Here is a 57,671-nt window from a genome sequence, read left to right on the forward strand (position 1 = left end):
CCGTTGCCCGCGGTCGCGTGAATCGTCACGCGGTCAACAAATCTCGACATTTTTTCACCTTGAGAGAGTTCGGAGAATTCCTAAGGGGCGGACCGGATCGATTGACCCTGCCCGCCCCTTGGGAGCTATGAAAAGCTGACTACGCGGGTTCAGGCCTGCGCAGGTTCCGGCACGATGTTCACGGTCTTGCGGCCGCGCTTCGCACCGAACTCGACAGCACCTGCAGCGAGAGCGAACAGGGTGTCGTCGCCGCCACGCCCGACGTTCACGCCGGGGTGGAAGTGCGTGCCGCGCTGACGGACCAGGATCTCGCCTGCGCTGACCTGCTGGCCACCGAAGCGCTTCACACCGAGTCGCTGGGCATTCGAATCGCGCCCGTTGCGCGAGCTGGATGCACCCTTCTTATGTGCCATGACAGTTCTCCTGAAAAGTGTGTGGGGCTGTTTTTACTTGATACCGGTGACCTTGAGCACCGTCAGCTTCTGACGATGCCCCTGGCGCTTGTGGTAGCCGGTCTTGTTCTTGAACTTGTGGATCTTGATCTTCGGTCCCTTGACATGCTCGACGACCTCGGTGGTCACCGAGATCTTCGCCAGCTTGTCGGCGTCCGTCGTCAGGTCCGCGCCATCGACGACAAGCGTCACGGGCAGCGCGACGGTGTCGCCCAGCTTGCTGTCAATCTTCTCGACCTTCACCAGATCGCCTTCAGCGACCTTGTACTGCTTACCGCCGGTCTTGACGATTGCGTACGTTGCCATCGGAGAGCTACCTCTTACTGTCTGTCGTGGTTCGTTCGGGCTCTTGCCCGTTGCCGATCCGGCCGGGCGCTGCAGGACACAGCGCTATCCGTCCGCCGAATGGCGACTGATCCAGGTTACGGGAGTATGGCCGACCGGGTCAAACCAGCGCCTGTCGCCGTGTCGCCGTTCACTCCTCTACCGGCGGGCCCGCCGGCCTGCCGGCCGCCCGTCGACGCGGTTTGCGGCGCACCGCGACCGCCGGTTCGTCAGAAGGTGTCGTCGATCCCGAGGTCGTGATCGGCCCCGACGTCGTCAGCGGCGGTGTTGTGACCGGTTCCGCGATCATGACCTCGGTGATCACCGCTGCGTCCGGCGACGTCGCTGCCGGTGCCGCCGCCTTGCGACGGACAGCACGGCGTCGCTTCGGCGGTGCTGCCTCGGCCGTGGGCTCGGGCTCCGGCGCGACGGTCTGGGTCACGGCGACGGGCTCATCGGCGATCGGCGGCTCTGACTCAGCAGCATCCGCCGGCACGGGTGCCACGGTCTCTTCGACCGACATAGCCGGAGACGTGGTGTCCTCGGTCTCGGCAGCCGACGTGATGCTGTCGGACTCGGCCGGCGCCTTGGCGTTTCGTCCCGCCCCGCGCCTCGACCTGGACCTCGAAGAACCGTTGGTCCTGGGCTCGACCTCCGGCGCAGACTTCTCGTCCGGGGTCTCGGCGGCATCTGACGAGGCCAGGTTCGACGCCGAGTCGGTGACCTCGAAATCCTTCAACTCCTCGCCGGTGACCTCGGTTGTCTGCGCTTCCGGGTCAGCGGCATCGGGATCGGTCGTGTGGCTCGCCATCGCGCGGAACATCGGGTGCTCCGCCGGGCTGTGGGCGGCCGGCTTGGTCTCCGTAGCGGCAGGCTGTTCGGGCTTGCCACCACGCCTGTTACGCCTGGCGCGCTTGGCGTTGTCTCCGCCGCTGCTGCCACCACGACCCGAGTCGTCTCCGCCACCGGAGATCTCGACCGGGTTCGCATGGATGACGATTCCCCGGCCGCTGCAACACGTGCAGGTGGTCGAGAAGGCCTCGAGCAGTCCGGTTCCGAGTCGTTTACGAGTCATCTGGACCAGCCCGAGCGAGGTCACCTCGGACACCTGATGACGGGTGCGATCGCGGCCGAGGGCCTCGGTGAGCCGCCGCAGCACCAGGTCCCGGTTCGATTCGAGCACCATGTCGATGAAGTCGACGATGATCATGCCGCCGATGTCCCGGAGCCGCATCTGCCGCACGATCTCTTCGGCGGCCTCGAGGTTGTTCCGGGTGACCGTCTCTTCCAGATTGCCGCCGGAGCCGGTGAACTTGCCGGTGTTGACGTCGACGACCGTCATCGCCTCGGTGTGCTCGATGATCAGGGTTCCGCCGGAGGGCAACCAGACCTTACGATCGAGCGCCTTGGCGAGCTGTTCATCGATGCGATGGACATCGAACACGTCGGGGGCGTCGGCGTGGGCCTTGTCGAAACGCTCGGTGCGATCGAGCAGGTCAGGCGCAACGCTGCGCACATAGTTCTCGACCTGATTCCAGGCGCCGTTTCCCTCGACGACGAGCTTCTTGAAGTCCTCGTTGAACAGGTCGCGGACGACCTTCACCAGGAGGTCCGGCTCTTCATACAGGGTCTGCGGAGCCGCTGCTTTCGACTTGCCGGCCGCGGGATTGGCAGCGTTGATGGTTTCCCATTGCTGCTGCAGACGTTCGATGTCGCGGGTCAGCTCGTCAGCGGCCACCCCCTCGGAGGCGGTACGAATGATCACACCGGCGTCGTCGGGGACGATCTTGCCGAGGATTCCCTTGAGTCGCTTGCGTTCGGTATCGGGCAGCTTGCGACTGATACCGGTGGATCCGCCGCCGGGGACATACACGAGGTAGCGGCCTGCCAACGAGATCTGCGTGGTCAGCCGTGCACCCTTGTGTCCCACCGGGTCCTTGCTCACCTGCACGAGAACCGGGTCGCCGGGGCGCAGAGCTTGCTCGATCTTGCGTGAGCCGCCGTCGAGTCCAGCCGCATCCCAGTTGACCTCACCGGCGTAGAGCACGCCGTTGCGTCCTCTGCCGATATCGACGAACGCGGCCTCCATACCCGGCAGCACGTTCTGTACTCGGCCGAGATAGATGTTGCCGACCATCGATGACGAGTTCGACGTGGTCACGAAGTGTTCGACCAGCACGCCGTCCTCGAGAACAGCGACCTGGGTGTAGTCACGGGTGGCCGGCGGCGCAGCCTCACCGGCGTTGTCACCGTGGGCGTCGTGGGTCACGGTCGCCGCCACACCGGAGCGCTCACGGACGACCATCACACGGTCGACCGCTTCGCGCCGGGCCAAGAATTCCGATTCACTCAGGATCGGCGGTCGCCTGCGGCCCGCATCACGGCCATCGCGACGCCGCTGTCGTTTGGCCTCGAGCCGGGTGGATCCGGAGATGCCCTGGACTTCGTCGCGTCCTCGTGCCTTGTTGCGCGGTTCGCGCTCGTGTACGACGGTGTTCGGCGGATCATCCGACGGTCCGGAGTCGTCGCCATCGCCGCCCTTGCGGCGACGGCGGCGCCTGCGCCGCCGGTTGGCGGAACCGCCATCCGCGGAGTCGTCCTGTTCATCCGATTCCGACGAGTCAGCGTCGGTGTCGGAGTCCTTCGACTCCTCGGTATCCGACGTAGCCGACGCCTCGGAGGTTGTTACGTCGTCTCCACCTTGCTCAACCTGCTCGTTGTCGGCCTCGGTCCGGGCCTTTTTCGGCCGACTCCGCTTGCGTTTGCTGCTCTTGGTGTCCGACTTGTCCGACTGGTCGGCGTCGTCCGAGGCAGGCTTCTCGTCGGCCGAGTCTACTGATTCGGTCTCGTCCGAGGCGGGCACATCATCAGTGGTCTTCTCGCCCGAGCTACCCTGATCGTCCGTCGCATTCTGATCGTCCGTGGCGTTCTGATCGTCATTTCCGCCCTGATCACCGCGACCGCGACCGCGGCCGCGACGTCCGCGACGCCGCTTGCGGGACGCAGTGTCGCCGTCGTCATCGTCGGAGTCGTCCTGGTCTGCGTTGTCCTCGGTGTCGGCAGATTGCTCCGCGGACAGGAACAGCGGCGATCCGCCGCCCGCCGGTGCCGCCGGAGCAGAGCTGGGGCGTGGCAGCTCTTCTTCGATCGCCGAGAAAAGGTGTGGGGTGGGGGCAGGAACCGCAACGACATCCGTGGTCTCCGGCTCTACGGGAGCCGGAGAGGGCTCGTCCACGGCCGGAGCAGCAGGCGACGCCGTCTCGGCGGATTCGTCGCCCTGCGCGGTATCCGCGGCGCTCTCGCCCTCCGCGGTGTCCGCCGCAGCGCTCACACCCTGCGCAGAGTCCGCGGGGCTCTCACCTGCGACGCTCTCGCCTGCAGGGTCGTCACCTGCAGCAATCTTGTCGCGCACCGCGATTGCAGTGCTCCTGACGATGCTCGATTGCGGGCTGCGTGCCACGATCCCGAGGTCGGCGAGATGCACCAGCACCTCACGACTGCTCAGGCCAAGAATTCTGGCCAGCGCGTGCACGCGCATCTTGTGCGGAAACTCTTGCGCCGAATTCGTATTGACTTCGTCCGGCGACTGGTTGTCGGCCACGTATTCTCCTCGAGCCCCCGGGCGCGGATAAACGCGGCCACGCGAGGGCTGTGCTATTTACCCGGCCGGGGCCGGGATTGTAGGTCTCGCTTCGCCCGATTTCTACGAGAACTTCTCGCATTCACCGGCGACGCCTGGCGTGATGACTTGACTACTGCTCGAGTGCCGCGATGTCCACACCACGACAGGTGAGAAGCCACCTGAGTGGGGACCGAGCACACGAACTGATCATCTGGCGGTCGGCGCCCCTTGTCCATTGAGCAGAGCAGCGGGCTCGACAACCATTGTCAGTATCCCACACAACCGCCCGGACGCTGCCGAGTCCACCGACATCACCCGGATTCGGGCCTTGCGCCGACCTGTCAGCCGAGGTCAGGGAACCAAAGTGCGATCTCACGCTCAGCCGAGTCCGGCGAGTCCGAGCCGTGAACGAGATTGAACTGAGTACTCAGTGCGTAGTCGCCCCGAATGGTGCCCGGGACAGCTTTCTCCACCGGGTCGGTGCCGCCGGCAATCTGGCGGAATGCGGCCACTGCGCGCGGACCCTCGAGGACAGCCGCGACCAGCGGGCCGGACGTGATGAATTCGAGCAGGGATGGGTAGAAGGGCTTGCCCTCGTGCTCGGCGTAATGGCCGGCCGCTACGTCATCGCTGACGGTTTTGAGTTCGAGGGCGACAAAGGTCAGGCCCTTGCGCTCGATCCGCTCGATGATATCGCCGACCAGTCCGCGCTCGACGCCGTCGGGCTTGATCAGTACCAGAGTCCGTTCAGTCACCCGGTAAGACTAACCCGACGGCAGTTCGAGACGTGGACCCGACTGTGCCGTCGAACCGAGCTAGGGCGCGTCGAGCCGAGCTAGGGCTGGCAGTACTGTCCTTCGACAGCAAAGAATCCGTAACTGAAGACGCCGCCCGAGGTGGGCGCGGGATCGATGACGACCTGGATGCACCCACCGGGTGACGCGAGAGCCTCGTCGACGACGATGTCGAAGCGGGCTGCGAGCGCGAGGTTCGCCGGCTTGTACTCGGCGGGTACCGGAATCGAGGCGACGAACTCCGGGAGGTTCATGTCGGCTGCGCGCTGGGTCAGCGCGTGCGTCGCGATGTAACCGAACTGACTGTCTCCCACCGGCATCGGCGAGCTCGCCTCAGCAGAAGCAGCCCCAGCTCCTGACGCAGTTCCCGCGATGACACAGGCGGCACCCGCGGCGGCGAGTGCGGCAGGAACGAACTTTGTGGAGCGTGACATATATATGTGTACCTTTCGAATGCTTCGGGGGGTGGTGTGCCTGCGATCTTGTCAGCACCCCGCGCCAGACGAAACCCGATTTGCGACTTTTCAGGTCACGTTCCGGCAACATCGCCGACGAGTCCTCCTGACCGGCCCACACACCGACGACCGGTCAGTCGACGATGCGTTCCTGCCCGTTCAGCAGTCCGCGTTCCATGCGCAGCCGGACATCGCGCTTGATGTAGGCGATGTACAGCCACACGATCATGAAGACGATCCCGACCACGCCGATGGACCAGTGGACGATCCATCCAGCGATTGTGATGACTTGCAGCGCAAGGTCATACGGCAGAGCCCAGGACCTGCCCTGCAATCCAGAACCCAGGATCAGAGCCAAGCTGAGCACGCCGAGGTAGATCCCCGAAGCGACGGTGAGACCACCGCCGACGCGCACTACGATGGGGAATGCCAACATCACCACGATCGCTTCGAGGATCAGCGTTCCTGCCATCACCCCGCGTAGACCCCGCCATGGATCGACGGTCGGCGGCGTGAACTTTGCTGGTACGTCGGACGATTCGTCGCTCATGCCGGATCCTTTCCGAACAGCGTGCGGGCCGCACCAGCGGTGACGACCGAGCCGGTGATCACCACGCCCGTTCCGGACATCCCCTCGGAGTCGTCGAGATTTTCCTCGGCGAGCTCGATTGCGGCCTCGACGGCATCGGGCAAGAACCCGTGGACCTTCACCCTGTCCTCGCCGAAGATCGCGGTGGCCACCTCCGCCAAACTCTCTGGGTCCATTGCGCGCGGGGATCCGTTGTGAGTCAACACGATGACGTCGAAAACTGGCTCGAACGCGGCCAGCAGGCCGGCAGCGTCTTTGTCGGCGAGCACGCTGACCACCCCGATCAGGCGCCGGAAATCGAACTCGTCGTCCAACGCCGACGCCAACGCCGACGCGCCGTGTGGGTTGTGTGCAGCATCCAGGAAAACCGTTGGAGCAGAACGCACTCGCTCGAGTCGACCCGGACTGGTCGCCGCGGCGAAGCCTGCGCGGACCAACTCCGAATCGAGCTGGCGTTCTGCGCCGGCCCCGAAGAACGCCTCGACGGCCGCGAGCGCCAACGCTGCGTTGGATGCCTGATGTGCGCCGTGCAGCGGCAGGAAGATCTCGGGGTATTCGCCGCCGAGTCCCTGCAGCGTCAGCAGCTGTCCTCCGACTGCCACCCGGCGTTCGAGCACCGCGAACTCGGAACCCTCGCGGGCGACGAACGTGTCGGCCTCGACAGCGGCGCGCAAGAGCACGTCGGCGACTTCTTTCTCCTGCACCGCGAGGATCGTCACAGGATCAGTCGGTACCAGCGAGTCCGGTGCCTTCTTGATGATCCCGGCCTTCTCCCCCGCGATCTCGGTGAGCGTGTCGCCGAGGTAGTCCGCATGGTCGAGTGCGATCGGGGTGATGACCGCGACCGTGGCGTCGATGACGTTGGTGGCGTCCCAGCGCCCGCCCATACCGGTCTCGACGACGGCCACCTCGACCGGCGCCTCGGCAAACGCGGTGTACGCCATCGCCGTCAGTACCTCGAACTTGCTCATCCTTGGCCCATCGGCGGCCAGCGAGCGATCGTCGATCATGTCGATGTACGGCTCGAGTTCGCGATAGGTGTCCACGTAGGTCCGCGGCGTGATGGGCACCCCGTCGATGGAGATGCGTTCGGTCGCGAGTTGCAGATGGGGGCTCGTGATCCGGCCCGTCCGCCGGTGGAAGGCGGTGAGCAGAGAATCGATCATCCTCGTCACCGACGTCTTGCCATTGGTTCCCGCCACGTGGATCGCCGGGTACCCACGTTGTGGAGACCCCAGCAGGTCCATCAGCGCCGAGATGCGCGCGAGGGACGGATCGATCTTGGTCTCGGGCCAACGGGTGTCGAGAGAGGCCTCCACCTCGCCCAACTCGGCGAGATCATCCGCGCTCGGCTGCGTCGGTTCCGGCTGGGTCACGATTGGCCTTCCAGCGACGCCAGCGCGGCAGTGATTCGGGCCACCTCGTCACGCGCCACCTGTTGGCGTCCGCGAATCTTGTCGACCACGGCATCCGGCGCCTTGGAGAGGAACTGCTCGTTACCCAGTTTGGCCGTGGTCCCTGCGAGTTCCTTCTCGTTGGTGGCCAGGTCCTTGGTCAGCCGCCTCCGCTCTGCCTCGACATCGATGGTTCCGGAGGTGTCGATACGCACGATCACCGTCGTGTCCCGCAGCCGGACCTCGATCGTCGCGGTGGCCGAGAACTCCGCATCGGCGGGGTCGAGCCGCGCCAACGAATCGAGGTAATCACGCTGGTCGGTCAGGCCCGCCTCGGTGAGCCCTTCCAATTGAACGGCCACCCGCTGCGAGTCCTTGACACCTTGATCACTGCGGAACCGGCGGATCTCGGTGATCAGCCGCTGCGTGTCCTCCACCCGGTGCCGGGCGGTCAGGTCCACGGCCTCGCCCGATGCCACCGGCCAGTCGGCGATCACCACCGACTCGCCGCCGGTGAGGGTCTTCCAGAGCACCTCGGTGACAAAAGGCATGAACGGGTGCAGCATCCGCATCAGGGAGTCGAGGACGTTTCCGAGAACGAGTTTTGTTGCCGCCGTACAGGCTTCGTCACCTCGAGCGAATTGCACCTTGGCCAGCTCGAGGTACCAGTCACAGAACTCATCCCAGGCGAAGTGGAACAGCGCCTCGCATGCCTTGGAGAACTCATAGGCCTCGAAACCCGCGTCTACGTCGGCGCGAACCTGCTCCAGCCGATCGAGGATCCAGCGGTCGGTGTCCGTCAACTGATCGCGCGCGGGCAACTCCCCCACGGCCGCGCCGTTCATCAGCGCGAACTTGGTGGCGTTGAACAACTTGGTGGCGAAATTGCGCGACGACTGTGCGTGGCCTTCGCCCACCGATAGATCGCCGCCGGGATTCGCGCCACGGGCCAGCGTGAACCGGAGGGCGTCCGCGCCGTAGTGGTTCACCCAATCCAGCGGGTCGATGCCGTTGCCCTTGGACTTCGACATCTTGCTGCCGTGCTCGTCACGCACCAGACCGTGCAAGAACACGTTCCGGAACGGCACCGGCGTGTCGGTGCCGGTCTGCTCGCCCAGCGACTTCGCCACGTACGTTCCGAACATCATCATCCGGGCGACCCAGAAGAAGATGATGTCGTAACCGGTGACCAGTACCGACGTCGGATAGAACTTCTTCAGATCGTCGCCGACCTCCGGCCAGCCCATGGTCGAGAACGGCCACAGTCCCGACGAGAACCAGGTGTCGAGCACGTCGTTGTCCTGCACGTAACCCGCAGGGGCCTGCTCTCCCGGACCTACGCAGACCATGTCCCCGTCCGGTCCGTACCAGACGGGGATCCGATGGCCCCACCACAATTGCCGCGAGATACACCAGTCGTGCATGTCGTCGACCCAGCCGAACCACCGTGGTTCGAGCGACGCGGGATGGATCACGGTCTCACCAGAGCGCACCGCGTCGCCCGACGCCTTGGCGAGTGTTTCCACGCGGACCCACCACTGCATGCTCAGGCGCGGCTCGATCGGTTCGCCGCTGCGCTCCGAGTGCCCCACGCTGTGTACGTATGGCCGCACCTCTTTGACGATGCGGCCCTGTTCGGCGAGCACTTCCCGGATCTTCGCGCGGGCCTCGTACCGATCGAGGCCGTCGAACTGGGTTCCGGTACCGGTGACGTGCGCGGTCTCGTCCATCATTGTCGGCATCGGCAGATTGTGCCGGGAGCCGAGGGCAAAGTCGTTGGGATCGTGTGCCGGGGTGATCTTCACTGCGCCGGTACCGAACTCCGGGTCGACATAGTCGTCTGCGACCACCGGGATCCGGCGATCGACGAAAGGATGATCAAGCTCCGTGCCCACCAGGTGCCGGTAACGCTCGTCGTCGGGGTGCACCGCGATCGCGGTGTCACCCAGCATCGTCTCGAGGCGGGTCGTGGCGACCACGATATGCGGCTGCGTGTCGTCGAGAGAGCCGTACCGGAAGCTGACCAGCTCGCCTTCGACGTCGGAATACTTCACCTCGATGTCACTGATCGCGGTTTGCAGGACCGGCGACCAGTTGACCAGTCGCTCGGCCCGATAGATCAGACCGTCGTCGAACATGCGCTTGAACACCGTCTGCACGGCACGAGAGAGCCCTTCGTCCATCGTGAAGCGTTCGCGAGACCAGTCCACGCCGTCGCCGAGGCTGCGCATCTGCGCGCCGATGGTGCCGCCGGACTCGGCCTTCCACTTCCAGACGCGATCGATGAAATCCTCGCGGCCGATGTCACCACGGTTGATGCCCTCGGTGGCCAGTTGCCGCTCCACGAGTGACTGGGTCGCGATGCCTGCGTGGTCCATGCCTGGCAACCACAGGACCTCGAAGCCACGCATCCGACGCTGTCTGCACATGGCGTCCATCAGGACGTGGTCGAGCGCGTGCCCCATGTGTAGCGAGCCCGTGACATTGGGGGGCGGCAGCACGATCGAGAACGGTGGCTTGTCGCTCGTCGCATCCGCGGTGAAGTACCCGGCATCTACCCAGGTCCTATACAGCTCCGCCTCGTGTACCCGGGGATCCCAGGTCTTGGGCAGGGTGGCGGAACTGGTTTCGGCGTGCGGGGACGATTCGGTCACCGGCCAATTCTAGGCAGTCGCCTCGGAGGCGACGAAGCCGCAGGTGGTGTGCGGCTCAGGGCACTCGGAGGCGATGCAGGTCTTCCGGCGCGTTGACGTTGGTCAACCAGGTGGAATCGGTCAGCGTGACGCGGTTGGTCCGCAACGCGTCGACCGCCGCGAGCATGCGGCGCTCACCGGAAGCGACGAGATCGGCAAGAGTCCCTGCCGCCCTGGTGCGGTACACGCCCGCCAGCGGGTGCGCCCGCTGCGAGTCCACGGCGATCGCGGCATCGTCCGACTCCGAGAGCCCGCGAAGCAACTCATCCACCATCTCCGCGCTCACCAGCGGCATGTCGGTGGCGCACACGAACACCACCTCCCGTCCCGCAGCCGCTGCGGCGACCAGCCCCGTGACGAGACCACCGAGGGGACCCGCTCCGGGCTTCTCGTCGGTGACCCAGTTGATCTGTCCGGTCCCCGACTGTCCCTCGCTCAGACCGCGGTAGGCCGGTGATCCCTCGCGAGCGACAACCAGCACCGGATCGCAACGTTCGGCGACGATCCGGGTGATGCGGCCGAGCATCGATTCCCCGTTCCATTCCAACGCCGCCTTGTCGCTACCCATTCGCTTCGACGCGCCACCGGCCAAGACCACTGCGCCAATCTGTGCAACATCCATAGGACACAGTTAACGCGAGCGCGAGAGTGCTGTGGGCGAAAACGGATGCAGAGGGTGATGATGGATGCCATGAACGTCGAATCCGTACCCGAACCGAAGTCGCACGACGTCGACCAGCATCCGCCCAAGGTCTGGGCGGCAGGGGTACCGGCGGTGGCTGTTGCGCTCGCACGTTCGGTGAAACAGATGGGCACGACCCGCACGGCACGCACCCTCACCGCGCTCAATCAGCGCGACGGCTTCGACTGCCCCGGTTGTGCATGGCCGGAGACCCCTGGCCACCGCAAGCACGCGGAGTTCTGCGAGAACGGCGCGAAAGCCGTCGCCGAGGAAGCCACCACGCGCACCATCGGACCGGAGTTCTTTGCTGCACACAGCGTTTCCGACCTTCGCGAAAAGTCGGAGTACTGGCTGTCCCAGCAGGGCCGGATCACCCACCCGATGGTGCTCACCGAGGGTGACGACCACTACCGGCCGATCCGATGGGACCAGGCATTCACCCTCATCGCCGACGAACTGACCGGGCTGGAGCACCCCGATCAGGCAGCGTTCTACACCTCCGGTCGGACGAGCAACGAAGCCGCGTTTCTCTACCAGCTCTTCGCGCGATCCTTCGGGACGAACAACCTCCCCGACTGCTCGAACATGTGCCACGAGTCTTCGGGCAGCGCCCTGATCGAGAGCATCGGAATCGGTAAGGGATCGGTGTCCGTACCTGATCTCGAGAACGCCGATCTAATCATCATCGCGGGACAGAATCCCGGCACCAATCATCCGCGGATGCTCTCGACGCTCGAGAAGGCGAAGGGACGGGGCGCCACCATCGTCGCTGTCAATCCACTTCCCGAGGCCGGACTACTGCGCTTCAAGGATCCCCAGAAGGTGGGCGGTGTCGTTGGTAGAGGCACGACGCTGGCCGACGAGTTCCTGCAGATCCGGATCGGTGGGGACATGGCCCTGTTCCGGGGGCTGGCCAAACTACTCTTGGACGCCGAAGAGGCCGATCCCGGAACAATTTTCGATCACGCCTTCCTCCAGGAGCACTGTCTCGGGGTCGAGGACTACCTGACCGAGGTCGCGAGGGTCGACCTCGCAGAGATCGTGGAAGCCACCGGCCTGACCGAAGCGCAACTGCGGGACACCGCCGACAGACTGGTCAGCTCGCGCCGCACGATCATCTGCTGGGCCATGGGTTTGACGCAGCAGGCGCACGGGGTTGCGACCATCGAAGAACTCACCAACGTGCTGCTGCTGCGCGGCATGATCGGCAAACCTGGTGCCGGAGTGTGTCCGGTCCGCGGGCACTCGAATGTGCAGGGCGACCGGACCATGGGGGTCTGGGAGAAGATGCCGGACTACTTTCTCGACGCCCTCGACCGCGAGTTCGGCATCGAGGTGCCACGGCAGCACGGCTTCGACACCGTGGACACGATCCGGGCCATGGCCGCAGGCGACATCAAGGTGTTCATCGCGATGGGTGGCAACTTCGTCTCCGCCTCCCCCGACACCCACGCCACCGCCGCCGCCATGGGAACCTGCCGTCTCACGGTGCAGGTGAGCACGAAACTCAATGCCTCACACTTACGTCCGGGTTCAGTCGGTGTGATTCTTCCCACGCTGGGCCGCACCGATCGGGACATCTGCGACGGCCGCAAGCAGGAGGTCACCGTCGAGGACTCGATGTCGGTGGTCCACCTGTCCCGAGGCTCACTTCCGCCGTCGGGTGCCGAACTGCGGAGCGAGGTCGCCATCATCAGTGGGCTCGCAGAGGCCACACTCGGACCGGATCATGCGGTGCCGTGGGCCCGTTTCCCAGCCGACTACAACGTGATTCGCGACCACATCTCCCGGGTCATACCGGGATTCGAGGACTTCAACACCAAGGTGCGCCACCCCGACGGCTTCGTGTTGCCGCACCCGCCGCGGGACACGCGAACCTTTCCCACCCGGACCGGAAAAGCCAACTTCGCAACGAATCCGCTTACGTGGCTTCGTGTTCCCTCCGGGCGCGTCATCCTGCAGACCCTGCGCAGTCATGATCAGTACAACACCACGATCTACGGTCACGACGACAGGTATCGCGGGATCAAGGGCGATCGCAACATCGTGTTGCTCAATCCCGAGGACATCACCACTCTCGGCCTGGCCGACGGACAGACCGTCGATCTGATCTCCGAGTTCAGCGGGCCTGCGGGCCTGGAAGAACGCCGGGTTCGCGCGTTCCGCGTCGTCGCGTATCCGACTCCTCGCGGGAACGCTGCGGCATACTATCCCGAAACCAATCCACTCGTTCCCCTCGAACACGTTGCGGTCAAGTCGAATACACCCGTCTCCAAGGCGATCACCATCCGCATCGAGGCCTCCTGATGGGCAGGGTCAGCAGTCGAACGCGGGTACGCCGGATCCGGCCCGGGAGCACAGATTCCCGCGCCGACACCCTTGCCGTCGAAGAACCACTCGAGATAAGAATCGGCGGAGAAGCCCTGGCTGTGACCATGCGCACCCCCGGATCCGACATCGACCTCACGCACGGTTTCCTGCTGACCGAAGGCATCATCTCGGGCGCCGACGACATCAGCATGATTCGCTACTGCGACGGCGTCGACGACCAGGGTCGCAACACCTACAACGTCCTCGACGTGGCAATGCGTGAGCAGCACGTGGTTCCGGAGACCGCATCCCGGAACTTCTACGCCACCTCATCGTGCGGGGTGTGCGGCAAAGCCTCGCTCGATGCGGTTCGGCTGAAGTCAGATCATCGGCCGGCCGACGACCGGTGCACTGTCGAGGTGGAAACGCTCACCCGCCTGCCTGAGCGACTCCGTAACGCCCAGAAGACTTTTGACCTCACAGGTGGTGTCCACGGCGCCGCCCTGTTCCGCACCGACGGAACCCTGCTCGTGGCACGCGAGGACGTGGGCCGGCACAACGCCGTCGACAAAGTGATCGGCTGGGCGGTACAGGAACGACTACTGCCACTGCGCGAGACCATCTTGATGGTGTCGAGTCGCGCGTCCTTCGAACTCGCGCAGAAGGCTGTGATGGCCGGTGTTCCGATACTGGCTGCCGTCTCTGCCCCATCGTCGCTTGCCGTCGATCTCGGAAACGAGGCGGACCTGACCGTCATCGGTTTCCTCCGCGGCGAGTCGATGAACATCTATTCCGGCGGTCATCGAGTCCTGGAATGAGAGAACGCCGGTGGGATCGCTCCCACCGGCGTCGTCTCGAGAATCCGCTCAGGCGCTCTTGTCGCGCCGCTCGTCACGACGCGGCTTGCGAGGCACGATGGTCGGAAGGACGTTGTCGCGCACCGTTTCTCCGGTGACGACGACCTTCGCAACATCGTCGCGGCTCGGGATGTCGTACATCACCGGCAGCAAGACCTCTTCCATGATCGCGCGAAGTCCACGAGCACCGGTGCCCCGGTGGATGGCCTGATCGGCTATGGCCTCGAGCGCATCGTCAGTGAACTCGAGCTCCACACCGTCCATGTCGAACAACCGCGCGTACTGCTTGACCAACGCGTTCTTCGGCTGCGACAAGATGTTGACGAGAGACTCTTTGTCCAGGTTGGTCACCGATGCGATGACCGGCAGACGTCCGATGAACTCGGGGATCAGACCGAACTTGATGAGATCTTCGGGCATGACCTCGGCGAAGTGGTCTGCGCTGTCGTCGTCGTTCTTCGCCACCTCTGTGCCGAAACCGATGCCGCGTTTGCCGATTCGATCGGACACGATCTTGTCGAGCCCGGCGAAGGCACCGGCGACGATGAAGAGGACGTTGGTGGTGTCGATCTGGATGAACTCCTGGTGCGGATGCTTACGTCCCCCCTGAGGGGGCACAGAAGCCTGCGTACCTTCAAGGATCTTGAGCAGGGCCTGCTGGACACCTTCGCCCGAGACGTCGCGCGTGATCGACGGGTTTTCGCTCTTGCGGGCGATCTTGTCGACCTCGTCGATGTAGATGATGCCGGTCTCAGCGCGCTTGACGTCGTAGTCCGCGGCCTGGATCAGCTTCAGCAGGATGTTCTCGACGTCCTCGCCGACGTATCCGGCCTCGGTCAACGCGGTCGCGTCGGCGATGGCGAACGGAACGTTCAGCATCTTCGCCAGGGTCTGGGCGAGATATGTCTTTCCGCATCCGGTCGGGCCGAGCATCAGAATGTTCGACTTCGCCAACTCCACCGGCTCAACCCCACGGGAATCCTTGCGATCGCCCGCCTGGATCCGCTTGTAGTGGTTGTACACCGCGACAGCCAGGGTCCGCTTGGCGGTGTCCTGCCCGATCACGTAGTTCTCGAGGAAATCCCTGATCTCCATGGGCTTCGGGAGCTCATCGAGTTTGACGTCGCTGGTCTCGGCGAGCTCTTCCTCGATGATCTCGTTGCACAGGTCGATGCATTCATCGCAGATGTACACCCCGGGACCAGCGATCAGCTTCTTCACCTGCTTCTGACTCTTTCCGCAGAAAGAACACTTCAGCAGATCGCCACCATCTCCGATACGTGCCATCTGTCGCTGTACCTACTTCCCTTACCCTGCTGCCCAGAAAATTCTAGAGAATTCGCGCGGTCCGCCCAGCTCACCCGGAGTTCGGTAACCACGACCGTACCCGTAGGTGACCCGAACTTCGACCGATAAAGCCAAATGTCGCGAGCCTCTTTCCAAGCTCACGACCCGCAGGCCGCCCTTCGCGCACACAGGCGAAGGGCAGCCCATCGATTTACTTCTTGCGTCCGGACTTCTTGCGGTACTCGAAGACCTCGTCGATGATCCCGTATTCCTTGGCCTGCGCGGCGGTCAAGATGTTGTCGCGGTCGGTGTCCTTGCGGATCTTGTCGGCCGGCTGGCCGGTGTGGCCGGCCAGGATATCGTCGAGCTTCCGACGGATGCGTTCGATCTCGGCGGCCTGGATCTCGAGGTCGGAGACCTGCCCCTGGTAGGCGCCGCCGGTGCGGGGCTGATGGATGAGGATGGTCGCGTTCGGCAGAGCAGCCCTCTTACCCGGGGTTCCACCGGCCAGCACGATCGCAGCGGCGGAGGCTGCCTCACCGAGGCAGACCGTGGCGATGTCGCAGTGCACGTACTGCATCGTGTCGTAGATGGCCAGCATCGCCGGCACACTGCCACCGGGCGAGTTCACGTACATGATGATGTCGCGGTCAGGATCCTGCGACTCGAGCACCAACAGCTGCGCCATGATGTCGTTCGCGACGGTCTCGTCGATCGGGGTACCCAGGAAGACGATTCGCTCTTCGAAGAGCTTCGCGTACGGGTTGTACTCACGTGCACCGTTGGGCGTGTGCTCGATGAACGACGGCAGGATGTAGCGCGCTTGGGGTGAAAGGTTGTTCATGGTCCTCATTACTTTCCGATGAGTGTGCGAGGGGCCGGAGACGAAGCGGAGCGGAGCTCGACCCGAGTTACGAATCAGGCGCGCGTGATCACGTGATCGACGAGGCCGTAGTCCTTGGCCTGCTCGGCGGTGAACCACTTGTCGCGATCGGCGTCCAATTCGATCTGTTCCAGGGTCTGACCCGAGAACTCGGCGTTGAGCCGATTCATCTCTTTCTTCGTCTGCGCGAACTGCTCTGCCTGGATGGCGATGTCAGCAGCGGTTCCGCCGATACCCGCCGACGGCTGGTGCATCATGATCCGGGCGTGCGGCAGCGCGTGGCGCTTGCCCTTGGTGCCTGCCGCGAGCAGGAACTGGCCCATCGAGGCGGCCATGCCCATCGCATAGGTGGCGACATCGCACGGTGCGAGCTGCATCGTGTCGAAGATCGCCATGCCGGCGGTCACCGAACCGCCGGGCGAATTGATGTAGAGGTTGATGTCCTTGGTCGGATCCTCAGCCGAGAGCAGCAGGATCTGCGCGCACAGACGGTTGGCGATCTCGTCATCCACCTGGGTGCCCAGGAAGATGATTCGCTCACGGAGCAAACGCTCGAACACCGAGTCGGTCAAATTCAGTCCGGCCACACCCGAACTCGCGGTTGCTCCGGAGAGCGCGGGGGTGTGGATCTTCGGCTCAGTCACGGTACCTACCTTCGACGTCCCGGAAATCGATCCGGGGTTTTCGTTCAACGGACTCACAGTCATTTGATTGCTCTCTCCGACACTAACGAATAGGGGCGACGCCGATGGCTCGGCGTCGCCCCTATTCGCTGACAGCAGAAATTGTGCTGGCGTTTTGCCTGCTAGGACTTGTCGTCTGCCGACTCGTCGGCATCCTCGACGTCTTCCGCGGCCTCCGGTCGCGGGTAGAACTCCGTCGTGTCGACGGTGGCGCCCGCGGTGTCCTTGACCGTCACATCGGGGACGATCTGCGACAGCGCCTTGCTCCGGCGCACCTCGGCGTACACGGCGCCGACCTGGTTCGCCTGCTGCAGCTGCTGAGCGAACTCTGCCGGCTGCATGCCGTAGCGCTGGGCCTGGAACATGATCTGCTGCATGAGCTCGTCCTGGCCGACCTCGGTCTCCTGCTGATCGGCGATCGCGTCGAGCAGCAGCTGAGTCCGCACGGACTTCTCGGCGACCTCGCGGGCATCGGCCTCGAACTTCTCGCGAGTGGTGCCCTGGGCCTCGAGAAGGCTCTCGAAGGCCGCGTCGTCATGGCCGAGGCTGTGGACGACCTGATGGATCTGGCTGTCGACCTCGGCGGTGACGATTGCCTCGGGCAGGGGCACCTCGACGGTCTCGAGCAGCTTCGCGACGAGACCTTCGCTGATGGCGTTGGCCTGTTCCATCCGCTTCGACCGGGCAACGCGCTCGCTCAGATCCGCCTTCAGCTCATCGACAGTGTCGAACTCGCTTGCCAGCTGGGCGAACTCATCGTCGACCTCGGGAAGCTCGCGCTCCTTGACGGAGAGGACCTTGACCGTCACGTCGGCCTGATCACCACTGTGGTCGCCGGCGACCAGCGTGCTGGTGAAGGTCTTTTCCTCGCCGGACTTCAGTCCGATGAGGGCCTCGTCCAGTCCGTCGATGAGTTCACCGGAACCGACCTCATGGGACAGTCCGCTGGTGGCGGCCTCCTCGACCTCTTTGCCGTCGATGGTGGCCGACAGGTCGATGGAGACGAAGTCACCATCGGCCACGGGACGCTCGACACCGGTCAGGGTTCCGAAGCGGGCACGTAGCGCCTGCAGTTGCTCGTCGACGGCCTCGTCGTCGGTGGCCACCGGCTCGACCTCGATCTCGAGGGTCGAGTAGTCCGGCAGCTCGATGTCGGGACGGACGTCGACCTCGGCGGTGAAGGTGATGCTCTTGCCGTACTCGAGCTCTGCGAGGTCGATCTCGGGCTGGCCGATCGCCTTGATGTCGGTCTCGTCGACGGCCTCGCTGTATTTCGCGGGAAGCGCTTCGTTGACGACCTGCGCCAGCACCGCGTCGCGGCCGACACGGGCCTCGATGAGCTTGGCCGGGGCCTTGCCGGGGCGGAAACCGGGGATCCGGATGTCGCGGGCCAGCGTCTTGTAGGTGCGGGCGAATTCCGGCTCCAGTTCCTCGAACGGAACCTCGACGTTGAGTTTGACCCGCGTCGGGCTGATCTGCTCGACGGTGCTCTTCACTTGACTCCCTTTATTGCTGTTCTCGTGAGTCGGGATGACAGGATTCGAACCTGCGACCCTCCGCTCCCAAAGCGGATGCGCTACCAAGCTGCGCCACATCCCGTGTAGGTCGTTCTGCCGCGACTCGCTGCGCCTGCAGAACCGAACGCAAATACTACGTGCCAGCCCGCCCCGCACCTAAACCGGTGACTCGCACCGGCTCGAACACCCCCGTTTCCAGCCGATTTCTGATCGGCGGGCACGAGGCGGTACAGTCCTTTTCGCAGCGACAGCAATGGCGATCCCAGTGATGTCGTATGCACGCGGGTGTAGCTCAATGGTAGAGCCCTAGTCTTCCAAACTAGCTACGCGGGTTCGATTCCCGTCACCCGCTCCATCGTCAAAAGCCCTGGTCAGAGCATCGCTCTGACCAGGGCTTTCGAAATTCCGCCCAGAATCCTCCCCCGGAGCGACCATCGACGGCATAGTGCCCTCCGTCCCGCTGCGCGGGACCATCTCAGGCTGGTTTCTCGACCATCCCAGCAACCCAAGTTGTCACATCAGTAACTCTGGCCTCATATGCGCCATTTGCGTTTGGTGCAACGCCTCGCGCGTGTAACGATTGAGCCCGCGCTTTCGGGGAGCGTACCTAGAATGTCGCCAACGTAAAGGTTCAACATAGTGTCGACCAGCAAGTTCGCTCGCGGTAGCGCGTTCGGACGTACCGTCACCCGGCTCCTGGCCGCCGTACTCGGCGTCATTGTCGTGACACTGGCCATTCCGGCCACCGCGTCCGCTCAGCCCGTACCCACCGTTCCCGGACTGCCCGGCGTACCACTGCCGACCATCCCCGGAGTCTTCACCCCGGCCCCGGCACCGCCCGCGGAGCCGTCGACCCCGGAACCGGCACCTGCCCCACCGAAGCCGGTCGAGCCCGCACCTCCGGTCGCGACCACGACCGGCTGGGTCGCACTCGCCGACGACGCCACTCACCAGTTGACCATCTGGCAGGACGGCAAGGTCGTGCGCACGATGCCCATCTCGATGGGCTCGAACGACCACCCCACTCCGAACGGTACGTACTACACGAAAGAGAAGTACCGCGACATGTACATGGATTCATCCACGTACGGCGTCCCGGTCGACTCGCCCGAGGGGTACCGCACCTACGTCGAGTACGCGGTCCGCATGTCGTGGGATGGCATCTTCGTCCACGGCGCACCGTGGTCGGTCGAGCAGCAGGGCAACACCAATGTGAGCCACGGCTGCATCAACCTCAGCCCGGAGAACGCGAAGTTCGTCTACGAGAACTTCCCCGAGGGCACTCCGATCGTGGTGCAGGGCACCATCGGCGGACAGTACGTTCCCGGAAGCTAGATTCACCCCCAGCACAACGACGAACGGCGCCGAGGATCTTCCTCGGCGCCGTTCTCGTTGTCGGCCGCGCTCTACTCCGCCCCGAGCTCGTATCCGTTGCCGGCGCCGGTGACCCGCGCGATGGCTCGCATCTTGTTCACGGCGTCGAGGGCGGCGACCTTGTATCCCTCCGCCAGCGTCGGGTAGTTGAACACCGCGTCGACAAGGTAGTCGATGGTCCCGCCACATCCCATCACCGTCTGGCCGATGTGGACGAGTTCGGCAGCGTTGGAACCGAATACATGCACACCCAGGATGCTTCGATCCTGAGCATCCACCAACAGCTTGAGCATGCCGTAGGCGTCACCCATGATGGTGCCCCTGGCCAACTCGCGATACCGGGCGACCCCGACTTCGAACGGTACGTTCGCTGCGGTCAGCTCGTCCTCGGTCTTGCCGACGAAGCTGATCTCCGGGATCGAGTAGATACCGATCGGATGCTTCGACGAGTCCGTCTCCCCGACCGGCTCACCGAACGCGTCGTACGCGGCCCGGCGCCCTTGCTCCATCGCCGTTGACGCGAGCGCAGGGAATCCGATGACGTCGCCGACGGCATAGATGTGCGGAACGGCGGTGCGGAAGCGGTCGTCCACCTCCAACCGGCCGCGGTTGTCGCCTTCCAGACCCGCGGCAGCGACCCCGAGTTCCTCGGTGACCCCCTGCCTGCCCGCCGAGTACAGCACGGTATCGGCCGGGACCTTCTTCCCCGACTCGAGGATGGTCACCGTGCCCGACGTGTGTTTTTCGACCATCTTGACCGACTCTCCGAAGCGGAAGGTCACCCCGCGGTCGCGTAGCTGATATTGCAGGGCCTCGACGATCTCGCGGTCGACGAAGTCGAGCATGCTGACGCGTCGCTCGACGACCGTCACCTTGGTCCCGAGCGCAGCGAACATCGAGGCGTACTCGATTCCGATCACCCCGGCGCCCACCACCACCATCGACTGCGGAACCCGATTCATCCCGAGGATCTGGTCGGAGTCGACGATGGTCGCCCCGTCGAACTCGACACTCGCCGGCCGGGCGGGCTTGGTCCCGACTGCGATCACCGCATGGTCGAACGTGATGTTCTTGTGGTCGCCCCCGATCGACTCGACCTCGATTTCGTGCGGACCCAGGAACCTCGCATTGCCGATGAGCAGGGCAACCCTGTTGCGCGACAACTGGTTCTGGATGACGTCGATCTCTTTGCCGACGACGTGCGAGGTGCGTGCCGAGAGATCGCCCACGGTGATGTCGGTCTTGAGCCGATACGACTGGCCGTAGAGTTCACGCTGATTGAGACCCGTGAGGTAGAGCACCGCCTCGCGCATGGTCTTCGACGGAATGGTGCCGGTGTTGATGCACACCCCGCCGACCATGTCTCGACGCTCGATCACGGCGGCTTTCTTACCGAGCTTGGCGGCCGCGATCGCCGCCTTCTGTCCGGCGGGACCCGAGCCGATGACAACAAGATCGTAGTGATCCACGATTAATTCTCCCAGGGGTTGATCCTTCTGCGAATCAGTGTCGCCCACCTGGGCTCGCCGCACATTTCAGACGGGTGAATTGTTACCGGCGCCGACGAGAACCAGTGGCTCACCGCAGATCAGGCGGCACCCCGGTCACTTGCATGCGCGGCCATGAACGTCGCCTGGACCTGCAGCCACTGGACCAGGGTCTGGCAGCCGGTCAGTTCACTGCCCACCATCGGCTCTGCGGCATATCCGGTGTGTCGACCCCCTCGACGGTTGACCACCTTCAGTCCGCCGAGCATCAGACGGGCAGGAAGGTAACCCGCGACCTCCGAGGCCGCCACGCGCAGGCGCTGCAGGTCTCTGCGCCACTGCCGCGGACGTATCGAGGTCCGCGCCGCGTTCTGGAAACTGTTGCTGATCAACACCCGCCAGAGGCTGAACAACCAACCGCGCAGGTCACGCACCGACAATGCGGCGGTCAGATCGGCGACATCGCGCAGGAACGAATCGTCGCTGGCGTTGCAGATGACATCGTCGGGATCGGCGATCCACAGTGCGGGCAGATCTCGCGGCAGCGGTGCGCCCGGTCCCGCCAGCCCGAAACCGTCGCATCCGAGGACCGCGCCGGGAGGTTGATGAGGGTCGGCCACGAAACCCGCAGCCACGACACCGGCGAGAAGTCCGCTGCGCGCAAGCAGTTCCCTGATCACGACGCAACCCTGGGAGTAGCCGATCAGCATGATCGGTCCCTCGGTCTCGGCGATCGCGGCCGCGAGGCGGTCGACGCCCGTCTGGACGCTGGCCAGGTAGCTCACGCCCCTGGCTGCGGGAACAGGGCCGTAGCTGGCCGGGTAACCGACCCAGCGGCTCACGAATCGGTCATCGAGCCGATCGGTGACCTCAGCCAACAGGCCGGACACCTCGGACCGGACATCACCCGGATACGACTCGCCCGTTCCCCCGACCGTCAACACTGTCAGCGTGGTCATCAATTCATTCTGGAGAGCCAACCTGAGGCCGGCCTGAGGTCAGCCTGTGGCCGGTAGGTCAATCCGGCTGACAAGTCGGTCAATCCGGCTGGCAGGTCGGGCACCAGTAGACCTTGCGCGCCACCATCTCGCCCATCAACACCTCCGTGCCACAGACGCGACAGGGCTCACCGGCACGCCGGTACACATACGTGCGGGGCCGGCCGGGGCCGTACGCCGGCGCACCGTGATCGTCCGCCGGGCGCACGACGTGCATCTTGCCCCGTCGTACCCCCACCGCCATGAGTGCGACGAGGTCCTCCCAGACGCCGTCCCACTCGCCGCGGTCGACTGATGTACCCGGACGATGCGGATTGATGTTGGCGCGGAACAGCACCTCGGCCCGGTAGACGTTACCGACGCCGGCCAACACCTTCTGGTCCATCACCAACGCGCCGATCGCTTTGCGCGACTTGCTGATCGCCGACCAGGCGACCTCGGGGTCGGCGTCTTTGCGCAGGGGGTCCGGTCCCAGCCGAGCGGTCAGGGCGATCAGATCCTCCGGCGTGTAGAGCTCACAGGCCGTCGGACCTCGCAGGTCGGTGCCGTAGACGTCCGACTCGATGCGCATCCGCACCTGACCCACGGGCGCGGGTAAGGGGGACTTCCCGTCGGAAAAAGACCCGTACAGACCGAGATGCACATGCACCATGTCGCCGCCGCGATAGCGATGGATCAGGTGTTTCCCCCACGCCTCGGCGCCTGCGAACACCTGACCGTCGAGGCGGTCGGCCGTGGCCGCGAATCGACCCTGTGGGCTCGTCACCGACACCCGCCGGCCGGCGAGGCGACGGTGGTGCAGACGCGCGAGCCGGTGGAGCGTATGTCCTTCGGGCACAGGCGTCGCCGGTGAGTTCAGTCGCCGGGCAGCGTCGGCGGCGTCCCGGTGCGCTCGTACTCGGACAGGATGTCGATGCGCCGCTGGTGGCGCGCTTCTTCCGACCACGCGGTCGACACGAAAGCATCGACGATGGCCAGCGCCTCGTCCTTGCTGTGCATCCGTCCGCCGATGCCGATGAGCTGGGCGTTGTTGTGCTGACGCGCGAGCTGCGCGGTCTCCACACTCCAGGCGAGCGCGCACCGAGCGCCCGGGACCTTGTTCGCGGCGATCTGCTCGCCGTTACCGCTGCCGCCGAGGACGATGCCGAGACTGCCCTCGTCGGCGACGGTCCGGCGCGCAGCCTCGACGCAGAACGCCGGATAGTCGTCGAGGGCGTCGTATTCGTGCGCCCCGCAATCGATCACCTCATGTCCTGCGGAGGTCAGATGTTCGGCGATCTGCCCCTTCAACTCGAAGCCTGCATGGTCTCCACCCAGATACACGCGCATGCCGCCCAGTCTGTCAGAGGTAACGGGTGCAGAGAAAGCCACCCATCACCACGAACCGCCCGGCACTAGATTGGTGCTCGTGAATCCACAGCACCCACCGGCGTTCGGACAACCGGTCAGCACCTGGCTCGCACCCGCGCCGTATGCCGGTGAGCCGCGGCGCCATCCGTGGGAGATCCCGATGCTTGTCCTGGTGATCCTGGTGGGCGTCGGCGGGTACTCACTAGGGGTGGTGATGGTGTCGCTGGGCTACCTCGACACGTGGTTCATCCTGATCCTCGTCGCACCGTTGCTGATCTACCTCATCCGTGGTCTGACCTATGCGATGCCGCGGGTCAACGGCGTGAAGATGAGCTCCACCCAATTTCCCGAGGGTCATCAGATGGTGGTCGAGGCCGCCAGGCGGTTCGGCCTCGAACATGTCCCCGACGCCTACGTGGTCCTGGGCAACGGCACCATCAACGCCTTCGCATCGGGCCACGGCTTTCGCCGGTTCGTCGTGGTGTACTCCGACCTCTTCGAGATCGGCGGACAGGCTCGCAGTCCTGAAGCTCTCCGCTTCATCATCGGGCACGAGGTCGGCCACATCGCCGCCGGCCATGTCTCGTACTGGCGCCAACTCGGCTCGATCGTCGGCATGAACATCCCGGTCCTGGGCCAGGCCTTGTCCCGCTCGATGGAGTACACAGCAGACAACCACGGTTATTACCACCAGCCATCGGGCTCGCCCGGCGCCATCGGTGTCCTCGCCGCAGGCAAATACATGCTGACCTCGGTGAGCTTCGACGAGTTCGCCGATCGCGCGACCCACGAAAGAGGCTTCTTCACCTGGGTGACCAACCTGCAGTCGAGCCACCCGGTGCTCACGTGGCGAGCTGCTGCGCTCCGCGATCGGACCGGAGCAGGCCGGATGTTCTTCCGTCCCAGACACATCGTGCGCGGCATCGGAAGCGGGCATGTCCGGAAGCTCATGCCCATCGGGCCGCCCCCACAGTTCGGCGGGCCACCGATCACCGCCTACCCGCCGTCGCCGAATCACCCGCCGCCGTCGGCCGTGCCCCCGTCGCCACCCGGCCCACCGGTCGATCTCCGCAAGCCCGAGACCGACCGGAGTGAGGACGAGTCGCAATAGTGCTCAGTCGAACTGAGGATCCTCGTCGCGGCTTCGCTTCAGTTCGAAGAAGTGCGGGTAGCTCGCCAACGCGACCGACCCGTCCCAGACGCGGCCTGCGTCCTCGCCACGCGGGATACGCGAGAGCACCGGACCGAAGAACGCCACATCGTTGATATGGATGGTCGGAGTCCCCACGTCGTCGCCGACCTTGTCCATCCCGGCGTGATGGCTCTTGCGGATTGCGTCGTCGAACGTGGTCTCGTCGGCGGCTTCCGCCCACTCCGCGGGGAGACCGAGCTCTGCCAGGGCGGCGGGTATCACCTCGTCGAAGTCTTTGACGCCCTTGTTGTGGATGAGCGTGCCGAACGCCGTGTACAGCGGCGACAAGATCTCATCACCCCGCTCGGACTGGGCTTTGGCGATCACGCGAACCGGACGCCATGCCTGCTTGAGACCCTCGCGGTATTCCTCCGGGATGTCCTTGCCCTCGTTCAACACCGCCAGGCTCATGATGTGGAAGTTGGTCTCGATGGTCCGGACCTTTTCCACCTCGAGAATCCAGCGGGAGGTGATCCAGCACCACGGGCAGAGCGGATCGAACCAGAAATCAACACGATCAATCGAGTCAGTCATTCGCAGAACACTCCTTGTTCAGGGTCGACGTCAGCGTCAACCGATGTGACCATCACCAAGACCAACAACCGGCGGCCTCCAGCATTCCCGGTCCGGTGCACGCGCGCCACCACGCCGCCAGGCAATACGGTAGTTGTGTACTGGTCAGCAAGACGTCCCACCACCAGCCACAATTTCTCATGAACATCCGCAATCCACCATCAACATCCGCATCCAACATCTCTGCGAAGGCGAGGCAACCCACGTGGCGGCACCAAATTTGACCCGTGATCTCGCGGGCCAGCGCTCGGCGAACATCTCGGTCTCGAACTATGCGATCGATCTCGACCTCACCGACGGCGCAGGCAAACCGAGCGAGAAGACGTTCCGGTCGGCGGTGACCATCACGTTCAGCGCATCCGCGGGCTCGTCATCGTTCGTCGACCTGATCGCCGAGACGGTCCATACAGCGACGTTGAACGGGACAGCGCTGGACATCGCCGGATACTCCGAGGAAGACGGGCTGGCCCTGGCGGACCTGGCCGCCGAGAACACTCTCGAGATCGTTGCCGATTGCGTGTACTCGCACACCGGCGAGGGCCTGCACCGCTTCGTCGACCCGACAGATGACGCGGTCTACCTCTATTCACAATTCGAGACTGCCGATGCCAAGCGGATGTTCGCGTGTTTCGACCAGCCGGACATGAAGGCGACTTTTGATGTCACCGTCACCGCGCCCACCGATTGGAAGGTGATCTCCAACGGGGCTGGTACCGAAACATCGCCGGGCACACACACATTCGCGACGACTCCCCTGCTCAGTACCTACCTGGTCGCCCTCATCGCCGGCCCGTACACGCAGTGGACAGACGACTACACCGACGAGCACGGCACGATCGACCTCGGCATCTTCTGCCGATCGTCGCTGGCGGAGTTCATGGACGAAGAACGACTGTTCACCGAGACCAAGCAGGGGTTCGAGTTCTACCACAAGAACTTCGGCATTCCGTACGCGTTCGGCAAATACGATCAGCTGTTCGTTCCTGAGTTCAACGCCGGAGCGATGGAGAACGCCGGCGCGGTCACCTTCCTGGAGGACTACGTCTTCCGGTCCAAGGTGACGAAGTATCTCTATGAGCGGCGCGCCGAGACCGTCCTGCACGAGATGGCCCACATGTGGTTCGGCGACCTGGTCACCATGCAGTGGTGGGATGACCTGTGGCTCAACGAGTCCTTTGCCACCTTCGCCTCGGTGCTCTGCCAGTCGGAGGCCACCGAATACAAGAACGCCTGGACCACTTTCGCCAACGTGGAGAAGTCCTGGGCCTACCGCCAGGACCAGTTGCCTTCCACGCACCCGGTGGCCGCCGACATCCCCGACATCGCGGCGGTCGAGGTGAACTTCGACGGGATCACCTACGCCAAAGGTGCATCCGTGCTCAAGCAGCTCGTCGCCTATGTGGGTCTCGACCACTTCCTGGCCGGTCTGCGAGACTACTTCCAGGCACACAAGTTCGGGAACGCCACATTCAGCGATCTGCTCGGAGCCCTCGAGAAGTCGTCCGGTCGGGATCTGTCCGACTGGGGCTCGCAATGGCTCAAGACCACCGGGATCAACGTCATCCGACCGGACTTCGATCTCGACGACTCGGGAGTGATCACCCGGTTCGACATCCTCCAGGACGGCGCGGCACCCGGCGCCGGCGAGACCCGGACGCACCGCCTCGCCGTCGGTGTCTACGACGACGTAGACGGAAAGCTGGTGCGTACCAAGCGAGTCGAACTCGATGTCGCCGGTGATCGCACTTCGGTCGCCGAGCTGGTCGGGGTTCATCGCGGACAACTCATCCTGCTCAACGACGACGATTTGACCTACTGCTCAGTGCGCCTGGACCCCGACTCGCTGGCGACGGTGACCAACCGGATCGGCGACATCAGCGAATCGATGCCGCGGACCCTGGCGTGGTCGGCCGCGTGGGAGATGACCCGGCAGGCCGAGATGCGCGCCCGTGACTTCGCGGCCCTGGTCGCTCACGGCATCGGATCGGAAACGGAGATCGGAGTGGTGCAGCGGGTGCTCTTGCAGGCCCAGACCGCGATCGACGCGTACGCCGACCCGGAGTGGGCCGCGGCGACCGGCTGGCCTGAGTTCAGCACCCGCCTCCTCGAACTCGCCCGAGCGGCCGAGCCCGGCTCGGATCATCAGCTGGCGTTCGTGAACTCGCTGCTGTCCGGGGCGCTGGCGCCGGAGCAGACCGACGTGGTCGCAGCGTTGCTCGATGGTGACCCCGCCGACCAGGGTCTGCAGGGACTGACCGTGGACACCGATCTGCGCTGGTCGATCGTCAACGCCTTGGCGACCGCAGGCGCCATCGACACCGATCCGTCCAGCACTCCGGTGATCGACGCGGAACTCGAACGCGACAACACCTCTGCGGGCAGCCGTCAGGCCGCCAAGGCCAGGGCTGCCCGGCCCTTGGCCGAGGCGAAGGCAGATGCCTGGTCACGTGCGGTGGAGGACGATTCGCTGTCCAATACCTTGAGCCGGTCGATCATCGCCGGATTCTCCCGCCCGGGGCAGGGCGAGCTCCTCGCGCCGTACACCGCGAAATACTTCGAGGCGGTGCCGCAGGTCTGGGCGCGCCGTTCGAGCGAGGTGGCGCAGACGGTTGTGGTCGGTCTCTACCCGAACTGGGCGGCCGACGAGCACGGACTGGCACTCGCCGACGAACTCCTGGCCGGCGACCATCCCTCGGCCTTGCGGCGGCTGATCTCCGAAGGCCGCGACACCGTGGCCCGCGCGTTGCGGGCGCGCGAGTTCGACAAGAGCTGAGCGCACAGAAAAGGCGGGGTGACCGAGAGGTCACCCCGCCTTTTTCTGAGTTCAGCGAATCAGCGAATCGTCGCCGCTGCTGCGATGACGCGGATCGCAGAGATGATCCCGTCGACCAGGTCGCCGGAACGGATCCCGGCAATCGCGGCAGTCACACCGAGTTGTGCCACTCGATCGTTAAGACGGGCAGCCACCTCTTTGCCGGAGACGACCACAACGTCTTTGGTGTTGGGTGCAATTGCGATCAGGACCGCATGTTCGGGCTCCGGCGCACTCGGCAGGATCGCAGACGCGCCTGCGAAGGCGTCATCGCCGAGATCACCGATGAACACCGAGAACCGGATGCCGGTCTCGTCGGTCGCGTCGGCGAGCGCTTCGTCCAGCGCGACCAACTCGTCGGTCTGAAACGGCGGGGTCGTCGGGACGTCACCCGGGAAACGTGCTGCCGAGACGCGACCGCTCGGAGTCAGCACCGCACCCATCGGGAGCGAATCCGGATCGACATTGGACTTGACCAGGTCACCACTTGCCACTTGCCGAGCCTCCGATCAGATCGTCGTGGCCGTGCCCGTGGTAACCGGGAGCCACCGGATTCGCCTCCGTGGCGCTGAGCAGCAGCGGACCGTGCTCCCACTTCTGGTCGATCTTGTAGTACTGCACCTTGGGGTACTTGACCCCACTGGTGATGACCAGTGCCCCGATCACCAAGACCACCGAGATGATGGTGATGATGATGACCGGCATGCCGATCGCCACTATCAGGTCTTCCATCGCATCCGCCCTTCAGACTGCTCAGTTGGTCGAGCTCCGCTCGCTTCGTCTCGACTCGACTTCTTGCCTCAAAACTTAGCCGACGACCCCGGCGTATGCGTCGTCAGGTCGCCCGTGTCCCTGGTCGGGCCCGTCGACGCCCAGACCTACGCTGCCCCCAGATCGAGGTAGCGCATCCACGCCGGATCGAAGTCCTTCACGGTCGCCAACAACCGCCAATGCCTGCCCTTGGGGGCGGTCAGCGGCACCTTGAGCGTCCACCCGAGCTCGCTGAGCAGCTTGTCGGCCTTCTTGTGATTGCACGAAGCGCAGCAGGCCACGCAGTTGTCCCAGGTGTGGGTGCCGCCGCGACTGCGCGGGACCACGTGGTCGATGGTGTCCGCCTTGCCACCGCAGTAGCCACATCTCGTCCGGTCGCGTTGCATGAGCGCAGCCCTCGTCATCGGGATGACCGCGCGATACGGAACCCGGACGTAGGTGCGCAACCGGATCACCGACGGGATGGCGAGTGCAAGGTCTGCCGAATGAATGAGGGGGCCGGCGCCGTCCTCATGGATGACGTCGGCCCGCTCGCGAAGGACCAGGACTATCGCGCGACGTATCGAGATGGCGGCGAGTGGCTCATAGGTCGCGTTGAGGAGCAGGACCCGATGTTTGCCCCACCGGGAGGCGGCACCTGTGGGCGGTGCCATCACTGCGTCGGTCGCACCGGAACGGGGGTCGAGGGTCGACACGCTGGCCTCGCCTCGTGACCGGACGCGCGCGTCGGCACGGGCCGCGACACCTTCCTGCCCCGCGCGTACCTTCTCGCGCTGCGTCTTCGTCCGCGACATCTAACCTCCCGGCCAAACAACCGACCTCGGTGGGAACGATTCAGTTCAGCATGGAAACGCGATTAATGCACGACAATATGAAGCCTCGACGGAGGTCGTTTCGGTGAACACTGTGTGTCGGCCTCGATCGTCCGGCAGACCGGCGCCCGGGTGCCCGATTGGAGATGATGGAACAATGCAGGGGTGAGTACTTCTCCGCAGACGTTCTACGAGGCAGTGGGCGGCGAACAGACTTTCCACGATCTGACCGCACGCTTCTACGAGGAGGTCGCGGGGGACGAGATCCTGCGGCCGCTCTATCCCGAGGAAGATCTCGGCCCTGCCGAGCGCAGGATGCGTATGTTCCTCGAGCAGTACTGGGGTGGTCCGCGAACGTACTCCGATGAGCGAGGGCATCCACGGTTGCGGATGCGACACAACCCCTTCCGTATCGGGCAGCTGGAGAAGGCGGCGTGGCTGCGGTGCATGCACATCGCGATCGCGTCCATCGACTCCCAGAGACTGGACGACGAGCATCGGCAGGCCCTCACCGAGTACATGGAGATGGCCGCCGAGTCCATGGTGAACACGCCCATGTGAGACGTGCGACGCACGTAGCGGTGTGATCGCGACCTCCACTGGTACGTGAGGCAAGATGAGTGATGTGAGTGACACGCCGAACAACGATCTTTCCGCAGCCGAAACCGATGCGGCACAGCGCGTTCAGCCTGCGATGACGGCCGAATACCCGCTGTGGTGGCAAAACGCGATCTTTTACCAGATCTACCCACGATCGTTCTCAGATCACAATGGAGATGGGGTCGGCGACATCCCGGGTGTGATCGACAAACTCGGGTACCTCGAGCTGCTCGGTATCGACGCCCTCTGGCTGAGTCCCGTGATGAAGTCCCCGATGGCCGACCACGGTTATGACGTATCCGATCCTCGCGACATCGACCCGCTGTTCGGCGGCCTCGACTCGCTCGACACCCTCATCGCCGAGGCGCACAGTCGTGGCATCAAGGTCACCATGGATCTGGTCCCCAACCACACCAGCGATCAGCACGCGTGGTTTCTGGAAGCTCTCGGGGCAGCCCCGGGGAGCCCGGCCCGTGAGCGTTATATCTTCCGGGACGGCAAAGGGCCCGACGGCAACGAGCCTCCGAACAACTGGCCCAGCGTGTTCGGTGGGCCGGCATGGACCCGGATCACCGAGCCCGACGGAACTCCCGGCCAGTGGTACCTGCACATCTTCGCTCCCGAGCAACCCGATCTGAACTGGGACAACCCCGAGGTCTTCGCCGACCTCGAGAAAACCCTTCGATTCTGGCTCGACCGCGGAGTCGACGGTTTCCGCATCGACGTCGCCCACGGGATGGCCAAGCCCGAGGGTCTGCCGGATATGGACCACGAGGCGGTCGGCCTGCTCAGCAACGACGATGACGATCCGCGCTTCAACAACGCCGGCGTCCACGACATCCACCGGCGGATCCGCGCAGTGCTCGACGACTACCCCGACGCGATGACTGTCGGCGAGATCTGGGTGAAGGACAACGTCCGATTCGCCGAGTACGTGCGACCGGACGAACTCCACCTGGGCTTCAACTTCCGACTGGCAAAGGTGCAGTTCGACTCGGAGGAGATCCGGGAAGCCATCGAGCATTCGCTCGAAGCGGTCGCCTCGGTGTCGGGCACGCCGACCTGGACACTGTCGAATCACGATGTCGAGCGCGAGGTCACCCGCTACGCGGAGCATGACTCACCCTCGGCCGGCATCGACCGGGCACGGGCGATGATCCTCGTCGAACTGGCGCTGCCGGGCGCCGCGTTCATCTACAACGGCGCCGAACTGGGTCTGCCGAACGCCGACCTCCCCGACGACGTGCTCCAGGATCCGGTGTGGGAGCGCTCAGGTCATACCGAACGTGGCCGCGACGGCTGCCGTGTGCCGCTGCCCTGGGAAGGTGCCTCGCCGCCGTTCGCGTTCTCCACCAATGCCGACACCTGGTTGCCGATTCCGGCGGAATGGTCCGGACTGACCGTCGAATCCCAACTCGAGGACATCGATTCCACCCTGTCGCTCTACCGGCAGGCCATCGAACTGCGGAAGAACCGTCCGGAGTTCGCCGGTGAGGGCATCGAGTGGTACGGCGCGCCCGAAGGCTGCCTGGCCTTCCGGCGAACGATGGGCAAGTTGGTCTGCGCTCTCAACGCCGGTCCGAACCCCATCGGCCTGCCGCCCGGCGATCTGTTGTTGAGCAGCGCACCGCTGATCGACGGCAAGCTGGCGCCGAACTCCGCGGCGTGGCTTATCTGAGGCCTGGGAGTCAGCTGACCGACAAAGACAGTGCCATCGTCCGGCGCTGATAGACCGAACCGAATCGGGCGTCCAGCCGGATCCACACCGCCGTGTGCCGAACCCGGACCATCTCGCCCGCGTCGATCAGGTCGATCGACGATGCCTCGGTGACGTCACGGTTGTCGGACTGCCTGACGAAACCCATCGCTGTCAACGCGAAGATCGATCGCATCGATATCCCCACGACCTGGTCAGAAGTCTCAGCGGAGACGTCGAGCACCTGCTGGTTCAGCAAGGAGGTCGGTGGGCCGTGTCCGCTGCCCTGGGTTCGGGCCACTTCGGCGCCGCTGCGCGAGAGCTCCACCAGGACGCGGGCGGGCACGTCGTCGAGATGTGAGAACCCGTCCACCGGCGGCAGCGCACCGTGCCATGCGCTGTCGAGGGCGAAGCCGGTGTCGACCGTCGCCGTTCCGGGGTTCGATGCCGCGGCCTGCAGCGCCGACCGCAGTTCCGCCGCGCCACAGACCACGTCGTCTCCGGAGATCGACCCCACCACCACCCGGCTCGCCAGCACGTCGAATCCGGTGTTGACCCACACCCCGAGAAGTCCGTCCGGTCGGCTCCGGATCCGGAGCACGGCCATGTCGTCGCCCCGTAGCGCCCGCGCGGCGAAGGTCGAGAGGTCGACCCGGTCGTGCGCGGCAAGCGTGAGCTCTGCCATCAGCGGATCGTACTTCGCAGTTGACGCGCAGCCACCGACAGCGTGGCCAAGTCCAGGTCGCCCGACTCCGCGATCTCCGACAGGGTCGTCCGGACACGGGACAGTCGCGAGGCGTTGCCGAGTTCCCAATCGGCGATCTTCTCGTCGGCCGATTCTTCGGGTTCTCCCGAATCGAGGATCACCAGGCACAACGCACGTAACGCGCCGTGCAGATCGTCACGTAGCGCAAGTCGCGCGAGGGAATGCCAGCGATCCTTGCGATCGAGGTCCGAGACCGCATTGAGGAGCTGTTCCACACCGAGGTGGTCCATCAGCGCGAAGTACAGTTCGCCCACCTCTTCCGGGTCACGGTCGGCGATCTCCGCTGCATCGATGATGTCGAGGAGACAGAATCGGTGCAGACTCACCGCGACCGCCTGGGCGGTCTTCTCCGGCACGCCGGCGTCGACGAGGTCGCTCGCGCGTTCGCCCACCCCGCCCTCGGAGATGCCTCGGAGCCAGTTCGGCAGCCGCGGTGACAGCTCGGCCACGAGGTCTCCGTACCGTGTCACCTCCGCCGCCATCGCCAACGGCTGAGGCCTTCCGGCGATCATCCACCGCGAGGCCCGGAAGAGCAGCCGTCGGGTGTAGACGACCATTGCGTTGGTCGTCGGGATGTCGCACGGCGCGGCGGCGATGTCATGCCATAGGGCGTGCAATCCGAAGATGTCGGTGACGGCCTGATACGAGCGCACGACGTCGACGGGGTCCGACCCGCTCCCCTCGCACAGGCGGAAGACATGCGTGATGCCCGCGTTGTCGACGAGATCGTTCACCACCGCGGTCGTGACGATCTCGCGGCGCAGTGGATGCGTGGCGATGCCGTCTGCGAACCGCTCCTGCAGAGGCCGCGGAAAGTAGTCGATCAGACGTGGCGAGAAGACGTCGTTGTCGGGCAGATCGCCGGCCAACATGTCCGCCTTCAATCCCAGCTTCACGTGCGCCATCACCGTCGCGAGTTCCGGCGAGGTCAATCCACTTCTGCCCGTGACGTTTCCGCGTTTGATCAGGTCGGCGGGCCGGGGCAGCGCCTCGAGCCGCAGATCCACCCCGCGGGCCGCGAGGTCTTTGAGCAGCCGCGTGTAGACATCGGCAGTACCCGCAGCGCCGGCCCGGCTGGTTCCCAGTTCGGCGTTCTGCGAGACGTTGTCGGCGAGGACGAGATCGCCCACCTCGGTGGTCATCGATTCGAGCAGGGGATTTCGCTGCGCCGCCACGAGATTGCCTGCCGACACCTGGGAGTCGAGGAGGATCTTGATGTTGACCTCGTGATCGGAGCAGTCGACACCGGCCGAGTTGTCCATGGCGTCGGTGTTGATGCGGCCGCCGCTCAGATCGAACTCGATGCGGCCGAGCTCGGTCACTCCGAGGTTGCCACCCTCTCCGATCACTCTGGCGCGCAACTCATTACCGTCGACACGGATGGCGTCGTTGGCCTTGTCACCGACGTCCTCGTGAGACTGTGTGCTGGCCTTGACGTAGGTGCCGATACCGCCGTTCCAGAGCAGATCGACCGGCGACAGCAAGATCGCCCGGATGAGATCCGGCGGCGAGAGGTGACTGATGTCATCCGACAACCCCAGCGCGGTGGCCACCTGCGGGCTCACGGGTATCGACTTCTGATCGCGTGGCCACACTCCGCCACCGGTGCTGATCAGATCGGTGTTGTAATCGGCCCACGATGACCGCGGAAGGTCGTACAACCGCTGCCGTTCGGTGAACGACGCCGCGGCGTCCGGGTCAGGGTCGATGAAGACGTGGCGGTGGTCGAAGGCCGCCACGAGCCGGATGTGCTCGGAGAGCAACATGCCGTTGCCGAACACGTCGCCGCTCATGTCCCCGACGCCGACGACCGTGAAATCCTCCGTCTGGGTGTCGGTGCCCATCTCGCGGAAGTGGCGTTTGACCGCCTCCCACGCACCGCGTGCGGTGATCCCCATGGCCTTGTGGTCGTAGCCCGCCGAACCACCTGATGCGAACGCATCACCGAGCCAGAAGTTGTATTGGCCCGCAACATCGTTGGCGATGTCGGAGAAGGTGGCGGTGCCCTTGTCCGCGGCCACGACGAGGTACGGGTCGTCGTCATCGCGGCGAACCACCTCGGCAGGGCCGACCGTCTCACCAGTTCTCTGATCGATGTTGTCGGTCAGGTCCAGCAATCCGGCGATGAACCGGCGATAACATTCGATGCCTTCAGCGCGGAACGCATCGCGATCTGCTGCGGGATCCCCGGTGGGAATCGGTGGTCGCCTCACCACGAATCCGCCTTTGGAACCGACCGGCACGATGACGGCGTTCTTCACGGCCTGGGCCTTGACCAGACCGAGGATCTCGGTTCGGAAATCCTCCTGCCGATCCGACCAGCGCAATCCGCCGCGGGCGACGGACCCGAAGCGCAGATGGACACCCTCGACGCGAGGTGAGTACACGTAGATCTCGAACAGTGGTCGCGGTTGAGGGGTCTGCGGGATGTCCCGCGGCCGGAACTTGAAACTGAGCACTTTGTGCGGCAGTCCCTGGTTATCCGTGCCGTAGTAGTTCGTGCGAACGGTTGCCGAGAGCGCCGCGACATAGGCATTGACGATCCTGTCGACATCCATGCTGATGATGGCCCCGATCGCGGCCGTCAGCTCGCCGAGGACCTCGGCGCGCCGGCCATCGTCGGCTGACCGTGGATCGAAAGATGCCCGGAACAGTTCGACCAGGGACTTGGTCACCGAGACGTTGGTTCCCAGCACGGCGGCAACGTGGGCCACGCTGTAGGAGGAACCGCATTGTCGCAGGTATCTCGCGTAGGCCCTCAACATCGCGGCCTCGCGCCACGACAGTCCGCAGCGGAAGATCAGTTCGTTGAAATTGTCGACCTCGGCATGCCCCCGCCACATCTGCGCGAACGCGTCGGTGAAACGATCCTCGACATCTGTGAGACTGCCGGCATCCACGATCATCCCGCCCGCCAGCGTCAGCCCGAACTCGTACACATAACACTGCTCACCGTCCTGCCGACGGATCTCGAACGGCCGCTCGTCGAGGACGTTCACGCCAAGACTGTGCAGCACCGGCAACACCTCGGTCAGCGTGGCGGGCCTGCCGCAGAGATAGAACGAGAAGCGCCAATCGGCCCGCCCGGACGGACTGTCGTCATCGGTCGTGGCTTGGTGCAGCCTGACGTGAAAATCGCCCCCGGCCAGCGACTGGACGATTTCGATGTCCTCGAACGCCTCCTGTGGATCGCGCACGTCCTTGTAGCTGTCCGGCAACGTGGACGTGAAGAACGAGACCTCATCGACGACGTCTGGACTCAGAGCGCTCGCCGCGACCTCCCGCAACCGTTCGTCCCAACCCCGGGCCGCCTCGATGAGCGTGTTCTGGATCTCCACCTGCCCCGCCGACCCGACCGCCAGGCCTCCCAGCCGGTCACAGTCCGGCGTCTTCACCCGCATCATGACGTGCAGGAGCGCGAGCGCCGATTCACTGACCCGCGCGGTGTATTCCAGTGCGTCACCACCGAGTTCGTCGAGCAAGAGATTCTGGAGTGTCTCGCGAAGTCGTGTCGTGTAGCGATCTCTCGGCAGATAGACCAGCGCCGAGACGATCTCACCGGCCGGGTCCGGGCGCAGGAATACGCGTAGTTGGCGGTTGGGGACGGCCTCGAGAACCTCGGTGAGTGTTCGGGCCATCTCATCGGCCTCCACCGAGAACAGCTCGGACCGTGGGAACGTCTGCAGCAACTCGAGCATGGCCATGCCGGTGTACGAATCAGCCTGGACGTCGGCTGCCGCGAGGATCGCTGCCACCTTGGCGTCGAGAACCGGGATCTCGAGAATGTTCTCGTGGAGGGCGGTGGGCGTGAAGGTACCGACGAACACGTGCTCGCCCACCCGGTTGCCCGCGCCGTCGTAATCGGCGACCCCGATCAGACTCGGGAAGTTGGACCGCTGGATGCGGGTCGGCAGATACAGCTGTCGCACCGACACCGCATCCGCGCCGCCGGTGGCCCGGTGCGCCACAGCGCCGCTGCGCCAGACCCCGAGACCGGAATCCGGATCCGGGGTAGCCGCACCAGCCGGCCCGGAGCAATGGACGTATCCGTACGGCGCGAAGTGGTACTCGGCGAGCCACGACAACATGCGGCCGTAGTCGCCTGCCACCGCCTGGTCGAGGCCGTCGGGCGCCGTCTCCGTCGCGTACGCGGCGAAGTCACCGGCGAGGTCGGTGATCACGGACAGCATCGCGGCGCGGTCGCGGTGGACGTCCGCGATGCGACCCACCACGATGTCCAGCTCGCGAGAGAGCTGGTCGATGTCCACCGCGGAGACGTTCGGTGTCGCCTCGACGTGGATCCACGATTCGGCCGAGAACTGCACGAATCCGGACTCCTGCGGTGTGCCCACCTCGAGCAGGACACCGTCGGCGCCGCGTCGGACGTCCATGATCGGGTGATCGATGCGCACCACCGTCAGACCCGCGGCTTCCAGCACCGCAACCACGGACTCGACGAGCAGCGGCATGTCGTCCGCGACGAGAACCATCGACAGGATCCCGCGGTCGATGACCAGATCGCTGGCGGCGCCACCGCCGGTCCGTGCGTACGCGACACCGAGATGGTGGACGAGCTGGGATTGTTGCGCGGCCTCCAGTTCGTCCCAGCCCGGGCCTTTCCGGGCGCCGGGCCTGTGAAAATATCCTCTGACCGCTTGTGGCAGAAGGTCTTTCACAGGCGCCGACACATTCCCGAGAACAGAATCCGTCAGATCAGACTGTGTCGATCCGGTCATCGCCGTCACTCCCGCAGTTGATCGGTCGCCCACGGGATCTCCGCGGGGTCTGGCTTCAAATGGTAGTGATGGCCACCGGTCCGGGATGTCTAATCCCGGGTCAGCTTCCGGTGTGTCACCGAATGCGGACGGGCCGCATCCGCACCGAGGCGGTCGATCTTGTTCGCCTCATACGCCTCGAAGTTGCCCTCGAACCAGAACCATTTGCCTTCTTCGACGTTGCCCTCCCACGCCAAGATGTGGGTGCAGGTTCGGTCGAGGAACCAGCGGTCGTGCGAGATGACCACGGCGCACCCGGGAAACTGCTCGAGCGCATTCTCCAGCGAGCCGAGGGTTTCGACGTCGAGGTCGTTGGTGGGCTCGTCGAGCAGGATCAGGTTTCCGCCCTCTTTGAGGGTCAGGGCGAGGTTCAGGCGGTTCCGCTCGCCACCGGAGAGCACCTCGGCTTTCTTCTGCTGATCCGGGCCCTTGAAACCGAACGCGCTGACGTAGGCGCGCGAAGGCATCTCGTTCTGGCCGACCTCGATGAAGTCGAGTCCGTCAGAAACGACCTCCCAGACGTTCTTCTTGGGGTCGATGTTCGCGCGGTTCTGGTCGACGTAGCTGAGGCGGACCGTCTCGCCCACCTTCACCTCGCCCGAGTCCGGCTCTTCCAGACCCACGATGGTCTTGAAGAGCGTGGTCTTGCCGACACCGTTGGGGCCGATGACGCCGACGATGCCGTTTCGGGGCAGGGTGAACGACAAGTCCTTGATGAGCACCCGGCCGTCGAATCCCTTGTCGAGGTTCTTGACGTTGACGACCACATCGCCGAGGCGCGGCGGCGTCGGGATCTGGATCTCCTCGAAGTCGAGCTTGCGCATCTTGTCGGCTTCGGCGGCCATCTCCTCGTACCGACCCAGACGCGCCTTGTTCTTGGTCTGACGTGCCTTCGATCCGGATCGAACCCATGCGAGTTCTTCCTTCAGGCGACGCTGCAGCTTCTGGTCCTTCTTGCCCTGGACCTCGAGGCGCTCGGCCTTCTTCTCCAGGTACGTGGAGTAGTTGCCCTCGTACGGGTGCAGCTTGCCGCGATCGACCTCACAGATCCACTGCGCAACGTGATCGAGGAAGTAACGGTCGTGAGTGACGGCCAGCACGGCGCCGGGGTATGACGCCAGGTACTGCTCGAGCCAGAGCACACTCTCGGCGTCGAGGTGGTTGGTGGGCTCATCGAGGAGCAGCAGGTCAGGCTTCTGCAGCAGCAGCTTGCACAGCGCGACGCGACGACGCTCACCACCGGAGAGGTGGGTGACCGGCTCGTCCGCGGGCGGGCACCGCAGAGCGTCCATCGCCTGCTCCAGCTGGGAGTCGAGGTCCCAGGCGTCACCGTGGTCCAGCGCCTCCTGCAGCTTGCCCATCTCTTCCATGAGCTCGTCCGAGTAGTCGGTGGCCATCAGTTCGGCGATCTCGTTGAACCGGTCGAGCTGTTCCTTGATCAGGCCCATGCCCTCTTCGACGTTCTGCCGGACCGTCTTTTCCTCGTTGAGCTTGGGTTCCTGCATGAGGATGCCGACGCTCGCACCCGGATCCAGGAACGCCTCGCCATTCGACGGCTGGTCGATCCCGGCCATGATCTTCAGGATGGACGACTTACCGGCACCATTGGGGCCCACCACCCCGATCTTGGCGCCGGGATAGAACGACATTGTGACATCGTCGAGAATCACCTTGTCGCCGTGTGCTTTTCGCACCTTTTTCATTGTGTAAATGAACTCTGCCACGTTATGGCCTCTCTACCTGATCGCAAGTGTCACCGCGGTTGGCGGGCCGATCGACTGCGCCTGCAGCAATCGGCAACTCCTCCAGCGTAGTGGGTCATCGCTGCCCCGCCGGCCCGGGCGAGCCTACTCGTCGGCCACGACAGATCGGTGACGCCCGATCGTCGCGGCCAGGGAATGCGGTAGCAAGCGCGAACGGTCTGCGGGAAGCATCAGATCCAGTGCCATGTCGTCTGCAAACCGGTAGGGCTGCGCAGCGAGAACCCCGACCAAATACTTCCGTAACCGCGACATCTCGGCGCGCACGGTGATCGCCCTTCCACGGTCACCGAAGATGTCCGCGGCAAGTTCTGCGGCTGAGGTCCCGGCCGGCGTCACCGCCAGCAAGAAGAGGATTTCTGCGTGCCGTGGCGACAGCTCGTGCGACCACGACCCCAGCTCCGTCTGGACGTGGATGTTGCTGTGGTGGGGGTCGCGTAGATCCAGACGTACCCGGGATCGGACGCCGATCGTCGTCGGATCGTCGCCGGCCGGCAGCACGAGCCAACCCCCTGGCAGCGGTTCGACATCACATACGCCGAGCTCAGGCAGCCACGCCGTACCTGCCTGCACGCGTGTCGGCAGCGCGATGCGACCACGATCGATCGTCCTACCCACCGCTGCGACCCACCCGTGGTTGTCCACGGCCAGCGCCGGCCGGTGTGCCGCGGCGAGTAACGGCGCGGCGACCGACCGCAGACCGTCCAGCTGACGACGGTGCTGTTCCCGGAGGCTCGACTCGGTGAGACGGGCCACCGCGTCCACCAGGGCCAGCACCATCGGCGCCACTGTGTTCGCCGGCCCGCTCACGTCGATTGCACCCATCAGTCGGCCATCGCGCGGATCGCGGATGGGCGAACCCGAGCAGGTCCAGGCGTGATGACTTCGCAGGAAGTGTTCGGCAGAGAAGATCTGGACGGCTGTGCGGGACACCAGAGCCGTCCCGATCGCATTGGTTCCCGCCGAGTCCTCGGCCCAATCGGCTCCTTCGACAAAGCCGAGCCGATCCGCCCGGTTCAGGACTGCCCGAGCACCACTACGCCAGAGCACCTTTCCATGACTGTCGGTGACCACCACGATGTTGTCACCGCCTGCAGTTGCAGCGGCAAGGCCTCCGATCAGATCAGGCAGCAGCGGCGCCAAACCCGATTCGCGTCGTCGTAGCTCGAGGTCGGCGACGATCGGTCGCGGCCGCACCGCTTCGGGATCGACCCCTCCGCGTCGCAGCCGGAGCCAGGACGCACTGATCAGATCCCGCGGACGAGCGGGGGACTTGCCGCCGGCCATCGTTGCGTCGTAGACCTCGGCGAGGACCTGCGCGTAACTGCGCGGGTCCTCGCCTGCGGGAACTGCCGGTTCGATGTCGGTACCCACCTAGCGGTAGACCAATCCGCCGTCGATCATCACCGACTGTCCCGTCATGTAGTCCGCGTCGGCTCCGGCGAGATACGACACGAAAGACGCGACGTCCTCGGCGGTCTCCGCGCGCCCGAGTGCAATACCCTCAACGAATTTCTCGTAGGTGGCACCGACCGGTGCACCGGTGAGATCCGCGAAGCGCTGATCGATGGTCACCCACATGTCCGTGCCCACCACGCCCGGGCAATAGGCGTTCACCGTGATCTTCTCCGAGGCATACTCTTTCGCCGCGGCCTGGGTCAGCGCTCGAACCGCGAACTTCGTCGCGCTGTAGACACCGAGCATCGCAAACCCGTCGTGGCCCGCGATCGACGACGCATTGATGATCTTGCCGCCATGGCCGAGTTGTCGGAACTTCGCCGCCGCAGCCTGGATACCCCACAGGACACCGTCGACATTGATTGCCCAGATCTTCGACAGCTGCGCCGGTGTCACATCGTCCAGTGGCGAGACCTGCGCGATGCCGGCATTGTTCACCATGATGTCGAGACCGCCGAGCGCGACGGCAGCGGAATCGACCGCTGCAAAGACCTGATCGCGGTCGGCCACATCCGCCTCGATCGCTTCCGCTTTCCTGCCGATTCCACGGATTTCGGCGGCCACCGACGTGATGCCTTCGACATTCACGTCCACGAGGGCGACGTCGGCGCCATCGCGGGCGAGACGAAGGGCGATACCGCGACCTATCCCCTGGCCCCCGCCCGTGATCAGTGCGACCCTTCCGTCCAGGCTCATCGGAGCACCTGCGCAGACGGATCGATCAGAACTTTCATCTTGGTGCCGGCGTGGAGAGCTTCGAAGCCCTCGTCGAGCACGTCCTCCAGAGCGATCGTGCTGACCCATCCGGTGGTGTCGTAACGGCCCTGGGACATCAGGTCGATCACGGCCTCATAGTCGGCAGAGGTGTAACACAACGAACCCTGGATCCGGGACTCGTTCATCACAAGATTGAGAAGTGGTGTGGTCAGGGGCTTCTCGTAGATGGCAACGCTCACCATCGGGGATCGGGCGCCGACGCAGGCGAGGGCCGTCTGCACGGCAGGCTCCACACCGGCGGCGTCGTAGGCGGCGTCCGCGCCACGTCCACCGGTGGTGTCTGCGATGAATCCGGGGACGTCCACTGCCGTGGGGTCGAGTGTCCGGGCTCCCAGCACCTCGATCGCCGCACGTCTGGTCGACGATGGCTCGACGACGTAGACGTCCTCCAGACCCATCCCGGTAAGCGCAAACCACAGACCGATGCCGATCGGGCCGGCCCCGAAGACCATCGCGGTCTCACCCGGATGCACATCACCCAGCGACGCTGCGTGGTACGCCACCGACATCGGTTCGACGAGAGCGCCGAGTTCGAGCGAGACGTTGTCGGGGAGCTTGTGGAGCATCCGCTGGGGCACCACAGTGTATTCGGCCATGCCGCCGTCGGACATCAAGCCGTGGAAGCCGATCTGCGCGCAGATGTTGTAGTTGCCCGCACGGCACGAGTGACAGTTGTCGCAACGGTAGAGCGGCTCGACGGCGACCCGATCGCCCGGCGAATGGCCGGTGACCCCCTGGCCCACCTCGGTGATCGTGCCCGAGAACTCATGGCCCATCACCAGCGGTAGTTGCTGACCCGTCAACGGGTGGGGCTCGGTCGGGATGAAGATCGGGCCGGCGTAGTACTCGTGCAGGTCGGTTCCGCAGATCCCGTTGAATCCGACCCTGATCTTCACCTCACCCGGCCCTGGGTGCGGCTCCGGCACGTCGCTGACCTCGAGCTTGTTCGGCCCGTAGTAGACGGCTGCTTGCATCACTGCCTCCTTGCTCGGCGATGGCGGATGCCACCGATGGGCTGAACGTATGTGAGCCAGCGCACAGCCCGACAGGGTTGCAGGGCGTTGCATTCGACCGCTCCGGCACGACGTCGCGACTGCAACCCCTCGCAACCCTGCCGGCTCGGCTGTGATCCAGATCATGGTTACGGCGCTGATCTGACCAACCAAAGGAGATCGAGATGGCGACAAGAACACCACCGGCGGCGGGATCGCCCGCACCCGCTGCGGACCCGACACCCGATCCGTCCGCGCCGGGAGGAAACGCCGCGGCCCCTTCGCGCTGGGTTCTGTTCGGACTCGCAAATCTTGTGGTTGTGGTGGTGGTGTCGGTGGCGAGCTGGTATCTGCTGGCCGACCCCGAGCTCAGTCCGTGGAGTTTCTATCCCCTCCCGTTCAACGCCGCTCTGTTCTGGGCAATCCTGTTCGTGGTGTTCATCGGCTTCAACGCCGAGTTCGCCGGCTTCGGCCGCATACGGCAGCCGTGGCGCGGCCTCGCGATCGCCGCAGCGACGGGGCTGTTCTCAGTCGGTCTGACGTTGGTGCTCGCCCAGGGTCTGGGACACATCGATCCCGACTTCGCAGTCGGCCGTGACGGTGGACTCGGTTATTTCACCGGAGCACTGTTCGTGCTGTTCGGTTTCGGGACCTTCGTGATGGCCGTTGTGAACTGGCAGCACTGGCCCTGGCCACAGCTCGGCCTGAAACAACCCGCGGTAGGCCTCGCCGAGATCGCGGCCGTCGCCGGACCGACCATGGTGGTGTATTTCGTCATCGGTTTACCGTCGGTGTCCCTGAGTAGCGGTGACCCCCTGATGTCGGTCGACACCGTGCTCGGCTGGTTCTACGCGATCATCGTCTCGGTCATCCTCACCGGACAGACCCTGGACAACTGGCCGTGGCGACTCGTGGGCAGTCCCGGCCGCGTTGCGCTGGCCGCGACCATCGGCAACGTCGCGTTCGGAACACTCCTCTATTTCGCCGCCCTGCCGCTGATCAGGGTGCTGCTCGGTTCTCTCACCGTTGACGGCCTCGGCGACACCCTCCACCAATATCCCGCCCAACTGGGCGTGTGCTGGGCTTTCTGGATGATCCTCTGGGCCAACGCTTTCGGTAACCGTCCCACCGGATTCGGCACGGCCGCCAATCTCGCGACCCGGACGGTCGTCACGTTGGCGCTGGCCGTCGCGACGTTCGTCTTCTATTACCGCTTCGCCGCCGAGCACATCTTGCACGAACCCGCCGCAGCACCCGGTATCAGCGGAAACGCCCTGGGCTTCATCGATTGGCTGGTCTTGTGGACCCTGCTGTACGTGGTCGGGTTCGGATCACTCGGCCTGCGGCGACTCTCAGCGGGAGAACCGGTCGCAGCGGAGTGAGATCAGGCGGCCGCCTCGTCGGTGTACCCAACTGGCTGCGTCACCACCTCCGGCGGTTCGGTCACGGATTGACCCGGGCCGCCGCGGGTGGTCGCTCCGACGTAGGTCACCTCGCAGCGACTGAGGTCCAGACCCACCGTCGTCGCGGTCATCTCGAGATCGGCGCGCCGCTCTCCGTTGTCGGCCACGTACTCGTTGGTCTTGATTTGCCCGTGGGCGATGACGGGCCTGCCCTTGGCCACCACCGACACGACTCCGTCGATGAGCTTTCGCCAGCAACTGACGGTCAGATACAGGGTCGGGCCGTCGACCCATTCACCATTACGCTTGTCCAGTCGTCGCGAATTGCACGCCATCCGAAACGAGAAGACATCCTCCCCCGCCGCCGTCTGACGACGTCGCGGTTGCGAGATGACGGTACCGATCACGGTCGTATAGGTCTCGTACATGTTCTCCCCCTGCTGATTGTCCCGGCTTGCACCGGTCGACGAACTGATTCGTCTGATCAGCATGACCGCTCGTGCAGAGGTCAGACGGGCCCAACAGGGTCAACTGTGGAGAGTTGATGAGACTGTGGACAACTCGGCAGCAATAGCCTCAGGTGCGGGTCCCCGAGGAGTCTGCATCAGTCTCGACGACCTCATCGACCGGACCGGCGGACCGCGGCTGATCGGGGGTCTGGGGCAGATCAGAGATCGTGGATTGATCAGCACTCTGAGACCGGCCGGAGAGTTGGGCGAGCATCGCGTTGTAGCTTGCCAACTCCGCACCGTCGTCGCGTTCTTCGCGGCGGTCGAACCGCTTTGCCTGTCGTTGGTCCTGCCGACTCCACTGGACCAACAGCGCGAGCATCACCAAGACCAGCGGAATCTCACCCGCCGCCCAGGCGATGCCACCGCCAAGGCGCTGGTCACTCATCAGATCGGGGTTCCATGGCAGCATCAGGCTGTTGTAGTAATTGCGCGCGATGATGTTGTCGGTGCTCATCAACGCGACACCGAAGAACGCGTGGAACGGCAAGGAGCCGAACACCATTGCCAGCTTGGCCACCGGAGACAGCGTGCGCGGCGCCGGGTCGATACCGATGACAACCCAGTAGAAGAGATAACCGCTGACCATGAAGTGCAGGTTCATCACGACGTGCGCCGCGTGGTAGTCCGCCAGTAATTCGAACAGGCCGCCCAGGTACAGCACGTAGTAGCTGCCGACGAACAGTACAGACGCCACCAGCGGGTGGGTCATGAACTTCGAGAACGGACTGTGCAGGAGCGTCAGAATCCATTCCCGGGGTCCCGGCGGTGCGTCGCGCCCGGCCGGTGCCAACGCTCTGAGTGCCAAGGTGACCGGTCCACCGAGTACTAGCAGCACCGGCACCAGCATCGACAGCACCATGTGCGCGATCATGTGCATGCTGAACAGCGCGGGGGCGTATTTGCCCAACCCGGACGACGTGGCGAACAACAGCGCCGCACAGCCCAGCATCCAGGCGATCGTGCGGCCGATCGGCCACGCGTCACCGCGACGACGGAGCCTGATCACTCCCCGCAGATAGACGGCGGCCATGGCGATCGCCAAGGTCCCGAAGAGCAGGTCGAAGCGCCAATCGGTCAGCAGGCTCCCGAAGGTCGGCGCTTCGTCGATCCGATATCCGAGTACGAGTTCGGCGGCCGGCATGTCCGCCGGGTTCACGTTGGCAGGCGGTGGAGTACGCGAGAGACCGACCGCGATACCGAAGGTCGCCGCGAACACGAGCAGCTCGACGAATGCGAATCTGACGAACGGCTTACGCTCGCCGTCGTCGGTCAAGGCCGGGATGGTCGTACGACGATGCCAGGCGCCGAACCCGCCGAGGATCACCAAGGCGGAAAGTTTTGCGAGCACCAGTTGCCCGTAGGTCTCGGTGAAGAGTTGATCGATGTGCACGCGAACGAGAGCGTTGATGACACCGCTGGCACCGACGACGATGAAGCACCAGAAGGCCACCCGCGAATACCGCCGGGCTGCGAGCGCCGTGAACTGCCCACCCCCGCGTGCGTAGGCCAGCAGTGCGAACAGGCCACCCATCCAGAGGCAGGCGCCGACGATGTGCAGGATCAGACTGTTGGTGGCCACATCGTGGCTTCCGCCGGTCGAAGAATGCCCCGCGATGGCTATCGGCATCAGCGTCAGCAACGCCAACGGCACAGTGATGAGGGTCCAGGTCCATCGCAACGCGATCCGGGCGACGATCGCGCAGATCAGAGCGAAGATCGCCGTCCACAACCATGATCGCGCATCGGCCACCTGGTCGAAGGCTGTCGTCATGCGATCGACGGTGAGGGTCTCCGACAACGGAAAGCCGGACGCATCTGAGATCGTCAGCGGGATCATGAGCAGTGCCGCGATCGCCCAGACCAACGCTCCCACCGATGCGAACCGGATTGCGCGGTACCCGCCGACGTCGAGAATCCCGTCGGGTTGAGGCGGAACGAAGAACGCTGCGAACAGCGCCCCGCCCACGGCCACCACGGCACCGATCTCGCCGATCGTCTGCACGGTGGGCAGCCCGTAGCGTGTCAGCGCGCCGGGATCACCGACGCCGGCCAGATCCAGCGCCTCACTCGCGGAGATCGCGGTGACAGCAATAGCAACGGCGGCCGCAACCCAGGCCAGCACCCAACCGATGCTCGCCGCGGCACTACGGCGGATGTCGATCGAATCGGCGCTCGGCGTACTCACTCTTTCAGGGTAGGCACCGCGCCGGTGTGACTTGCGTCCGCCCGCTCGAGCCGGGGCCGATATACTCACTCGCGCCGGTTGCACCGGCATGCCTCCGTAGCTCAGGTGGATAGAGCAAGAGCCTTCTAATCTCTAGGTCGCAGGTTCGAGTCCTGCCGGGGGCACCACGTTTGTCGAGGACTACGTCCCGAGATCGGGACGCTGATCGGTCCTGCAGGTATACCGTCGAGTGTGACGTCCACCACACGGAGGTTGCCATGCAACTGTGGATACAAAGCCACGTCGTCGAGCGCCTGACATTCGATGACAATCTGACCCTGTTCTTCAACGGCCATCACGAGTTGGTGTTGTGGGTGCCGTTCTCACTCACCTCGCCACCGGTCGGCGGGCGCGGAATCGATCACGACGACATCGACCCCGCGCGCGTGATCCCCGAGCAGCGCCCCCTGTTCACGATGCTCGGCCACCACTGTGATGTCGCCGAGTGCGACGACCACGGCGCATTGCATCTCGAGTTCGGTGACGGCAGCTCCATCGACCTTCCCACCGACCCGAGCCGCCCATCCTGGGAGCTGTTCGCCAAGCGCCGCGGCTACGCCACGTGCGAACGGACCGACGAGGTCCGCATCATCGAGCACCATCACGCGGTGTCCTGACCGCCAACTCTTTCGCGCCCGCGGGCTTGTCACACCCCTGATCTACACTTCGAACAAAGATTCGATGGGAACATCAGGGGGCGGCATGATCGGCATCCAAGAGGTATCTCTGCTGCGAACGCAGTTGCAAGAGTTGGACTTCGACGTATCGCCGACGGAGTCGGTTGACCAGCTCACGGCCCTCGAAGAACTCAAAGCATCATGTGCGGCGGCGCAAGCCAGCGCGGTGATGAATCTGAATGTCAAACGCCGCGCAGAGCATCGCGCCCAGGGACTTCCGGAGAACAAGGTCGGAATGGGAGTGGCCTCAGAGGTCGGACTCGCCGCGCGCGTCTCACCCAGCCGTGGGAGTCGGATGCTGGGCTTCGCCCGCGCCCTGGTCGACGAGATGCCCCACACGATGGCCGCGCTCCGATCCGGCCTGCTCTCGGAATGGCGCGCCACCATTCTCGTCAGGGAAACCGCGTACCTCGACCTCACCGACCGACAGGCCATCGACGCGGAACTGTGCCGCGATCCAGCTGCACTCCACGGGATCGGTGACAAGAGACTCGAGGCGCGAGCAAAAGCCCTGGCGTATGAGCTCGATCCACACGCAGTGGTCGCCCGGGTCGGCAAAGCCGAGAAAGACCGCAGGGTCACCTCACGCCCGGCACCTGATTGCATGGCCTCGGTCACCGCCTTGCTGCCAGTCGCCAAAGGAGTCGGGGTGATCGCCGCGCTGCGCCGTGCCGCCGACCTCCACACCGCCGAGGGGGATGGACGCTCGCGAGATCAGATCATGGCCGACGTCCTGTTCGAGCGAGTCACCGGATGCACCGCGGTCGACGGACCTCCCGTCACGGTGAACCTGGTGTTGTCGGACTCTGCGCTGATGGGCAAGACGAACGGCGCGGCACACGTCCAGGACTACGGACCCATCCCTGCCGAGATCGCGCGCCAACTCATCGCCACCGCCGCCGGGCGCGACACCGAACTCGCGTTGCGTCGGCTCTACGCCCGACCTGCAACAGGCGCCCTGGTGGCGATGGAATCAGTCGCGCGCACGTTCCCCAAAGCCCTCGCACTTCTGATCCAGCTTCGTGACCAAACCTGTCGAACACCGTTCTGCGACGCTCCGATCCGCCATATCGACCACATCGAACCGCACGCTCGCGGCGGTCCGACCACAGACAAAAACGGCCAGGGCCTCTGTGAATCATGCAATCACGCCAAACAGGCACCGGGCTGGCATTCCGAGAGCAAGTCGCCAGGGGGTGGCCGGCATACGGTGACCGTCACCACCCCGACCGGCCATCGGCACACATCGGTGGCCCCAGCGGTGAGCGTCAGATCGTCGACGCGAACCATGCCATCGGCCAGCCGGGTCGAGACCCATCTGTATGAGCTGGTCGCCGCGTAGGAGTAACCACATCGGACTATGAACTCCGGACATATGAACACTGTTGCATAGTGCCCTGTTGCATTGGTATGGTTCCGCCGTGGCCCTCGAACACGCGATCATGACCTCGCTGGCTGAGCGACCCGGGACCGGTTACGAGATCGGTCAGCAATTCACCCGGTCGATCGGCCACTTCTGGTCTGCCACCCATCAGCAGATCTACCGAACGCTCAAAAAGCTGCACGCCGATGGATTGGTCAGTTACGAATCGGTCGCGCAAGACGGAAGGCCGGACAAGAAGGTCTACACGTTGTCTGCGGAAGGCCGTGTGGCTCTGCGGGAATGGGTCAGCTCCCCTACCGAACCCCGCCAGTTACGCGACGAATTGGGCGTGAAGATCCGCGCCGCCGAATCCACCGATCTCCCCGACCTCATCGCCGAACTGCGGCGTCACCGCGCACTCCACGAAGAGCGCCTGCGCCTCTACCAAGAATTCGAGAAAGACGACTACCCCGATCCCGATTCCCTGAACTTGCGCAAGCTCAAGCAATACCTCGTGTTGCGCGGCGGCGTCCGTATCGAGGCCGGATTCATCGAGTGGTGCGACGAGGTGATCGGCGCACTCGAGAGTGTTGTCAGCCGAACGCCTGAAGTCTGAACATCGCGGTCAGCCCCCGCGGACGAAGAAAGGTTTCATATGACTAGTCCATACCCGAAGTTGTTCGAACCGTTGACGATCAACAAAGTCGAACTGAAGAACCGCGTCATCATGGGTTCGATGCACATCGGCCTCGAGGACCGGATCTGGGACGTCGACAAACTCGCCGCCTACTACGCCGAGCGCGCTCGCGGCGGAGCGGGACTCATCATCACCGGCGGCATCGCCCCGACCCGCGCGGGCCTGCTCATGCCGTTCGGCGGCAAACTGACCAACAAGATCGACGTGATTCGGCATCGCCGACTGACCAGCGCCGTGCACAAAGAAGACGGCAAGATCGCGATGCAGGTCCTCTACGCCGGCCGCTATGGGTACACGCCGTTCAAGTTCGGTGTGAGCTGGGAGAAGTCACCGGTTCACCCGTTCCAGCCGATCAAGATGACCAACGCGATCATCAAACACGCAATCTGGTCGTTCGGCCGTTGCGCGAAACTCGCGCAGGACGCAGGTTACGACGGTATCGAGATCATGGGCGGCGAGGGCTACCTGCTGAACACCTTTCTGTGCACTCGTACCAACAATCGCACCGACAAATGGGGCGGCAGCACCGAGAATCGCCAACGAATCGTCGTCGAGATCGTCAAAGAGATCCGCAAGCGAGTCGGACCCGACTTCATGGTCATCATGCGCCAGTCCATCGCCGATCTGGTCAAGGACGGCCAGACGTGGGACGAGATCGCCTTGCTCGCACGTAAACTCGAGCAACACGGCGTCGACGCCATCAACACCGACATCGGCTGGCACGAGGCGCAGGTCCCGACCATCGTCACCTCGGTTCCGCGCGGCGCCTTCGTCAGCTACACCGAGCGGCTTCGCGAAGAGGTGTCGATCCCGTTGATCGCCTCCAACCGCATCAACACCCCTGAACTCGGCGAGCAGATCCTCGAAGGTGGCCGGGTGGATGCCATCTCGATGGCGCGGCCGTTGCTCGCCGACCCAGAGTTCGCCAACAAAGCCAAAGAGGGACGTGGCGACGAGATCAACACCTGCATCGCATGCAACCAGGCCTGCCTCGACCATGCGTTCGTCGGCAAGAAGGTGTCATGCCTGCTCAACCCGCGAGCAGGTCGCGAGACCACACTCACCCTCGGCCTCACCAAGCGGTCCAAGCGGGTCGCGGTCGTCGGGGCGGGTCCGGCCGGACTCGCCGCTGCGGTCTCCGCTGCGAAACGCGGGCACGAAGTGCACCTCTACGAAGCAGGCCCGAGCATCGGAGGCCAGTTCTCGATCGCCGCTCGAATCCCCGGCAAAGAAGAGTTCTCCGAGACCATTCGGTACTTCACCACCGCACTGGCAGTCACGGGAGTGCACGTTCACCTCAACACGTGGGCAAGCGCCGATGACCTCATCGCGCAGAAGTTCGATGACGTCGTCGTTGCCACCGGCGTGACGCCGCGCATGCCCGACATCCCGGGTATCGATCACCCCAAGGTGCTCTCCTACGCCGAAGCGGTTCTGGGGCACAAGAAGATCGGTAAGACCGTCGCCGTCATCGGTGCCGGGGGTATCGGCTTCGACGTCACGGAGTTCTTGACGGTCGACGACTCCCCCACCCTGAACATCAAGGAGTGGGAGCACGAATGGGGCATCACCGACGATCTGACGGTCCCCGGTTTCGTCGGCAGACCGCGACCCACCCCCGCCGTTCGCACGGTGTTCTTGGTGCAGCGCAAATCCGGCCGCCAGGGTAAGACACTCGGCAAGACGTCAGGTTGGGTGCACCGCGCAACCGTGAAGATGAAGGGCGTGGAACAGATCTCGGGTGCCAGCTACGACAAGATCGACGACGAAGGCCTGCACCTGAGCTTTGCGCCCAAGGAAGAGGGTGGCGAGCGCATCCACCGAATCCTCGACGTCGAGACCGTGGTGGTCTGTGCAGGTCAGGAATCGGTGCGCGATCTCGTCGATCCACTGACTCTGGGCGGCGTCAACACCCATGTCATCGGTGGCGCCGACGTCGCCGCAGAACTCGACGCCAAGCGCGCGATCCGCCAAGGTACAGAGGTCGCGGCCAGTATCGTCTGATTTCGCTGGGCCATCAGGAGGCCTCCGAGGCAGATACCCCCTCGGAGGCCTTCTCCAGCCCATGCACGGCCGGTTACGATCTGCGCCATGGGTATTCCAGCACCATCATCGTCGGCCAGGGCCGTGGTCACCGGGGCCTCATCGGGAATCGGCGAAGCTCTGGCCACCGAATTGGCCCGTCGTGGTCATTCACTGATCCTCGTGGCACGCCGTGAAGTGATCCTGCAGGCCACCGCCGTCGACCTCGCAGAACGGTTCGGCGTCGAGGTCGAGGTGATGGCGACCGACCTGTCTGACCCCGAAGCCACCGCTGCGCTGTGCGACGTGCTGGCCGGTCGCGAGGTCTCCATCCTGTGCAACAACGCGGGGATCGCCACATTCGGTCCCCTGGCCGAGCTCGACGCGGAATACGAGCGGGCGCAGGTCCGCCTCAACACCGTTGCGGTGCACGATCTCACCCTCGCGGTGATCCCCCAGATGGTGAAGCGGGGTTCCGGCGGGATCCTGATGGTGGGATCGGCAGCAGGAAACATGCCCATCCCCAACAACGCAACGTACGCGGCGTCGAAGGCCTTCGTGAACAGCCTGTCCGAATCCTTGCGCGGCGAGGTCGCCGCCGACGGTGTCCACGTCACGCTGCTCGCTCCCGGGCCGGTCCGGACTCAGACGCCCACCCCCGAAGAAGCCAGCATCGTCGACCGTGTGGTCCCAGACTTTTTGTGGAACTCGAGCGAGTATGTCGCGAAGTCGAGCCTCGATGCCTTGGAGCGCAACAAGATGCGCGTTGTCCCGGGCGTGCTGTCGAAGTCGATGTCCGTCGCCGGGGGCTACATTCCCAGAAACCTGACCGCACCTATCGTCGGCCGGTTCTACCGAAAGTTCGGCGACTGATTCATCGCTTGCGCCGCGCCGTCCCGAAGATCGACCTCGTGATCTCTCGTCCGGCCGCCGACGCCGCGGAGCGCCGAACGAGGTGATCGTCGCCCGGATCGGCACCCCGATACCTGCAGTGCCCAGCGACACGAACTCCACCGTCGAACCCGTCGGCGTCCAGTCGTCGCCCGTGTCGATGGCCCTGGCGGCCACCTTGTCGTTGGTCGTGCCAGGCCGGCTCAGCCCATTAACCGGCCGCGATTTCTCGGGCAGGCGAAACTGGCTCGGTCACGGTGGACTGTCCTCTCGAGAGACTTGTCTGCTGGCAAAGACTATCGCTGAACTATGGTGCAAGGGTGCAAGACAAACTTGTGTGGATCGACTGCGAGATGACCGGGCTGCAATTGGGCAGCGACAAACTCATCGAGATCGCAGCCCTTGTCACCGACAGCGAACTGAACATCCTCGGGGACGGTGTCGACGTGGTCATCCACGCCGACGACGACGCCCTCGCTGCCATGCCTGCGGTGGTGAAAAAAATGCATGCGGCCTCGGGCCTCACCGAAGAGGTACGCAAATCCACGGTGACGGTCGAGGAGGCCGAGAAAATGGTCCTCGATTACCTCCGCAAAGAGATCGGTAGCTCAGGTGCGGCCCCCTTGGCGGGCAACTCGATCGCCACCGACCGGGGCTTCATCACGCGGGACATGCCCAAGCTCGACGGCTACCTCCATTACCGCATGGTGGACGTCAGCTCGATCAAGGAGCTGTGCAGGCGCTGGTACCCGCGGATCTACTTCGGGCAGCCGGAGAAGGGCCTGTCCCATCGGGCGCTGGCGGACATCCGCGAGTCGATCCGGGAGCTCAAGTACTACCGGGCAACAGCCTTCGTGCCGCAGCCCGGACCCGAGTCGGCGGCGATCGAAGAGGTCACCAAAACCCTCGGTCCTGCATGATTTCGCCTGGCCAGATAACCGATTGGAATTCCTGCCCGGCATGCCGCTAGAGTAAGTCCCTGGTTCCGCTAGCGGTACCGATGGTGGGCGTAGTTCAGTTGGTAGAGCACCAGATTGTGATTCTGGCTGTCGCGGGTTCGAGTCCCGTCGTCCACCCCGACAAGAAGGTCTGTCCCGCATCACGCGGGGCAGGCCTTCTTTCATTCACGACAGGCAAATCCGCTCCACCTACAGAAATCCGCTCCGCTTCCAGGGTTCTGGAAGCGGAGCGGATTGACGGAAGTGGAGCGGATCAGGACCTGGCTAGGCGTTGCCCTTCTTCCAGGTCTCCCACGGGATGTTCCAGTCGCCGAGTCCATCGGTACCCGACAGCTGCGGGCCGACGGTGTTCTTGACCGTCACGATGTCGCCGCGCAGGGAGTTCTGAACCCACCACAGGGCGTTCTCGGGGCTTACGTTGAGGCAGCCGTGGCTCGTGTTCTCGCTACCTTGCGCGTAGACCGACCATGGCGCGGAGTGGATGTAGATCCCGCTCCAGGACATCTGGGTCGCGTAGTCGACGTCGAGCCGGTAGCCGGCCGAAGAGTTGACGGGCACACCGTATGTCGATGAATCCATCACGATGGAGTCGAGACGGTCACCGATGATGTAGGTGCCATTGTCGGTGGGCGTCGAGTCCTTGCCCATCGACGTCGGCATGGTCTTGATGACATTGCCGTTCTCGGTGATCGTGATCGTCTTGGTGTTGTCGTCGGCCGTCGCGATGAGCTCGCGACCGATGGTGAAGTTGGTCTTCAGGTTCTCCTGGCCGAACAGCCCGTCACCGAGATCGATGCCGTAGGTGTTCACAGCCACGTTCACCTTGGTGCCGGGCTTCCAGTAGTTCTCCGGCCGCCAGCGCAGCTCCGTGTCACTGAGCCAGTAAAAAGCACCCTCGGTGGGCGGATCGGTCGTGATCGTGATCGCGTCCTGTGCGGCCTTACGGTTCGGGATCGACTCGTCGAAACGAATCGAGACCGGCATGCCGACACCGACGGTCGAGTTGTTCTCCGGCAGCAGGTAGGCCTGCGTGAGGTTGTTGGGCGAGCTCGTGGTGAACGTGGTTGTCGACTGGGTGCTGCCTCCGATGCCCTTGGCGTCGGCCACGAGCGTGTACTTCTTGTTGTAACCGAAGGAGCCGGCCGGCACAGTCCAGGTCTTCTTGTCCTCCGAGAGGGTTCCCTGGACCGGGGTTCCGCCGGCATTGGTGATCGTGACGTCCGTCAGGCGAGCGTCTTTCGCAGTGACCTTGACCGGTGCTCCGGGCGCGAACCCGACGTCGCCGTCCACGACCGGCTTGTCTGCGAACCCGGTGACCTCGACTGCGGGCTGCAGGAGATCATCGAACGGTGTCGTGCTGACCACCTGATCGCTGTACTTCGGCGGAGTCGGGTCCGTCGAACACGCTGACATGACACCCGCGAGTGTCACGAGGAAAATCACCAGGACAGCGGGCTTGCCAACCCTGCTGCCCATGGAGGCCTGCCGGAACCCCATCTCACTCCAAACATCTGCCTAAGGCCCGACCACGCGGGCAAGAAACCATCTGCGCGAGAGTCTACGTGCAAAGCAGGACAACCGGGAACCGCGAAACACCGCAAAAGCCCTGGTTTACGGCGCGCGCGCCACGCGATTTTCATTTCTCGGGTCCGGCCTGCTACCGTTCCAACTCGAAAGAACGAGCGCCATTAGCTCAATTGGCAGAGCAGCTGACTCTTAATCAGCGGGTTCGGGGTTCGAGTCCCTGATGGCGCACAACGAAGGAAATCCCCGGAGCATGCTCCGGGGATTTTTCCTTTGTGCCGAGCATTTCATCCATTCGGATGACGACACCAGCTGCTGCGCACGCGGATTCACCCGTTCACACAACTGAGAATGGGGGCCGCGACGTCGCGACCCCCATTCGACGAACTCTTCTGATCAGCTCGCGATCTTCTTGATGACGACTGCCAGCACGACGACACCGACTGCGATGAGCGATCCCGCGACCGCAGGCTTGCGCAGTGTTGTCAGCGCCGTGGACTTGGCATCCTCGGCCAGCCGCGCAGGGCTGGCCCGGGTGGCCAGGGCGTCGAGGGTGCCGGCGAGTTCGTCGCGGGCCCGCTCGATGTCGCGTTCGATTCCGTCGGTGTCGCGTCCCACAGGTCCTCCATCTAGTGCTGCGCCGCCTCGCCGGTGGCCAGGTGCGTGTTCGGCCGGTCAGTATCGGCTCTACGGTAGTTCACCACGGCGATCGGCAGTGCTCCGCCACACGTTTGCCCACTCCGCTAGCCTGAAGACGATGACTGAGAACACACGACTCGCGGTAGGCGACAACGCCCCAGGCTTCTCCCTCCCCGACGCCGACGGCAACACCGTCTCGCTGGATGATTTCCGCGGACGGCAGGTGATCGTCTACTTCTATCCCGCGGCCAGTACCCCGGGGTGCACAAAGCAGGCGTGCGATTTCCGCGACAACCTCGCCGAGCTCGGCGGCGAGGGCATCGATGTCGTGGGGATCTCGCCCGACAAGCCGGCGAAGCTCGCCAAGTTCCGTGATGCGGAAGAGCTGACGTTCCCGCTGTTGTCCGACGTCGACAAGTCCGTGCTGACCGCGTGGGGTGCTTTCGGGGAGAAGAAGATGTACGGCAAGACAGTCACCGGGGTCATTCGGTCGACGTTCTTGGTCGATGCCGACGGCACGATCGCACTCGCCCAGTACAACGTGCGGGCAACAGGCCACGTGGCGAAACTCCGCCGCGACCTCGCCGTCTGATCGGAAAGCGTGCGACCCCCATGGCACAGGTGCAGTCCGAACCCGGTACCGGGACTCGCGATGCCCTGAGGCCGGGGGCGTCACGGCTGCTCAGTTCAGAGCCGTTGGTACCCCGGAAACGGCCGACCCAGCAGCGCAGCCAATTGCGTTTCGACGCGATGCTGGCGGCGGCGCGCGATCTGCTGATCGAGGTCGGATTCGAGTCACTCACCTGCGAGCACATCGCACAGCGCGCCGACGTCCCCATCGGCACGCTCTACCAGTACTTCGCCAACAAATACGTGGTGGTCTGCGAACTCGATCGCCAGGACGCCACCGGCGTGCAGAGTGAACTGGCGACCTTCGCGGCGGAGGTCCCATCGCTCGACTGGCCACGCCTGCTCGAGAAGTTCATCGATCACCTGGCCCAGTTGTGGCACGACGATCCGTCGAGGCGCGCGGTGTGGCTCGCAGTGCAGTCGACCCCGGCGACCCGCGCGACCGCCACGGTGCACGAAAGGGCGCTGGCTGCATTGGTCGCTCGGATCATCGCCCCGTTGACGCCCGAGCGCAGCCGCCGGGCGCTGATGTCCGAACTGCTGGTCCACACGGCGTACTCACTACTGAGCTTCTCGGTGCAGGAAGGTCAGAACCACACCGACACGGTCGCCGAGCTCAAGCTCATGCTCGGTCGCTACATGATGCTCGAGGACCCCGAGAACAGTCGCTGACTTCTCAGCTCTCCGGCGGCGCTTCCTCGATGATCGCGACCGCTCCGGCCATGTCACCGTCGTGGGTCAGGGACACGTGGACGACCGTGCCCTGCAGCAGGTCTCCGATCTCGCCGCCGAGCCTGATGGCCGGCCGGCCCCACGTATCGGTCACCACCTCGATGTCGCCGTGACGAATCAAGGGCAGCAACGGTTTACGCGCGAACCGGCTGACCGACCATGCCTTGATGACCGCTTCCTTTGCCGCCCACCGGGCGGCCAGATGCCTCGCCTCGCTGCCGGTGCCGGACGCGGCGTCGCGCCGCTCCCCCACCGTGAACCGGTCCGCGAATGTGGTGCCCGGTTGCTTCAACTGCTCGGCGAAGCCGGGGATCGACACGAGGTCGATCCCCACTCCGATTACCGTCATGCGTCAGACGTTCCCATATTTGGCCGGCAGACGCTCATTCGCCGGCGCCGTAATGGCCCGTCACCGACAACCGTGCGTCACCATCGAGCAGCATGGCCGCTTCCTGATCGCCCTCGTAGGCGCTGTCGTCGAACCGGCGGTTCGGCGGCCGCTGATACGCCGGCTTGCCGCCGAACATGGCCTCGAGCAGACGTTGCTGTCCCAGTCGTGACCGTTCGGCCGCAGCCGCCCGGTACTGCTCACGTTGCGCCGGATCCAGGGCTGCGACAAAGGCTTCCGGATGGACCACCGCGATGAGACCGGATACGTGCCCG

The 57,671-nt window shown here is 64.5% G+C and carries 50 protein-coding genes, 5 tRNA genes and 1 pseudogene (2 of these 56 only partly in view); 20 read left to right on the forward strand and 36 right to left on the reverse strand.

Features of this window, described 5'->3' with window-relative positions:
• From obgE to J3S28_RS08135, 10 genes are all read right to left on the reverse strand, one after another.
• Positions 1-50: the start of a GTPase ObgE gene (gene obgE / locus J3S28_RS08090; protein ID WP_207839375.1), read on the reverse strand. The gene continues 1,420 nt to the left of window position 1, outside the view; the window shows 50 of its 1,470 coding nt (coding positions 1-50); its start codon is at positions 48-50; its stop codon lies off the left edge, out of view.
• A gap of 99 nt (positions 51-149) precedes the next feature.
• Positions 150-413, reverse strand: coding sequence for a 50S ribosomal protein L27 (gene rpmA / locus J3S28_RS08095; protein WP_084838633.1), 264 nt, complete (start codon positions 411-413; stop codon positions 150-152).
• A gap of 33 nt (positions 414-446) precedes the next feature.
• Positions 447-758, reverse strand: a complete 312-nt coding sequence (gene rplU, locus J3S28_RS08100; protein ID WP_084838634.1) for a 50S ribosomal protein L21 — start codon at positions 756-758, stop codon at positions 447-449.
• Positions 759-927: 169 nt separating this feature from the next.
• Positions 928-4,377, reverse strand: coding sequence for an Rne/Rng family ribonuclease (locus tag J3S28_RS08105; RefSeq protein ID WP_307796948.1), 3,450 nt, complete (start codon positions 4,375-4,377; stop codon positions 928-930).
• 362 nt (positions 4,378-4,739) lie between these two features.
• A complete protein-coding gene (gene ndk / locus J3S28_RS08110) occupies positions 4,740-5,153 on the reverse strand; it encodes a nucleoside-diphosphate kinase (RefSeq protein ID WP_207839377.1) in 414 nt (137 codons plus the stop codon).
• Positions 5,154-5,233: 80 nt separating this feature from the next.
• Positions 5,234-5,626, reverse strand: a complete 393-nt coding sequence (locus tag J3S28_RS08115; protein WP_207839378.1) for a hypothetical protein — start codon at positions 5,624-5,626, stop codon at positions 5,234-5,236.
• A 154-nt stretch (positions 5,627-5,780) separates the two neighbouring features.
• Positions 5,781-6,197 (reverse strand): DUF4233 domain-containing protein, encoded by a 417-nt coding sequence (locus J3S28_RS08120; protein WP_207839379.1) that lies wholly within the window; start codon positions 6,195-6,197, stop codon positions 5,781-5,783.
• Entirely contained in the window at positions 6,194-7,612 is a 1,419-nt protein-coding gene (gene folC, locus J3S28_RS08125) for a bifunctional tetrahydrofolate synthase/dihydrofolate synthase (RefSeq protein ID WP_307796950.1), read from the reverse strand. Before folC ends, J3S28_RS08120 begins: the two co-directional genes overlap by 4 nt.
• Positions 7,609-10,284: a valine--tRNA ligase gene (locus J3S28_RS08130; RefSeq protein ID WP_207839380.1), complete on the reverse strand. Its 2,676-nt coding sequence runs from the start codon at positions 10,282-10,284 to the stop codon at positions 7,609-7,611. The genes folC and J3S28_RS08130 overlap by 4 nt, the downstream gene beginning before the upstream one ends.
• Before the next feature lie 55 nt (positions 10,285-10,339).
• Positions 10,340-10,945, reverse strand: coding sequence for a molybdenum cofactor guanylyltransferase (locus tag J3S28_RS08135; protein WP_084891478.1), 606 nt, complete (start codon positions 10,943-10,945; stop codon positions 10,340-10,342).
• Positions 10,946-11,014: 69 nt separating this feature from the next.
• Here J3S28_RS08135 and J3S28_RS08140 point away from each other — a divergent pair, with 69 nt between their 5' ends.
• Positions 11,015-13,312: an FdhF/YdeP family oxidoreductase gene (locus J3S28_RS08140; RefSeq protein ID WP_207839381.1), complete on the forward strand. Its 2,298-nt coding sequence runs from the start codon at positions 11,015-11,017 to the stop codon at positions 13,310-13,312.
• Positions 13,312-14,133: a formate dehydrogenase accessory sulfurtransferase FdhD gene (gene fdhD / locus J3S28_RS08145; protein WP_207839382.1), complete on the forward strand. Its 822-nt coding sequence runs from the start codon at positions 13,312-13,314 to the stop codon at positions 14,131-14,133. Before J3S28_RS08140 ends, fdhD begins: the two co-directional genes overlap by 1 nt.
• Before the next feature lie 48 nt (positions 14,134-14,181).
• On the opposite strand, the gene clpX is transcribed toward fdhD, so the two are convergent.
• The 5 genes from clpX to J3S28_RS08170 all read right to left on the reverse strand — a co-directional run bounded on the left by clpX (position 14,182) and on the right by J3S28_RS08170 (position 18,624).
• Positions 14,182-15,459, reverse strand: a complete 1,278-nt coding sequence (clpX, locus tag J3S28_RS08150; RefSeq protein ID WP_084838643.1) for an ATP-dependent Clp protease ATP-binding subunit ClpX — start codon at positions 15,457-15,459, stop codon at positions 14,182-14,184.
• Between the two features lie 211 nt (positions 15,460-15,670).
• Positions 15,671-16,303 carry an ATP-dependent Clp protease proteolytic subunit gene (locus J3S28_RS08155; RefSeq protein WP_272874141.1) on the reverse strand — a complete coding sequence of 211 codons (633 nt, stop codon included), beginning with the start codon at positions 16,301-16,303 and terminating at the stop codon, positions 15,671-15,673.
• A gap of 74 nt (positions 16,304-16,377) precedes the next feature.
• Positions 16,378-16,986, reverse strand: coding sequence for an ATP-dependent Clp protease proteolytic subunit (locus J3S28_RS08160; protein WP_084838726.1), 609 nt, complete (start codon positions 16,984-16,986; stop codon positions 16,378-16,380).
• Positions 16,987-17,147: 161 nt separating this feature from the next.
• Positions 17,148-18,521, reverse strand: a complete 1,374-nt coding sequence (gene tig, locus J3S28_RS08165; protein ID WP_207839384.1) for a trigger factor — start codon at positions 18,519-18,521, stop codon at positions 17,148-17,150.
• Between the two features lie 29 nt (positions 18,522-18,550).
• Positions 18,551-18,624: transfer RNA gene (locus J3S28_RS08170), tRNA-Pro, on the reverse strand.
• Between the two features lie 199 nt (positions 18,625-18,823).
• Here J3S28_RS08170 and J3S28_RS08175 point away from each other — a divergent pair.
• Together J3S28_RS08175 and J3S28_RS08180 are read left to right on the forward strand one after the other, a co-directional pair.
• Positions 18,824-18,897 (forward strand) — tRNA-Gly (locus J3S28_RS08175).
• A 284-nt stretch (positions 18,898-19,181) separates the two neighbouring features.
• Complete coding sequence (locus tag J3S28_RS08180) at positions 19,182-19,877, forward strand: L,D-transpeptidase (protein WP_207839385.1); 696 nt, start codon at positions 19,182-19,184, stop codon at positions 19,875-19,877.
• A gap of 71 nt (positions 19,878-19,948) precedes the next feature.
• On the opposite strand, the gene sthA is transcribed toward J3S28_RS08180, so the two are convergent.
• The 4 genes from sthA to J3S28_RS08200 all read right to left on the reverse strand — a co-directional run bounded on the left by sthA (position 19,949) and on the right by J3S28_RS08200 (position 23,730).
• Complete coding sequence (gene sthA, locus J3S28_RS08185) at positions 19,949-21,385, reverse strand: Si-specific NAD(P)(+) transhydrogenase (RefSeq protein ID WP_207839387.1); 1,437 nt, start codon at positions 21,383-21,385, stop codon at positions 19,949-19,951.
• 119 nt (positions 21,386-21,504) lie between these two features.
• A complete protein-coding gene (locus J3S28_RS08190) occupies positions 21,505-22,362 on the reverse strand; it encodes a PE-PPE domain-containing protein (protein WP_207839388.1) in 858 nt (285 codons plus the stop codon).
• A gap of 79 nt (positions 22,363-22,441) precedes the next feature.
• Positions 22,442-23,239 carry an Fpg/Nei family DNA glycosylase gene (locus tag J3S28_RS08195; protein ID WP_207839389.1) on the reverse strand — a complete coding sequence of 266 codons (798 nt, stop codon included), beginning with the start codon at positions 23,237-23,239 and terminating at the stop codon, positions 22,442-22,444.
• A 17-nt stretch (positions 23,240-23,256) separates the two neighbouring features.
• The gene (locus J3S28_RS08200; protein ID WP_207839390.1) at positions 23,257-23,730 is read right to left on the reverse strand and encodes a ribose-5-phosphate isomerase; all 474 of its coding nucleotides are present in this window, start codon (positions 23,728-23,730) and stop codon (positions 23,257-23,259) included.
• A 79-nt stretch (positions 23,731-23,809) separates the two neighbouring features.
• Here J3S28_RS08200 and J3S28_RS08205 point away from each other — a divergent pair, with 79 nt between their 5' ends.
• Positions 23,810-24,862, forward strand: a complete 1,053-nt coding sequence (locus tag J3S28_RS08205) for a M48 family metallopeptidase (protein WP_307796954.1) — start codon at positions 23,810-23,812, stop codon at positions 24,860-24,862.
• A gap of 3 nt (positions 24,863-24,865) precedes the next feature.
• Here J3S28_RS08205 and J3S28_RS08210 read toward each other — a convergent pair whose 3' ends face one another.
• The gene (locus J3S28_RS08210) at positions 24,866-25,477 is read right to left on the reverse strand and encodes a mycothiol-dependent nitroreductase Rv2466c family protein (protein ID WP_207839392.1); all 612 of its coding nucleotides are present in this window, start codon (positions 25,475-25,477) and stop codon (positions 24,866-24,868) included.
• A 244-nt stretch (positions 25,478-25,721) separates the two neighbouring features.
• Between J3S28_RS08210 and pepN the strand changes: the two genes are divergently transcribed.
• Positions 25,722-28,289, forward strand: a complete 2,568-nt coding sequence (pepN, locus tag J3S28_RS08215; RefSeq protein WP_207839393.1) for an aminopeptidase N — start codon at positions 25,722-25,724, stop codon at positions 28,287-28,289.
• 59 nt (positions 28,290-28,348) lie between these two features.
• Here pepN and J3S28_RS08220 read toward each other — a convergent pair whose 3' ends face one another.
• From J3S28_RS08220 to J3S28_RS08230, 3 genes are all read right to left on the reverse strand, one after another.
• The gene (locus tag J3S28_RS08220) at positions 28,349-28,822 is read right to left on the reverse strand and encodes a DUF5130 family protein (protein WP_207839394.1); all 474 of its coding nucleotides are present in this window, start codon (positions 28,820-28,822) and stop codon (positions 28,349-28,351) included.
• Complete coding sequence (gene ctaJ / locus J3S28_RS08225; RefSeq protein ID WP_207839396.1) at positions 28,809-29,060, reverse strand: aa3-type cytochrome oxidase subunit CtaJ; 252 nt, start codon at positions 29,058-29,060, stop codon at positions 28,809-28,811. The genes J3S28_RS08220 and ctaJ overlap by 14 nt, the downstream gene beginning before the upstream one ends.
• 146 nt (positions 29,061-29,206) lie before the next feature.
• Positions 29,207-29,893: an HNH endonuclease gene (locus J3S28_RS08230; protein ID WP_207839398.1), complete on the reverse strand. Its 687-nt coding sequence runs from the start codon at positions 29,891-29,893 to the stop codon at positions 29,207-29,209.
• Positions 29,894-30,076: 183 nt separating this feature from the next.
• Between J3S28_RS08230 and J3S28_RS08235 the strand changes: the two genes are divergently transcribed.
• Both J3S28_RS08235 and J3S28_RS08240 read left to right on the forward strand, forming a co-directional pair.
• Positions 30,077-30,472 (forward strand): globin, encoded by a 396-nt coding sequence (locus J3S28_RS08235; RefSeq protein WP_207839400.1) that lies wholly within the window; start codon positions 30,077-30,079, stop codon positions 30,470-30,472.
• Between the two features lie 133 nt (positions 30,473-30,605).
• On the forward strand, positions 30,606-32,189 hold the full coding sequence (locus tag J3S28_RS08240) for a glycoside hydrolase family 13 protein (RefSeq protein ID WP_237341326.1): 1,584 nt from the start codon (positions 30,606-30,608) through the stop codon (positions 32,187-32,189).
• A gap of 10 nt (positions 32,190-32,199) precedes the next feature.
• Here the strand turns inward: J3S28_RS08240 and J3S28_RS08245 are convergent, their stop codons facing one another.
• The 6 genes from J3S28_RS08245 to J3S28_RS08270 all read right to left on the reverse strand — a co-directional run bounded on the left by J3S28_RS08245 (position 32,200) and on the right by J3S28_RS08270 (position 42,717).
• Positions 32,200-32,892: a DUF8185 domain-containing protein gene (locus J3S28_RS08245; RefSeq protein ID WP_207839402.1), complete on the reverse strand. Its 693-nt coding sequence runs from the start codon at positions 32,890-32,892 to the stop codon at positions 32,200-32,202.
• Positions 32,892-37,709 carry an NAD-glutamate dehydrogenase gene (locus J3S28_RS08250; protein WP_207839403.1) on the reverse strand — a complete coding sequence of 1,606 codons (4,818 nt, stop codon included), beginning with the start codon at positions 37,707-37,709 and terminating at the stop codon, positions 32,892-32,894. The genes J3S28_RS08245 and J3S28_RS08250 overlap by 1 nt, the downstream gene beginning before the upstream one ends.
• An 89-nt stretch (positions 37,710-37,798) precedes the next feature.
• Positions 37,799-39,472 (reverse strand): energy-dependent translational throttle protein EttA, encoded by a 1,674-nt coding sequence (ettA, locus tag J3S28_RS08255; protein ID WP_207839404.1) that lies wholly within the window; start codon positions 39,470-39,472, stop codon positions 37,799-37,801.
• A 123-nt stretch (positions 39,473-39,595) separates the two neighbouring features.
• Positions 39,596-40,882 carry a GAF domain-containing protein gene (locus J3S28_RS08260; protein ID WP_307796955.1) on the reverse strand — a complete coding sequence of 429 codons (1,287 nt, stop codon included), beginning with the start codon at positions 40,880-40,882 and terminating at the stop codon, positions 39,596-39,598.
• Positions 40,883-41,662, reverse strand: a complete 780-nt coding sequence (locus tag J3S28_RS08265; RefSeq protein WP_207839405.1) for an acetoin reductase — start codon at positions 41,660-41,662, stop codon at positions 40,883-40,885.
• Positions 41,659-42,717 carry a 2,3-butanediol dehydrogenase gene (locus tag J3S28_RS08270; protein WP_207839406.1) on the reverse strand — a complete coding sequence of 353 codons (1,059 nt, stop codon included), beginning with the start codon at positions 42,715-42,717 and terminating at the stop codon, positions 41,659-41,661. The genes J3S28_RS08265 and J3S28_RS08270 overlap by 4 nt, the downstream gene beginning before the upstream one ends.
• Before the next feature lie 197 nt (positions 42,718-42,914).
• Here J3S28_RS08270 and J3S28_RS08275 point away from each other — a divergent pair, with 197 nt between their 5' ends.
• Positions 42,915-44,117, forward strand: coding sequence for a hypothetical protein (locus tag J3S28_RS08275; protein WP_372435973.1), 1,203 nt, complete (start codon positions 42,915-42,917; stop codon positions 44,115-44,117).
• Positions 44,118-44,119: 2 nt separating this feature from the next.
• Here J3S28_RS08275 and J3S28_RS08280 read toward each other — a convergent pair whose 3' ends face one another.
• Together J3S28_RS08280 and J3S28_RS08285 are read right to left on the reverse strand one after the other, a co-directional pair.
• Positions 44,120-44,566: a single-stranded DNA-binding protein gene (locus J3S28_RS08280; RefSeq protein ID WP_207839602.1), complete on the reverse strand. Its 447-nt coding sequence runs from the start codon at positions 44,564-44,566 to the stop codon at positions 44,120-44,122.
• Positions 44,567-44,714: 148 nt separating this feature from the next.
• The gene (locus J3S28_RS08285; RefSeq protein WP_207839407.1) at positions 44,715-46,925 is read right to left on the reverse strand and encodes a bifunctional copper resistance protein CopD/cytochrome c oxidase assembly protein; all 2,211 of its coding nucleotides are present in this window, start codon (positions 46,923-46,925) and stop codon (positions 44,715-44,717) included.
• Here J3S28_RS08285 and J3S28_RS08290 point away from each other — a divergent pair.
• The 6 genes from J3S28_RS08290 to cmrA all read left to right on the forward strand — a co-directional run bounded on the left by J3S28_RS08290 (position 46,926) and on the right by cmrA (position 52,506).
• Positions 46,926-47,002: transfer RNA gene (locus J3S28_RS08290), tRNA-Arg, on the forward strand. It abuts the gene before it with no gap.
• A 90-nt stretch (positions 47,003-47,092) separates the two neighbouring features.
• Complete coding sequence (locus J3S28_RS08295; RefSeq protein WP_207839409.1) at positions 47,093-47,491, forward strand: DUF6188 family protein; 399 nt, start codon at positions 47,093-47,095, stop codon at positions 47,489-47,491.
• A 64-nt stretch (positions 47,492-47,555) separates the two neighbouring features.
• Positions 47,556-48,893, forward strand: coding sequence for an HNH endonuclease (locus J3S28_RS08300; RefSeq protein ID WP_237341152.1), 1,338 nt, complete (start codon positions 47,556-47,558; stop codon positions 48,891-48,893).
• A gap of 79 nt (positions 48,894-48,972) precedes the next feature.
• Positions 48,973-49,530, forward strand: a complete 558-nt coding sequence (locus J3S28_RS08305; protein WP_207839410.1) for a PadR family transcriptional regulator — start codon at positions 48,973-48,975, stop codon at positions 49,528-49,530.
• 39 nt (positions 49,531-49,569) lie between these two features.
• Entirely contained in the window at positions 49,570-51,615 is a 2,046-nt protein-coding gene (locus tag J3S28_RS08310) for an NADPH-dependent 2,4-dienoyl-CoA reductase (protein ID WP_207839411.1), read from the forward strand.
• A gap of 87 nt (positions 51,616-51,702) precedes the next feature.
• The gene (cmrA, locus tag J3S28_RS08315) at positions 51,703-52,506 is read left to right on the forward strand and encodes a mycolate reductase (RefSeq protein ID WP_207839412.1); all 804 of its coding nucleotides are present in this window, start codon (positions 51,703-51,705) and stop codon (positions 52,504-52,506) included.
• 72 nt (positions 52,507-52,578) lie between these two features.
• Here the strand turns inward: cmrA and J3S28_RS08320 are convergent.
• Positions 52,579-52,740, reverse strand: a pseudogene (locus J3S28_RS08320) (helicase HerA-like domain-containing protein); the annotation flags it as partial.
• 104 nt (positions 52,741-52,844) lie between these two features.
• Between J3S28_RS08320 and orn the strand changes: the two are divergent.
• Both orn and J3S28_RS08330 read left to right on the forward strand, forming a co-directional pair.
• Positions 52,845-53,444 carry an oligoribonuclease gene (gene orn / locus J3S28_RS08325; protein WP_084838668.1) on the forward strand — a complete coding sequence of 200 codons (600 nt, stop codon included), beginning with the start codon at positions 52,845-52,847 and terminating at the stop codon, positions 53,442-53,444.
• Between the two features lie 83 nt (positions 53,445-53,527).
• A tRNA-His gene (locus tag J3S28_RS08330) sits at positions 53,528-53,600 on the forward strand.
• Positions 53,601-53,747: 147 nt separating this feature from the next.
• On the opposite strand, the gene J3S28_RS08335 is transcribed toward J3S28_RS08330, so the two are convergent.
• Positions 53,748-54,959 (reverse strand): L,D-transpeptidase, encoded by a 1,212-nt coding sequence (locus tag J3S28_RS08335; RefSeq protein ID WP_207839413.1) that lies wholly within the window; start codon positions 54,957-54,959, stop codon positions 53,748-53,750.
• Positions 54,960-55,165: 206 nt separating this feature from the next.
• Between J3S28_RS08335 and J3S28_RS08340 the strand changes: the two genes are divergently transcribed.
• Positions 55,166-55,238 (forward strand) — tRNA-Lys (locus tag J3S28_RS08340).
• Between the two features lie 165 nt (positions 55,239-55,403).
• Here J3S28_RS08340 and J3S28_RS08345 read toward each other — a convergent pair.
• Positions 55,404-55,625, reverse strand: a complete 222-nt coding sequence (locus J3S28_RS08345; protein WP_084891930.1) for a DUF3618 domain-containing protein — start codon at positions 55,623-55,625, stop codon at positions 55,404-55,406.
• A gap of 139 nt (positions 55,626-55,764) precedes the next feature.
• Here J3S28_RS08345 and bcp point away from each other — a divergent pair, with 139 nt between their 5' ends.
• Together bcp and J3S28_RS08355 are read left to right on the forward strand one after the other, a co-directional pair.
• The gene (gene bcp, locus J3S28_RS08350; RefSeq protein ID WP_207839414.1) at positions 55,765-56,238 is read left to right on the forward strand and encodes a thioredoxin-dependent thiol peroxidase; all 474 of its coding nucleotides are present in this window, start codon (positions 55,765-55,767) and stop codon (positions 56,236-56,238) included.
• 20 nt (positions 56,239-56,258) lie between these two features.
• Complete coding sequence (locus J3S28_RS08355) at positions 56,259-56,948, forward strand: TetR/AcrR family transcriptional regulator (protein ID WP_237341153.1); 690 nt, start codon at positions 56,259-56,261, stop codon at positions 56,946-56,948.
• A gap of 4 nt (positions 56,949-56,952) precedes the next feature.
• On the opposite strand, the gene acpS is transcribed toward J3S28_RS08355, so the two are convergent.
• Together acpS and J3S28_RS08365 are read right to left on the reverse strand one after the other, a co-directional pair.
• Complete coding sequence (gene acpS / locus J3S28_RS08360) at positions 56,953-57,357, reverse strand: holo-ACP synthase AcpS (protein WP_207839415.1); 405 nt, start codon at positions 57,355-57,357, stop codon at positions 56,953-56,955.
• A 34-nt stretch (positions 57,358-57,391) separates the two neighbouring features.
• Positions 57,392-57,671, reverse strand: the end of a protein-coding gene (locus J3S28_RS08365; RefSeq protein WP_207839416.1) for a type I polyketide synthase. 8,945 nt of this gene lie beyond the right edge of the window; only the last 280 of its 9,225 coding nucleotides appear in the window; its start codon lies off the right edge, out of view — the gene reads right to left on this strand; its stop codon occupies positions 57,392-57,394.

The organism is Williamsia soli (assembly GCF_017377795.1).
Classification (GTDB): domain Bacteria; phylum Actinomycetota; class Actinomycetes; order Mycobacteriales; family Mycobacteriaceae; genus Williamsia; species Williamsia soli.

Coding starts and splice junctions, on each gene's coding strand:
- acpS (WP_207839415.1), bottom strand. CDS start 57,357: ATGACGGTAATCGGAGTGGGGATCGACCTCGTGTCGATCCCCGGCTTC.
- J3S28_RS08270 (WP_207839406.1), bottom strand. CDS start 42,717: ATGCAAGCAGCCGTCTACTACGGGCCGAACAAGCTCGAGGTCAGCGAC.
- J3S28_RS08335 (WP_207839413.1), bottom strand. CDS start 54,959: ATGGGCAGCAGGGTTGGCAAGCCCGCTGTCCTGGTGATTTTCCTCGTG.
- J3S28_RS08135 (WP_084891478.1), bottom strand. CDS start 10,945: ATGGATGTTGCACAGATTGGCGCAGTGGTCTTGGCCGGTGGCGCGTCG.
- bcp (WP_207839414.1), top strand. CDS start 55,765: ATGACTGAGAACACACGACTCGCGGTAGGCGACAACGCCCCAGGCTTC.
- J3S28_RS08210 (WP_207839392.1), bottom strand. CDS start 25,477: ATGACTGACTCGATTGATCGTGTTGATTTCTGGTTCGATCCGCTCTGC.
- J3S28_RS08280 (WP_207839602.1), bottom strand. CDS start 44,566: ATGTACGAGACCTATACGACCGTGATCGGTACCGTCATCTCGCAACCG.
- cmrA (WP_207839412.1), top strand. CDS start 51,703: ATGGGTATTCCAGCACCATCATCGTCGGCCAGGGCCGTGGTCACCGGG.
- fdhD (WP_207839382.1), top strand. CDS start 13,312: ATGGGCAGGGTCAGCAGTCGAACGCGGGTACGCCGGATCCGGCCCGGG.
- J3S28_RS08245 (WP_207839402.1), bottom strand. CDS start 32,892: ATGGCAGAGCTCACGCTTGCCGCGCACGACCGGGTCGACCTCTCGACC.
- J3S28_RS08285 (WP_207839407.1), bottom strand. CDS start 46,925: ATGCCGGTGCAACCGGCGCGAGTGAGTATATCGGCCCCGGCTCGAGCG.
- J3S28_RS08230 (WP_207839398.1), bottom strand. CDS start 29,893: ATGTCGCGGACGAAGACGCAGCGCGAGAAGGTACGCGCGGGGCAGGAA.
- J3S28_RS08310 (WP_207839411.1), top strand. CDS start 49,570: ATGACTAGTCCATACCCGAAGTTGTTCGAACCGTTGACGATCAACAAA.
- J3S28_RS08265 (WP_207839405.1), bottom strand. CDS start 41,662: ATGAGCCTGGACGGAAGGGTCGCACTGATCACGGGCGGGGGCCAGGGG.
- J3S28_RS08240 (WP_237341326.1), top strand. CDS start 30,606: ATGACGGCCGAATACCCGCTGTGGTGGCAAAACGCGATCTTTTACCAG.
- J3S28_RS08120 (WP_207839379.1), bottom strand. CDS start 6,197: ATGAGCGACGAATCGTCCGACGTACCAGCAAAGTTCACGCCGCCGACC.
- rpmA (WP_084838633.1), bottom strand. CDS start 413: ATGGCACATAAGAAGGGTGCATCCAGCTCGCGCAACGGGCGCGATTCG.
- clpX (WP_084838643.1), bottom strand. CDS start 15,459: ATGGCACGTATCGGAGATGGTGGCGATCTGCTGAAGTGTTCTTTCTGC.
- J3S28_RS08295 (WP_207839409.1), top strand. CDS start 47,093: ATGCAACTGTGGATACAAAGCCACGTCGTCGAGCGCCTGACATTCGAT.
- J3S28_RS08200 (WP_207839390.1), bottom strand. CDS start 23,730: ATGCGCGTGTATCTGGGTGGAGACCATGCAGGCTTCGAGTTGAAGGGG.
- ctaJ (WP_207839396.1), bottom strand. CDS start 29,060: ATGGAAGACCTGATAGTGGCGATCGGCATGCCGGTCATCATCATCACC.
- J3S28_RS08190 (WP_207839388.1), bottom strand. CDS start 22,362: ATGACCACGCTGACAGTGTTGACGGTCGGGGGAACGGGCGAGTCGTAT.
- J3S28_RS08355 (WP_237341153.1), top strand. CDS start 56,259: ATGGCACAGGTGCAGTCCGAACCCGGTACCGGGACTCGCGATGCCCTG.
- rplU (WP_084838634.1), bottom strand. CDS start 758: ATGGCAACGTACGCAATCGTCAAGACCGGCGGTAAGCAGTACAAGGTC.
- J3S28_RS08250 (WP_207839403.1), bottom strand. CDS start 37,709: ATGACCGGATCGACACAGTCTGATCTGACGGATTCTGTTCTCGGGAAT.
- J3S28_RS08300 (WP_237341152.1), top strand. CDS start 47,556: ATGGGAACATCAGGGGGCGGCATGATCGGCATCCAAGAGGTATCTCTG.
- J3S28_RS08140 (WP_207839381.1), top strand. CDS start 11,015: ATGAACGTCGAATCCGTACCCGAACCGAAGTCGCACGACGTCGACCAG.
- J3S28_RS08155 (WP_272874141.1), bottom strand. CDS start 16,303: ATGAACAACCTTTCACCCCAAGCGCGCTACATCCTGCCGTCGTTCATC.
- J3S28_RS08115 (WP_207839378.1), bottom strand. CDS start 5,626: ATGTCACGCTCCACAAAGTTCGTTCCTGCCGCACTCGCCGCCGCGGGT.